Origin of the sequence: Enterococcus sp. (assembly GCF_022711995.1) — a bacterium.
In the GTDB taxonomy this organism is placed as follows: Bacteria; Bacillota; Bacilli; order Lactobacillales; family Enterococcaceae; genus Enterococcus_D.
The window spans coordinates 1-57,671 of record NZ_JALAHI010000142.1 but is presented as its reverse complement, the minus strand read 5'-3'; the positions used below and the strand labels follow the sequence as shown (position 1 = coordinate 57,671).

Below are 57,671 nucleotides of genomic sequence, written 5' to 3'. Positions count from 1 at the left end.
ATACCGGGATCGCCCACAAAAAAGCAGGCGTCGGACAAGTGGGTGCAGGAACGGTTCGAGCACCGCTAGGCTGTTTTGAAAATGCATTGACTGCTTATGCGAAGAAACTAGGGATCGACGTTGACTGAAAAAATTATTGCCAGTGATTACCTGTTTCCGATTCAGCAATTTGGTCGGACAGGGAAAATCCATAGCGTATTTGATCGTTCATTTAATATTCAAGTCAATGATCAGTTGATCAATATCAATCATTACCGCAGTTATCTGGCGGGATTTGGGATGTATCTACCTGAAGAACAATTTCAGGCAATCATGCCTTATGTAGAGTTGGGAAATTTAGTCAAGATACGCAGTCATGGGTTGACGTTTTACAGTACCAAAGGAACGATTGATTTGCCTTTGACAGATGTTACTTTGGTTTCGCTGCAAGTGAAGAAGCTTTCCTTCACTGCGGCGGAGCTAAAAGGATTAAAAGAAATACTGATCAAGCAAAATTTAGCAGAAAAAATTGGTCTTCCTTTAGAAAAGCGCGCCTTAGAAATTTTTGAAGCGTTACGGCATCCTGAGCCGGATTGGCAACAAGTGGTTGCTTATTTGATTGGTCGAGGAAAAGGATTGACACCAAGCGGAGACGATCTATTAGTCGCTTATCAAGCCATGCTTTATGCCTGTGATCAACCAGCTGAGAAGTTGGCAGCTGCTCTTTCGATCTCTTTGTCTACCACGGATGTCAGTAAAGCCTATATTTCCGCCTCTATCAAGGGTTATGTCAACTCATTGATCTATCGATTATTGACTGATTTGAAAAGCCAAGATCAGCAGCTGATCGAAAAAGATGTGAAAAATGTCATGAAAATCGGTCATTCATCAGGCATTGATCTGTGTTTTGGCATGCTGCTAGCATTGGAATCAATCACATTAGAATAGAAAAGAGGAGAAAACATGGAATCGATCAACCAGCGAACAGCTGAAAAAGTAAATAGCAATTATTGGAAAAAAGTTGTCGCCATTTTCTTCGTGGGCTGGATCTTAATGTATGCCACGAGGACGATTTTCAATCCGATCATGGGTGTGATCGGAGAACAATTTAATTTAAGCAACACCCAACTAGGCCTAGCAAATAGTATCTTCTTCTTGACCTATGCCATCGCCCAAATTCCTTTTGGGATCGTTGGGGACAAAATTGGACGGAAGTTAGTGATTGCCATTGGGTTTGTACTGCTGGCAGCGACTACTTACTTCAGTGGATTAGCTACCAGTTTTGTCTTATTCTTAGTGATTCGCGCCCTTGCCGGGATTGGTCAAGGGGCATATTATGGCCCTCAGTATGCGTTATCAACTGAAGCCATTCCAGACAATAAGCGGACGGTAGGGAATGCGATTATCAATAGCGGGATGGCCTTTGGGACTTCTGGTGGGTATCTCTTGTCCAGCAAACTTGTTTTGGATAACGGTGAGCATTGGAGCAAACCATTCTTTATTATGGCGATCCCAACACTGATCCTCGGTATTTTGTTCTACACGGTTTTGAAAGAAAAAGTCATCCGTCCTGAAGATGAAGAAAAAGTGATAAAAGAAGAGGGACCTAAAGAAAAAATCTCTCTCAAACAAATTTTTTCTAATCGGAACTTAGTGGCTGCCTTTATCTTATGTTTTACAAGTATCTATGCCAATTTCGTTATTATTACTTGGCTACCACAATTCTTGATCGCAGAACGGGGATTCGAAGGAGCAAGTGTTGGATTTATTGCTTCGCTGGTCCCATGGGCTTCCATTCCAGGAGCATTGATCTTTGCCCGATTGAATGACAAAACCGGAGCAACGAAAAAACTGGTGTATTTCTTGGTACCTCTTGCCACACTTTCTGTTTTTGCGATTGCCTTTGTTACAGACCGCACGATATTGATTGCTGTGTTGATTCTGTATGGATTGACAGGCAAGCTTGCCTTGGATCCAATCGTAGTGACATTTGTTACGAAAAATGCACCAGCCGGAGCATTAGGTACGACGCTGAGTGCTTATAACTTCATCGGGATGTCTGGTTCGATCCTTGCGCCCTATGTCACAGGATTTTTAGCAGATTCATTAGGATCAATGCAAGTCGGTTTTTACTTATCATGTGTGTTACTGCTGATCGGACTAGGAATCTTTGCCGTATTAGCGAAGGAAAATGAGAAGGAGACAGTAAAATGAGTTTGAATGTGATCGCACTAGGCGGAAACGCCATTTTAGATAAAGATCCTAGCGATAGTGGTCAAAAAGCGGTAGTTGCTCAAGCGGCGAAGTATATTGCTGATTTCGTTGAAAAAGGCGAGCAAGTGATTTTGTGTCATGGAAATGGCCCACAAGTTGGAAATCTACTCCTTCAGCAAAAAGCGGGTGAAAGCGAAAAAAATCCACAGCTGAAGTTGGATACTTGTGTGGCGATGACCCAAGGAAGTATCGGCTATTGGTTGCAACACGCGCTAACCAATGAATTTGCCCAACGGGGGGTGCCGCAACCCGTGATTTCTTTAGTTACACAAGTCCGAGTGGATAAAAATGATCCTTCTTTCCAGAAACCATCGAAACCGATTGGCCCTTTTTATGAAAAAGAAGAGGCCGAAGCTGCGATGGCTAAAACCGGTGGTGTCTATCAAGAAGATGCCGGTCGGGGCTACCGAAAAGTAGTTCCTTCACCGATGCCTCAAGAAATCGTGGAAAAAGAGGTAATCAAGACCCTTGTTGATGCCGGCGTAATCACGATTTGTGCTGGGGGCGGTGGTGTGCCAGTTTATCAAGAAAATCAACAGTATGTCGGCGTGGAAGCAGTCAATGACAAAGATTTTGCTGCCAAGGTTTTAGCAGACAATGTCCAAGCCGATCGGTTGATTATTTTAACCGGAGTTGATAATATCTACATTCACTACAATCAACCAGACCAACAAGCCCTCAAAGAAATCACTGTCGCTCAAGCGGAACAGTATATTGAAGAAGGACACTTTGCTGCTGGCAGTATGTTACCGAAGATCCAGGCAGCGATCGGTTTTGTTAACGGGGATGCGTCAAGAACAGCAATCATTACCTCCATCGAGAATTTAGCTGTACTTGATCAACAAGTTGGAACCATACTCCGCAAATAAAGAGGGGATCAATGTGAAAATAAAAAAAGTACCAATGGTCACACAAATCGTTATTGCAGTTTTGTTGGGGATCGTTTTTGGGATGCTGTTTTCACAGGCGGGCGTGCATTTAAAAATCGTTGGTGATATTTTTCTGCGACTTATGCAAATGGCCATACCGGTCTTAATCTTAGGGCAGATCATTCAAGCAGTTGGGGGCATTGCCCCCAAAGAACTGACACGGTTGGGTGGAAAGACGATCGCTGTCTTCGGGATTTCCTCCTTATTCGCTGCAGCTTGGGGTGTCGCAATGGCAGTTTTCTTTACTCCAGGTAAAGGGATCGATTTTTCACAAACTGCTGCTGACACAGTGCAAGCGCAAGAAATCTCACCTTCGGAGACACTGATCAACTTTATCCCAACCAATATTTTTGATGCCTTATCAAAGGGATCGATCATTCAAATTATTGTTTTTGCCCTGTTTTTTGGGATTGCTCTAAATCGTTTTTTGCAAAAGAATCCGCAATCGCAATTATTAACGATCATTGTTGACTTCAATGAAGTCGTGTTGACGATTATCCGCTATGTCATGATTTTAGCGCCAATCGGGATCTTTGCACTGATTGCTTCAACGATCAGTTCTTTGGGATTACAGGTTGTTTTGCCGCTAGGAAAATATCTGCTGATCTATGGGTTAGCCACACTGTCATTTTTGGTCATCTGGATTGTTGTTTTGATGCTCTATTGCCGCGTGAATCCTTGGCGTTTGATCCAAAATATGAAAAACATGACCATTATGGCATTAGCGACTACTTCTTCTGCCATCACACTTCCGGTGGCGATGGCAGAAGCACAAGACAAACTGGGATTAAGCAGCCGTATCACCAATTTAGTTTTGCCATTAGGAATGTCTTTGAATAGCAATGGTTCAGCCATGCACATGGCAATCACCGTGATGACGATTGCCCAGATGTATCAAATGCCTTTTGATCTGATTCAAATGATGACAGTAGCGGTTACCGCAACCTTTGTATCCTTGGCCAATGCGGTTGTGCCAGGAGCTGGCCTCGTTTCACTGGCGATCATCGTCCCTCAACTAGGACTCCCCATCGAGAGTATTGCGATTTTCGCTGGTGTGGAGTGGTTTGTCGGCATGTTGCGCACAATTTTGAATGTCAATTCAGATGTGTATTCTGCGATGATTATTGCGAAATCCGCCGATGAATTGGACTATCAGACATTTAATCAATAAGAGAAAGGAGAAGTCGCTGTTGTCACTATCAGGTACTTCTCCTTTATTGTTAAAGGAGGATTCACAATGGAAGAACTAATCACTCTTTCTATTACTCAATTGGAAGAATTGATGAAGAAAAAACTGATTGCTGCTGGATTACCCCAAGAAGCTGCCAGCGAAACGGCGAAGCACTTAGCTATTGCAGATGCTACCGGGGTCCATTCCCACGGCGCTGTACGGATGGACTACTATGCAGAACGGATCGCTAAAGGCGGTATCACATTAGAACCAAAATTATCATTTGAGAAAACAGGTCCTGCTACGGGGATTTTTCATGGCGACAATGGCATGGGACAATACGTCTGCAATGAAGCGATGAAGATCGCGATCCATCTTGCTAAAGAAGCGGGAATTGCCTATGTCGGTATCGAACAAACCAGTCATAGTGGGACCATGGCTTATTATGTCAAAAAAGCAGCAGAAGAAGAGATGATCGCAATTGCGATGTGTCAATCAGATCCGATGGCAGTTCCTTTTGGCGGCACCCGCAATTATTTTGGCACCAACCCGATTGCCTTTGCTGCGCCACGAGCAGGACATGAGCCCATTGTGTTTGATATGGCAACCACCGTTCAAGCATGGGGCAAAATACTCGATGCTCGAGCCAAAAATCAGCTGATCCCAGAAAATTGGGCAGTAGACGAGACCGGGCAACCAACTACAGATCCTACGGCTGTTAAAGGGTTATTACCGATTGCTGGTGCCAAGGGCTATGGTTTGATGATGATGGTAGATATCTTAGCCGGTTCACTATTAGGACTGCCTTTCGGAAAACATGTCTCTTCCATGTATGCCGATCTCACTGAAAAACGACGTCTAGGTCAAATGTTTCTAGTCATTGATCCTAAACGGTTTACAGATCTTGCGACATTTAAAGATCAGATGGATCAAATGGTAAATGAATTACATGAAATTCCGCCTGTAGCAGGGCAATCCGCGGTTTATTATCCTGGCGAGATCAGTCAACTACAGTTTGAGAAAGCCCTGCAAGATGGCGTACAGATTCCCCGGACCATCTACGAGTACTTGATCAGTGAAACCATCCACCAGAATAAGTATGGCGGCCAAGATGCATTTGCGAAATAGCTGTTAAAGGTTGTTATCGTCGAAACGAACGAAGGCAGCCTAGAAAAAAGAAGCTAGACACTAATGATACAAGTGTTCAGCTTCTTTTATTCTGCGCTATTTCTTGTCGGTTTTAGCCGTTATTTTTGATGAATAACTAAGATAATAAAATCCTGAGACGAGAAGGGCGCCCCCAACGATATTTCCAAGATAAACAGGAATAAAATTTAAAACAAATGCTTCCCAAGTCGCTCCCCCTTCAAAAATCGCTGCCGGGATAACAAAACAATTCGCAACGCTATGCTGAAAGCCAATTGCCACGAAAACCATGACTGGAAACCAAATAGCTACGATCTTTCCGATTGCCTCTTTTGCCCCATAGCATAGCCACAATGCGAGGCCAACAAACCAGTTACAGCCAATACCGGAGATAAAGGATTGTGTAAAAGAAGCGTTTATCTTATGTTGGGCGATCGCTATGACCTGTTCTTTAAAGACGTTCGTATGCGTCAGCCCCACAAAATGACCAAAAAAATAAGCAACAAAAATTGCGCCGATCATATTTGCTATGGTGATCAATGCCCAGTTTGCCAGCAGTTTTTGATAGGAAACCCGGTGATCATAAAAGGCAATCGTGACAGCCATCATATTTCCGGTAATCAATTCACCACCAGCGAGTAGAATGACAATTAATCCAATCGGGAAAATCGCTGCGCCCAATAGTGTTCCCAATCCAGAAAAGGTTGCGGGAATAGCTGCAGAGATCCGGATATAAGCTAAATAACCCAAAGAAATCATCGCACCGCCTATAAAACCTAACAGGCATTTTGCCACTTGTGTTTTTTTTGTTTTCTTTAGGCCATTTTTGATGGCTATTTCAACAATTTCTTCTGGTGCGTACATGGTTCGCTTCCTTTCGATTGACGACTCAAATAAGTGTCAAATAAATGAAATAACAGATGAAACTATCCGGAGGTAAGGAGAAAATCTTTGGAAATTTTGGTGAAGGGTAGCTAGACCACCCATCCATTTCCGCTGTAAAAAATGCGCTTTAAAGACAAGCATCAAAAAGCGAGTATCAAAAAGCAAGCATTAAGAAACAAGCATTATGCAAGATTATCCTCCGGATAGTTCATTGACTGCAGGTATAGTTCGGATAAAGAAGCTGCAACTCTTTTAAGCAAACAGGGAATTGATTGCAGTGTCGATCCGATTTTGGTCTGCTAGATAAGGAATCGTGATGTGGTCAGTCCCTTGATTCATCTTGTTGTATTCAATAGATGTTTCAATCGCATGATCGTTTCGAGCCCAGCTTCTGCGAGCCACACCGCCCATCGTATCCCAAGCAATCGCTGATTTGATGATTTCATCGACTTGTTCTGAGCCATCTAAAACGAGGCCAAACCCACCATTGATCGATTTGCCAATACCGACACCGCCACCGTTATGCAGTGCAATCAATGACATTCCTCTAGCCGCATTGCCGGCGTAACATTGAGTAGCCATATCGGCACAGACATTACTTCCATCTTTGATATTGGAAGTTTCCCGGAAAGGAGAGTCTGTTCCAGAGACATCATGGTGATCACGTCCTAGCATTACTGGCCCGATTTTTCCTTCTCGGACTAATTCATTAAATTTCAGTGCGATATTCACGCGCCCGCTGCAGTCCTGGTATAAGATTCGCGCTTGTGTGCCAACCACCAGTTGATTTTTTTCGGCATCTCGAATCCAGTTGTAGTTGTCTCGGTCCTGATAGCGGCGATTGGGATCAATTACTTCCATTGCGGCATGATCAGTTGCCACCAAGTCTTCGTGCTTTCCACTTAAGCAAACCCAGCGAAATGGACCATAGCCATAATCAAAGAGCATTGGGCCCATGATATCTTCGACATAGGAAGGCCAGATGAAGCCATCTTTGTCATCAACGCCATTTTTTGAGATTTCTTTGATACCGGAATCATAGATTGCTTTCATGAAAGAATTTCCATAATCAAAGAAATAGGTGCCTTTAGCAACAAGTGACTTGATCACGTGGTAGTGGCGTTTCAATGTGTCATCCACCAGCTGATGAAACTTGCCACTGTCTGTCGCCAGTAGATTCGTTCTTTCTTCAAAGGTGATGCCAGCAGGGCAATAGCCACCGGTATACACGTTATGACAAGATGTTTGATCAGATAACAAGTCAACTTTGATATTGTTTTGGTCAACGTACTCCAATAAATCGACAATATTGCCGTGATAGGCGATTGACGTTTTTTCTTTTTGGTTTAAATAGTTTCTGGCAATAGTGATTGCTTCTTCAGGGGTTTCGGCAAGGTTAGAAATCCAGCCTTGTTCTAATCGGGTATCGATTCGAGATCGATCCACTTCCGCAATAATCGCCACTGCATTGGCAATTTCTCCCGCCTTCCCTTGGGCACCAGACATCCCTCCAAGTCCTGAGGAAATAAACAATTTTCCAGCCAAATCGCCATCATCCGAAATACCGAGTTTCAAACGTCCCGCATTCAGAAGGGTATTAAAGGTCCCATGAACGATTCCTTGGGGACCGATGTACATCCAACCGCCAGCGGTCATTTGTCCATAGTTTGTCACGCCCATTTCTTCGGCAATCTCCCAGTCATCTATATTGTCGTATTCCCCAACTAATAAGCCATTGGTGATAATCACACGAGGAGCATCTTTTTTTGATTTGAAAAGGCCTAGCGGATGCCCAGACTCAATCACCAAGGTTTGTTCTTCAGTCATGATCTCAAGGTATTTTTTAATCAAGTGGTATTGCATCCAATTGGAACAAACTTGACCGGTTTCTCCATAGGTTACTAATTCATAGGGATAAAGGGCCACAGCAAAATCGAGGTTATTATCGATCATGACTTGCATCGCTTTTGCAGCCGTACACTTGCCTTTGTAGGCATCGATCGGTTTACCATAGATTCTTTCTTTAGGGTACCAGCGATAACCGTAAATCCGTCCGCGGGTTTTTAACTCTTCTAGAAATTCTGGGATCACGGTTTCATGGTATTTTGGATGAATATAACGTAATGCATTTTTTAACGCCAGTTCAGTCTGTTCTTTTGTGAGCCGGAAGCCGCGGTCAGGTGCCCGGCGAATTCCTTCTTGGAAAATAGTTTTTTCAGGTAAAAAGTCATCTAACTTAACTGTCATCGCTTGTTCGATGTCCTTTAATTGAATCATTAATGCTTCCTCCTTATGCGTCTATTAATGGTGAATGAATGAAATAATCTCAAGTCGGTTACAATGCCAAGTGTATGTAAGCGGTGTCAACAAAACGTCTATCTCGATCTTTTTTTTTTGAAACAGTGAGAAATTGCCGGAGTGGATTCCTTTGACTCTTGAGAGACTATTTTTTTTATACTGAAAATAGGACTACGATGCAGAGGAGAATAACAATGAAAGCAGACAAGATTTTAACGAATTTCAGTCAAATTTTTTGCCCCATTGATCGGGGAGAACCATTAAGAGGAGCACAAATGAATGAGGCAACCATCATCAATGATGGCTACATTGCAATCAAAGAAGGGAAGATTTTACAAATCGGTACAGGGCAGCCGAGCCAAGACCTGATTGATGAAAAAACGAAAATCGTTGATTACACCGGAAAATTGGCTTCACCAGGGTTGATTGATTGCCACACACATCTCGTGTATGGAGGCAGCCGAGAGCATGAGTTTGCTAAAAAGTTAAATGGTGTTCCTTACTTAGAGATTTTAGCTGAAGGTGGCGGCATTTTAAGTACCATGAATGCGACGAGGGAAGCTTCTTTTGCCACACTGTACCAAAAATCGGCAGCGCTATTGGATCAGATGCTAATCCATGGTGTAACAACCGTCGAAGCTAAAAGCGGTTATGGATTGAACTGGGAAACCGAAAAAAAACAATTAGAAGTCGCAAAGAAATTAAACTGCGATCATGCAATCGATATTGTTTCCACGTTTATGGGGGCCCATGCGATTCCAATTGAATACCAAGGCCGCTCTGGCGCGTTTATTGATTTGATCATTGCTGATATGCTTCCTAAAGTAAAAGCAGCCAACTTGGCCGAATTTTGCGATGTCTTTTGTGAAGAAGGGGTTTTCTCTGCTGAAGAGTCGTATCGATTATTAAAAGCTGCCAAAGAAATGGGATTCAAATTACGGATTCATGCAGATGAGATTGCCTCAATTGGGGGAGTAGATGTAGCGGCTCAGCTAGGTGCTGTAAGTGCCGAGCACTTAATGATGATCACAGATGAAGGCATCAAGAAGTTGAGTGCAGCAAAGGTTATTGGAAATTTGTTGCCTGCAACCACCTTTAGCCTCATGGAAGATACCTATGCACCTGCTAGAAAAATGATTGACAACGGCATGGCCATTACTCTAACGACAGATAGTAACCCTGGAAGTTGCCCGACAGCCAACCTTCAGTTTATTATGCAGTTAGGGTGCTTTATGCAAAAATTAACGCCGATCCAAGTCTTTAATGCAGTTACGATCAATGCCGCTTATGCGATTGATCGGGGAGGAGCAGTAGGCAGCTTAGATAAAGGAAAAGTTGCGGATATTACGATCTTTGATGCGCCAAATATCGATTTTCCATTGTATTTCTTTGCAACGAATTTGGTGACACACGTATACAAAGCTGGAAATCTAGTTGTTTCCCACCGTCAACTTGTTTAGAAAAAGGATTTCAGAGATCTTTTAAAAGAAAACTCTCCGATTCTAGTGATAGAGTTAGAGAGTTTTTCTTTTGTAAGAATAAGCGGTACTTTTATGGAAGCGGTATCTTCATGGAGGTGCTTGCTTTAAAATAAAGAGTAGAAATTTGAAAGCAAAAAATTGAAAGAAGGAGCAGTGATGAAGCATACCTTATCATTTGAATTATTAGGAACACCCACAATCAAAGTGGATGGGGAAACGAAAATTTTTTCTTTCTCAAAAATCAATGCATTACTGTATTATATGGTAATCAATCAACCAATCAGTCGCGATGAGATCGCCGGGATTTTATGGCCGAGCAAAGATGAAAAAAGTGCCAAAAAGAATTTGCGGAATACGATTTATCAAGCCAATCGTGCATTAGGCGGAGAATTTATTGTTTCCCCAAACAAATCGATTTTGACGTTTAATTCCGATTTGATCGTAGAAAGTGACACCTATTTGTTTGAAAAAGATACGACTCATTTGGAAATCTACCGTGATGAGTTTTTGAAAGGGTTTTATCTGAAGGATTCGGATTTGTTTGATGCTTGGCTGACGAAGATGCGTAATCTTTATGAACATCAATTCATCGAAAGCTGTTATCAAAAAGTGGCAGAGGATATTTCCTTTCATGCGGTAGCGGATGTAGAAAAAAATATTCGCAAATTGATTGCCATTGATGAATTTGATGAGCGCAATTACCAATTATTGATGCGGTTTTATATTGACAATCAGCGTAATGGGAAGGCGATTGAAACTTATTATGAACTGGCAGAAATACTAAGAATCGAGCTAGGTATTGAACCAAGTGAAGAAACAAAACAGTTGTATCAAAAAACACTGCAGATGGCCAATCAAAAACAGCAAACAAGACAAAAAAAACGCGCGAATCATTTTTATGGTCGAGCCAACGAAGTGGAGCGACTGGAGTTGAACTTGGCGAATTTAAAGCAAAAAAAACCTTTTCAGTCGGTCTTAGTCACAGGCGATTTGGGTGTGGGAAAATCTTCCTTGTGTCAATTAGTCTTAGACAATATCCAATACCCTCATGAATTATTCCAAGTAAGTTGTTATAAAGCGGAACAAGAACACTGTTTGCGTCCGTGGCGTGAATTGTTGCAGCAGATCATTCAACTATTACAAAAAGAAGCGTTGATCGAGGTCGATCGTTGGCAGCAAATCTTTAGTCAACACTTTCCATTTTTTAGTAATTTAAAAGCACAACAATTACCTGAGGCCATCGATTCTTCTCAGTTGAATATCCTTGCACAATGCATATCGGAGGCATTACAACGACTGGGGAAGATAAAACCTGTCGTCCTCTTTATCGAGAATCTTCAATGGATGGACCAAACAAGCATCAAATTATTGACTAGCTTGATTTTGCATAATCCCCATCGGGACGTCATTTTTATTATGACATTGCAGCTAGGCTATCGCAAAGAAATCCATGATTTGATCGCAAGTGTTCGCTACTACGAAAAGATCATCACATTAGAACTATTGCCATTTAAAGATTTTGAAGTCAGAGCTTTTTGTGAGAAGCAACTGCCGGATTATCCTTTTCAGGCCACTACATTGGATTTTATTATGCGGGAATCAGCTGGGGTGCCTTTATACATTCGGGAATACTTAGATCAATTGCAAGAGAGCGATACATTGGAAATCATCACGCCAAAAATGAGGGACGAGCTGAGTCTGCAATTTGTAAATTTAACGCCACTAGAATCTGACTTGATTAACTTGATTTCTTTCTTCCAGAAAATCGCTCCTATGAGTATCTTAGTTGAGCTGATTGAAGGAGAAAAATCGGAGGTGTATCAAGCACTTGACCGTTTGATCAAGCAAGGATTAATTAGTGAAAATGTGTATCTCGATGAAGTCTGTTTTCGTTTTAAGCATAAAAAGATGCAACAATATATCTACGCGCAACAATCAGATATGAAATTGCGCGTGATCCATGAAAAAATTGCTGTTTTATTAGAACAGAAATTATCAGAAGCCAATGAGGATGGCGAATTACTGGCAGCAATTGGGTATCATTACCGTCATGCCCATCAGGAATTGAAATCATTAGATTATGAATTGTCCCATCATCAACTGTTTTTGCGCATTCAGCACGAACTCTTTCCAATTTATCATCAAGAGCCTTTGTCATCACGTGAATCTCTCCGAGGCAAAGACCGCAATGAATTGGAAAAATTCAAAGAAATAGGCGCTAGACTCAAGGAGATTGAGGGACAATATGCAGAAGATAGGACCTACCAATTGCTGTTGGTCAAATTTCTTTACCTTGAGGGACGCTTTTTTATCAATTCTGGCGATTATCAGCGAGGCATTGAAAACATTCAGCGAGTGATCGTGAAAGCCAAAGATTTTCATCTAACCACCTATTTGTTGCGAGGGTATCGGCAAATGATTTATTACTATATCCAAACCGATAATGCGACGGATATGGCCCATTACATTGATTTGGCAATGGAAGTAGCTATTAGTGCCAACAACAATGAATCGATTGGGATTTTATTGCGATTGAAAGGCTTGTATCACTTGATGATCGGCGATTTGGATCAAGCAGAGTCTTTGATCAAAGAGTCCATCACTATTTTTAATATTGCCAATCGCTTTGATGAAAAGTATAACAGTAACATTGCTGCTGCTTATGATTATCTAGCAGAAATCCAGCGATTGCGTTCCAACTATGAACAGTCGATCAAACTACAGCAAAAAGCCATCAACCTATGTGAAGGTCACGATTTAGTCACCAGTTCCGCTATCTTTTATGTGGATATGGGGATTACGTTGTATGCGAAAAAAGATTATGATCAGGCGGAAAGCTATTTTCTTAAAGCAAATGACTATTTTGAAGTGACAACGTCACTTTGGAAAAGGGTGCAGTTAAATGCTTATCTCGCACTCATCTATCTTCACAAACAAGCCTATGAAAAAGTCGTCGCGTTTATTGAGAAAACGAGCTACTATCAAAATCAATTAGCCAATCCGCGAGATAGTGGCCTTGTTTATTTTATTAAAGCTCTGGTAAAAGAAAAGTGTCTGACCGAATCGATCGATAATCGACAACTGAGCCATTTGGTTAATGAAGAGGTCTCTTATTATTTGACAAAAGCAATGGAAAATCTCAGTCCATATCGCGATCGTTATGAGCTGCAAGTCTTAAAAGAAACTTTTCAGGTGGAAGGATAAACGAACACAAAAAAAGGACTGTGCTATAAGTCATCATCCAACAAGTTAAACCGAATCTTATTCTATTGCAATGATAGATACTGTTCGGATAGTGTTACTTGTCGAAAGCTTATGGCACAGCCCCTTTTTGTCGCTATGTGTTGAGGCGGCAAAGTTTCTTTTTCAAAATAGTCAATGCTGCTTCGGGATAATGTTGACTCAATAAGCCCATCGCTGACAAAAGGTAGTCTTGGTCAATAATTATTTGTGGAGCGACTGGTAGTAAAGTATCGGTGGAGAGGCTATCTGATTTGAATAGGTCTTCAGGCGATGGACTGTGAATGATCACACCTCCCGTACCAATGATCGTTTGGAAATGTTGCAGATCCTTTCCTTGCTGGTAGTAGATGGTACGATTTGGCGTGTATTCTTTTCTTCTCTTCCCAGCATGTCGCTTCAATGCAATCGCCGTCGCCGATTGGGCGAGAAATTGATCGATTTGGCGTTCTTCTTGTGTTTGCGGTACATAGTTTGGATGGCTCCTTCGATACGTGCAAGCTTCTTGGAGGCTGCTCTGCTTCCAAGCGGGCAATGACTGGATTTGCTGAGAATTTTCTAATAGGCTTTCTAGCAAGCTTACGGCAGACGACCGCATCCCCAAATCTCCCTCTACGGTTCGCTTCAAATACGGTTCTTCCAATCCTTCAAAGAAAACATTTTCTGCTTGAGGTAACCCATAGCCGACAGAATGAATATCTGTGGTGGCACCTCCAATATCTACAACGACTAATTCCCCCAGCCCTTTGATGGTTTTTGTTCCCTCTTTTAACAACTTTGCCGCCGCTAAGACAGCTGTAGGGGTAGGTATGATTGGTGCATTGGTGTGGGCCGCAACTTGCTGGATGCCTTTGGAGTGAATGATTTTTTCCAGGAAAACTTCTTGAGCTATTTTTCTGACCGGGATGGGATTGAGTTTGTTAACTTCAGGCATCACGTTTTCGGTAAAGTAAGTGTTTTTTCGTCCTTGTAAGATACTAGCCAATGTTCCATAAGTGTCTTCGTTCCCAGCAACGATCAGGGCAATTTGAGGCGGAAGCTGTGCAAGAAGTTGGGCATTGTGGCAGATGATTTCTTGATTCCCGCCATTGCTTCCCCCTGATAACAAGACAACATCTGGCTTTTGCTGCTGGATGTCTTTCAATTGCGCAGGTGTCAGCCGATAACAGTAAGTTTGAAGAATCCGGCTGCCTGCACCTAGAGCCGCGCGCTTGGCTGCTTCGAGTGTCAAGCTTTTTGTTAATCCGATGGCGATCATTTTAAAGCCACCCCATGCAGAAGAACAGAAGTATTCTTCTAGATTGACTTGTTCAGACAATTTTTGTGCTTGAAGGAGGGCTTTTTTTCCTTCTGTGTAGCATAGCTGCAACCCTGCTTGATTACTGGTGGGCAGTTGTGTGGTATGGAGGATCGTCATGGCATTGGGATCGACCAATGTCAATTTTGTAAATGTACTACCAAAATCAATCAATAAAACAAGTTTTTTCATTATAACACCTCTTTATCTAAGATCGTTTTTCCAAAATTTCATCAAAATGAGAAGCATAAAAATTATTTTTTTCTAATGTATATGTATAAAAAACGAAACCCACCGACTATTAAACGTCAAAAAAAATCTCAAGGATTTTTTTGCGTCTGATCACAAGTGCCTCTTTTTGCGAGGGGCTATGGGTGCCAAAAAAACACCGGGCAAAAGGAAACAAGAGGGGGAAAGAAAGATAGCAGGTTGCATTTAAGTAAAAAAGGATTTGATGGCTATCTTGTTTTTTTTCAAAGCCTTCTGATAGATTGTCCTTATTTTAAAAAAGACAGTCAAAAAAAGGTCAAATAAAATAATATGTAAAAAAATGATCCAGTCAATGGAAATGAATTATCAAAAAAAAACACTGTTTTCAATTATGAAAAAATTATTAAAAGGTCTATTTAGCGCGATTTGCAACCGGTTTAAAAGAGTGTTAAGCTGATTCCGGTGAATGAAAGCGGTGTCAAAATGTATGGAAAATACCGGGGGTGTCGAAATAAAAATAACAATTATTTTAGTAGTTTTTGAATAGTAAAAGAACAAATCAACTTTAGCCTTAACGTTTAGAACAAAGAGAAGGAGTGGTAGATCATGGCAAAACTAATTGAATGTATTCCGAATTTCAGCGAAGGGAGAAATCAAGCCGTTATTGATGGTTTAGTAAAGATTGCTAAGAATGTCAAAGGGGTCACATTACTCGATCATTCCTCTGATTCTTCCCATAACCGCAGTGTCTTTACCCTAGTTGGCGATGAAGAAGGAATTCAAGAAGTCGTATTTCAACTAGTGAAGTTTGCGAGTGAGAAGATTGATATGACAAAACATCAAGGGGAGCATCCGCGGATGGGCGCAACCGATGTCGTTCCATTTGTACCGATCAAAGATGTCACCGTAGAAGAGTGCATTGCGATTTCTAAGAAAGTGGCTCAACGGATCAATGAAGAGTTGCAGATCCCCATCTTCCTGTATGAAGATTCTGCTACCAAACCGGAACGGAAAAATTTAGCGAAAATTCGTAAAGGGCAATTTGAGAAGATGCCAGAAAAATTATTGGAAGAAGAATGGCTGCCAGATTATGGGGAACGTAAAATTCATCCAACAGCTGGGGTAACCGCGGTTGGGGCGAGAATGCCGTTGGTGGCCTTCAATGTGAATTTGGACACAGACAATATTGAGATTGCCAATAAAATCGCTAAGATCGTTCGTGGTTCTTCTGGAGGATGGAAATATTGTAAAGGGATCGGTGTAATGCTAGAAGATCGTCAGATTGCGCAAGTTTCCATGAACATGGTCAATTTTGAAAAGACACCATTGTATCGAGTTTTTGAAACGATTCGCTTTGAAGCCAAGCGTTACGGTGTATCCATCATCGGTAGTGAAGTGATTGGATTGACACCAGCAAAAGCATTGATCGATTGTGCAGAGTATTATTTACAAATTGAAGACTTCAACTATGAGAAACAAGTTTTTGAGAACCATTTACTGAACTAACAGGGGGATTGTTATGAAACTCATCGAGATGCAACTGGAAGCCTTCGTTTCTGTCTTAGGTTCGGATGCGCCGGCTCCAGGGGGCGGTTCTGCTTCAGCACTAGCAGCGGCACAAGGGATCGCTTTGACAAAAATGGTAACAGAACTCACTATCGGCAAAAAAAAGTACGCAGCTTTTGAAGATGACATGCAACTGCTGCATGAAAAAGCGCAAAGGTTACAAGACGAGTTGCTTGCGGCAATTGATGAAGATACAGAAGCTTTCAATCAAGTCTCTGCTGTCTTTGCATTACCAAAAACAACGGAAGCAGAAAAAAAGGCACGCCGTGAGGCCATGCAGCAGGCGTTAAAAGGCGCCGCCACTACACCATTTTCTATGATGGAGAAAATAATCGCTGCGTTAAAAGTCACACAGGCTGCTGTTGGCAAATCAAATACCAATGCCGCCAGTGATTTGGGGGTAGCTGCATTGAATTTAAAAGCGGCTTTACAAGGGGCCTGGTTGAATGTCCGGATTAATCTTTCAAGTATTAACGACGAAACGTTTGTTTATCAGCACAACAAAACTGGCGAAGCAATGGTCAAAGAAGGCAATGAAATCGCTGATGGCATTTACCAGCAAATACTTGAATCATTGTAATCCCTTAAACTGATTGATGGAAAGGAAGTTTATAGACATGGTCTTATCTGATATTGAAATTGCAAATTCTGTCACCATGAAACCAATCGAAGAAATTGCTGAATCGATTGGGATCGACAAAGAAAATCTGTCTCTTTATGGAAAGTATAAAGCGAAAATCAATCATATTGAGGCATTGGATGGGAAAGATAATGGGAAATTGATTCTAGTAACTGCTATTACACCGACACCGGCAGGAGAAGGGAAGACGACCACTTCGGTAGGTCTAGTGGATGCCTTGAGCGCCATTGGGAAAAAAGCTGTGATTGCATTACGAGAACCATCATTAGGACCTGTATTTGGGGTCAAAGGTGGCGCTGCCGGTGGTGGTTATGCTCAAGTAGTGCCAATGGAGGATATCAACTTACATTTTACTGGTGATTTTCATGCCATTGGTGCCGCCAACAATCTATTAGCAGCTTTACTAGATAATCATATTCACCAAGGAAATACGCTGCAAATTGATTCTCGCAGAATTACTTGGAAACGTGTGGTGGATATGAATGATCGGCAACTTCGTCACATTGTCGATGGGTTACAAGGACGAGTAAATGGCGTGCCTCGTGAAGATGGATATGATATCACAGTCGCATCTGAAATCATGGCCATTCTATGTTTAGCCAACGATATCGCTGATCTGAAAAACAAATTAAGGAAAATCATCGTTGCCTATAATTATGCGGGAGAGCCGGTGACTGCCGGTGACTTAAAAGCTGAAGGGGCAATGGCTGCGTTATTAAAAGAAGCGATCCAACCAAATATCGTTCAAACATTGGAGCACGCACCTGCCTTTATCCATGGAGGGCCATTTGCCAATATCGCACATGGCTGCAATAGTGTGTTGGCGACGAAGCTTGCCTTAAAATATGCAGATTATGCCGTTACCGAAGCTGGCTTTGGGGCCGACTTAGGTGCCGAAAAATTTATCGACATCAAATGTCGGCTGGCAAATCTCAGACCGGATGCAGTTGTCTTGGTTGCAACGATTCGTGCGTTAAAAATGCATGGGGGGGTGAAAAAAAGTGATTTAGGCGAAGAAAATGTTGCTGCTGTAATTGCTGGACTACCTAATTTGGCAAAACACTTGCAAAACATCAAGGAAGTTTATGGCATGCCGGTTGTTGTAGCTATCAACAAGTTTCCAACGGATACCGAAGCAGAATTAGCTGCGGTTGAGGAAGCTTGCAAAAAAATGGCTGTTGCAGTTGTTCTATCTGATGTGTGGGGAAAAGGAAGTGCCGGCGGTAAAGAGCTAGCACAAAAAGTGGTGGCGTTAGCCGAAGAGCCGAATCAGTTTAGCTACGTGTATGATTTAGACGATTCGATTGAAGAAAAACTAAATAAAATCGTACAAAAAATATATGGCGGAACCGGAGTCGAACTCGCACCAAGTGCGAAAAAAGAGTTAAAAGAATTGGAGCGTTTAGGCTTTGGCAATTATCCAATCTGTATGGCAAAAACACAATACTCATTTTCAGATGATGCCTCATTACTAGGAGCGCCAACAGATTTTACCGTAACGATCCGCAATCTGAAAGTATCTGCTGGAGCTGGCTTTATTGTTGCACTTACAGGTGCGGTCATGACGATGCCGGGATTACCAAAATCTCCCGCAGCGGAAAGAATTGATGTGGATGACAAAGGAAATATCACTGGCTTATTCTAGCAAACAAAAAAAGTTTCACAAGGAGATAGCAGGGAATCTCCTTGTGAAATCCCTGATAGAGCCATTTCACTGAAGAAAGTTGACCATGAAAATCATTAAAAAAAGAAGAGGTGAAATTTTATGTCGAAAGACGTGCAAGTATCAGAAATAGCTGAACTTGAAGCAATCGATTCAGCTGAACTAGCGAAGAATGAGAACGCGAAGTTTAGCCTTAGTGGCGCGACGTTATATGGAATCAATGCCGTAATTGGTTCAGGGATCTTTCTTTTACCGCGAACGATTTACCAAGATTTGGGACCGGCTTCTCTTGTTGCCATGCTGTTAGATGTAGTTTTGGTGTTGATGTTAGCCGTTTGTTTTGCTGAAGTCGCCGGATATTTCAATAAAAACGGTGGGGCTTTCCAATATTCCAAAACAGCGTTTGGTGACTTTATTGGATTTAATGTGGGGGTGCTGGGCTGGTTCGTGACAATTATCGCATGGGCCGCAATGGCTGCCGGCTTTGCTAAATTGCTGATCCAAACCTTCCCGGCGTTAGAAGGACAGAATACATTGATTAGCATTTGTTTGGTTATTTTCTTATCTGTGATTAATAGCATGGGGATCAAGACGTCAAAAATTTTCACGATCGTTATTACTGTTGCTAAATTGATTCCAATTATTGCATTTACATTGATTGCTATTTTTTTCATTAAAAACGGAATCAATCAGGGCAACTTTACCCCGTTTCTGCAGTTGAATCCTGATATGACTTTATCTAAAGCCATGGCTTCGACGTCTCTTACCGTCTTTTATGCGTTTATCGGGTTTGAAGCATTGCCTGTCGTCGCTGGAGAAATGCGGAATGCCAAAAAAAATGTGCCAAAAGCGATTATTGGCTCTATAAGTATTGTTTCGTTGCTTTATTTTATGATTATTGCAGGAACGATTGCCATGCTTGGAACAGGAATTTTACAAAGCAATGCGCCCGTTCAAGATGCTTTTGTGGAAATGATTGGACCAGCTGGAAAATGGATTATTTCAATCGGGGCCTTGATCTCAATTGCTGGCTTAAATATGGGGGATTCTCTGATGATTCCGCGATATGGAGCTTCAATCGCGGATGAGGGATTGCTGCCCAAAGTGATTGCTAAAAAAAATAATAAAAAAGCACCGATCGTTGCGATTATTTTTTCTGGTTTACTAACCATTGCTTTTTTGCTAAGCGGCTCATTTGAACAATTAGCGGAACTGTCCGTCGTCTTTCGTTTCTTCCAGTACATTCCCACAGCATTAGCTGTGATTTGGTTGAGAAAAAAAGACATGGAAAATGTGCCTGCTTTCAGGTTGCCTTTTGGTCCAGTCATTCCTATCATCTCCATCATTGTAAGTATTTGGATGGTGGCGGCGGCCAACCCGATCAACTTGATCGCTGGCGTTATCGGAGTGATAGTCGCTAGTATTTTGTATCTAATCTTAAATAATAAATCAAAGCAAGTGAACTAGAAGGCTAAGGTAGACAAATTACAGGGATCTTATAGAAAAGTGGGGAATGAAACGATGAAGATGTTAACGAAAGAACAAACACAACCTTTGAACCATAATCAAGAAACGATTATTTTGGATGGCGCAAGTCTAACCTTAGAAGATGTGGTGGCTGTCGCTCGTAATAATCGCCAATGTGCCATCGCCGAAAGTGCCAAAGAAGCAGTCAGAAAATCACGTGAAATCGTCGATAAAATTGTAGAAGAACGCCGTGTTGTCTATGGGATCAATACGGGATTTGGTTCCCTTTGCAACGTGAGTATCTCAAAAGAGGACACTGTACAATTACAAGAAAACTTGATTCGTACCCATTCAACTGGTTACGGCGAGCCTTTTTCAGAAGAAATCGTCCGAGCCATTATGTTGATTCGGATCAATTCGCTGATCAAAGGGTATTCGGGCATTCGTTTAAGTACAGTCGAAGCGTTGCTAGCAATGTTGAATGCAGGTGTCCATCCCCATATTCCTGAAAAAGGCTCATTAGGGGCATCGGGTGATTTAGCACCATTAGCCCATATGGTTTTACCATTGCTAGGATTGGGCAAGGCTTATTACAAAGGCACATTGTACTCTGGCAAAGAAGCGATGGAAAAAGCCGGTCTGAAAATGATTCAATTAAGTGCCAAAGAAGGATTAGCTTTTATCAATGGCACAACGGTTTTAAATGCAGTGGGGGCATTGGCGACGTATGATGCGATCCAATTAGTGAAGCTGTCAGACATTGCAGGGGCACTTTCTTTAGAAGTTCATGACGGAATTTCTAGTCCTTTCAATGAAGACCTTCATACGATTCGTCCGCAAAGCGGCCAGCTGGCAACCGCCCGTAATATTCGGCGTTTAACTGAAAACAGCCACTATATTACCGAAGCAACTCCGGATCACGTACAAGACCCTTACACGTTACGCTGTATTCCGCAAATTCATGGGGCTAGTAAAGACTCGATTGCCTATGTAAAAGAAAAAGTGGAAATCGAGATTAATGCCGTTACGGATAATCCCATCATTACCCGCGCTGGGGAAGTAATCTCTGGCGGGAATTTTCACGGCGAACCTTTGGCACAACCCTTTGATTTCTTAGGCATTGCTGCTGCCGAAATTGGCAATGTATCTGAACGGCGTGTCGAGCGCTTGGTGAATCATCAATTAAGCAACCTGCCTTCTTTCTTAGTGAAGCATCCGGGATTGAATTCAGGTTTTATGATCACACAATACGCGTGTGCGGCCCTGGTTTCAGAAAATAAGATTTTGGCCCATCCAGCTAGTGTCGATTCCATTCCATCCTGCGAAAATCAAGAAGATTTTGTCAGCATGGGGACGATTGCTGCCCGGACAGCTTTAGAAATCGTCCAAAATTCACGGCGAGTGGTTGCCACAGAAATCATGGCTGCTTGCCAAGCTTTAGACATCAAAGGTTATCAGTCCGGTCTTGGTAAAGGGACAAAAGCAGCTTACCAAGCCTTCCGCCGCCACGTGGATTTTATTGCTCATGATAAAGACATCGAAATGTATGATGAATTAAACAAAGCAACAATGGTTTTAGAAGACAGTGAATTCCTAAAAGAAATTGAGAAACAAGTGACATTGGATCTGCAATTTTAAAAGGATAGTCTCAGAAAACTTAACCCCTTACTTTTATTCAAAGAAAAGGAAGAAGAGCATGTTGCCTGTTAAAAAAATAGACGTCTGGCAAGAGCTGGTAACAAAACTAACGGTCATTCTTATTTATGCCTGTTTGTATTCCTTGGCGCTGAATCTTTTTTGGCAGCCAGGGAATATTTATGCTGGGGGATTAACGGGGATTGCACAAATTCTTGCGACGGTTTTAGACAAAAGCGCGCTTGAAGTGCCGTTATCAGTCATCTATTACTTATTAAATATACCCATGTTTTTGCTGGCATGGTTTAAGATCAATCGTAAATTTGTCCTCTATACAGTTATTTGTGTAACGATTGCATCCGTTGCCATCCATATCATTCCAAGTGTCACCCTAACGACGGATCCGATTATTTGCGCTATTTTTGGCGGCGCGATCAACGGTTTTTCATTAGGACTGGCATTGAAATATGGACTCTCAACGGGGGGCATGGATGCCCTCATTCTTACCATTCGACAAAGTACCGGTCGAAGTATCGGAGTGATTTCGATTATTTTAAATGGACTTATTGTATTGATCGCAGGGTATTTATTTGGTTGGCCATACGCTTTTTATAGTGTTTTATCAATTTTTGTTAGTGGTAAAGTGACAGATTTAGTGTATGTCAAACATAAAAAAGTACAAGTGACGATTATTACGCAAAACCCCAATAAAGTCATTCCGGCGCTGCAAGAAAAATTAAGTCGCGGTATGACGATTATTCCTTACGCACTAGGGGCTTATAATCAAGAAACTCAAACGGTGTTGCTCTTGGTTATTACTACTTATGAAATGGAAATGTTGGATCAAATCATGAAAACGGTGGATCCCAAAGCGTTTGTCAGTGTAGCACAAGATATTAGGATTTTGAGTCAATTTGAAGAATTGGATATCGTATAAGGAGGAAGTGTGGAAAGGATCGAGAAGAAAACAAGTGCAGACTATCTCATAAGCACATGGTCTGGGGGGCAAACCATCGAAATTTTAGTGGAACCAGATTCCAGTCATTTAGCGCAACGTGATTTTGAGTTTCGACTCTCAACAGCGACAGTAACGACAGACCGCTCGGAGTTTTCTGATTTTACAGGATATCAGCGAATCCTTCTGTCATTGGATCGTTCCATCTCACTGGTCCAATCAGGGTGCTGGATTGATTTAAAAGCTTTTGAGCCCTATTCTTTCGATGGAAAATTGCCAACGATATGTTATGGGAAGTGCCAAGATTTTAATGTGATCTACAAAGACGGATATGATGTTTCTGTTCAGATACTTAAAGAGAGACAAGTTATTCTACCGCAGACCACGGCGGTGATTTATGCACTGGCAGATAGTTCACTCCTGCTTTCCGGTGATAACACACAGCGGCAAGGATTACTAAAAAATGAAACACTAATCTTAAAAAATCAAACTGCGCTTCAAGTTGAATTGCTTTCATCAAGGAAACAGCCGCTGACCAACAGCGCGATTTTAACAACAATAAAAAAACAGAGTAGAAGATAGAGCGTTAAGTGCTAAAAGGATGGAATGTTGCCTTTTAGACGAAGAAACGAATTTCACGATGCTATCTTTGCATTCGCTGCATAACTCAATTGTGTGGCAGCTCTATCGAAGGAGATGCTAAGAATGAAGAAAAAAATTGATGCCCATGGTATTGCTACAATGGGAATACTCATCGGACTAATGGTGGTTTTGTCACAAATCTTAGGTTTTGAAACACAACTATTGAAAATCACCTTTGATTTTGTTCCAGAAGTGGTTATGGCAAGCTTATTTGGCCCATGGTGGACAGCCATTGGTGCTTCAGTTGCGGATATTATCGGAAACACCCTGTTAGGAAAAGCGCCATTTTTCATTGGCTTTACATTAAATTCTTTCATCGCGGGGTTGCTTTATGGCTACTTTTTTTACAAAAAGCCGATTACCATCAAAAATGCTTTCCTATGTGTACTTTGCAATACACTGATCATCAGTTTGTGCTTAACGCCGATCTGGTTGTCAATGATGTACGCGATCCCATTGACCGATACAAAACTTTGGGGAATTCGTATCGTCAAAGCCGGGATCATGCTCCCAGTTCAAACAGCAATGATCGTATTTTTCGGCCATGCAATCCCGTTCAAACGTTTGACGCGAAATGTTGTTTAAACGGAAGCACAACGCTAGTTGGGAGATGAGAAGGATGTTTGTTACGGAGGAAGAAGCCCTTCGGTGGATTCATTCACGCAAAAAATTCGGTTCACGTCCTGGTTTGACACGAATCAGCGAATTATTAAGGTTATGCGGTCACCCAGAGCAAGAAATCATTGGGATACATATCGCAGGAACCAATGGAAAAGGGTCAACAGTGACTTATTTGCGGTGTTTGTTAGAATCACAAGAGTTAACAGTAGGCACATTTACTTCGCCATATATCGAAAGTTTTTATGAACGAATTTCGTTGAATGGTAAAGCCATCTCTGCGGAGGAATTTATTCGGTTAGCAAATGAATTTCAACCCTTGGTAGCCTTCATGGATCGGGAAGAACAGTTCCAAGGCATCACAGAATTTGAGATTCTGACTGTAATGGCTTTTTCCTATTTTCAAAAACATGCGGATATCGCCATTTTTGAAACCGGCATCGGAGGAAAATTGGACAGTACGAATGTGTTTACGCCAATCTTAGCTGCCATCACGACGGTTGGCTTAGATCATACAGACCTATTAGGCGAAACGGTGGAAGAAATTGCTCTGCAAAAAGCGGGGATCCTAAAGAAAGAAGTACCTATTGTCTTAGGAAACATTCCCAAAAACGCCGTGGAAGTCATCGAAGCAGTCGCTTCTAAAAAGGAGGCGCCACTCTTTAAACAAGGTGGCTCTTATCATCTTCATTATCTGAAGCAAAGCCGCCAAAGCAGCCTGTTTCACTTTGAAAATGAAAAATGGCGCTTCCTCAATCTTAGGGTTCCCTTGCTTGGAAAATATCAAGCGGAAAATGCAGCAACAGCTTTGCAGCTATTTCTGCTTTACTGTCAGCAACAAAATCGAAAGGTCCAACAGAAGGCGATACAAAAAGCCTTAGACAAAGCCCGCTGGCCCGGACGAATGGAGAAAATCTGTTCCCAGCCGACAATTTTTATCGATGGGGCGCATAATCCCCATGCAATAAAACAATTCGTGGAAACAGTCACAGAAATGTTTCCAGAAGGCAGGAAGTATATTTTGTTTTCAGCGCTGACAACCAAAAATAGTCGGGAAATGATTCGACTGATTCAACAAATTCCTAATCACTGCCTGGCACTGACGACATTCGATTACCCTCAAGCATGGGAAAAGGAGGAACTTGTTCGACAAGGCAGCCACCTCAACTTCTATCAAGATTGGCAACAAGGCATCCAAGAGATTGTGGCTAAAATGGGTCCTTATGATACTCTTTTTATTACCGGTTCACTGTACTTTGTAGCGCAAGTTCGTGAGTATTTATTAGCTGATAAGGTCTATTCGGCAGAGACTTCATAAAAAAAAGCTCATTACTTGTCAACTATTCGCCAATTGGAAAGCCAAGAGAAGCAACTCTTTACAGATAAACGACCTCGGAGTTTCCGTCTTTGGAAATTCTGAGGTTGTTTGCTTTTTCGTCAGTTTCTAAAAACTTGTGAGGAACTCCTTTTCCCAATTTATTAAGAAGTGGGAAAGTTGCTTGTGAGAAAAGGAACTTTTCATTATACTTCAAGTAATTGAAACCAAAAGGTGGGGGGTTACCCGTGAAAGAACGCAAAAAAATAGTAGGGATTCGACTAGCGCTAGCTGTCGCTTTGACATTGATGGTGATTGGATTAGTGATTTGGTTTGTTATCGGCTTTTCTGTAGGACGAGTGGTCAGTTCTAGTGATTCAGAGTCATCAACTGTAGAGACTGCTCAAGTAAACCAAACGACTATCAAAGAACAGCCAGTTACTTACTTTAATCAATTTTTACCCTTTGAAAGCGAAGGCAACTATGATCCGAATACACAAGGCTTTAATTTGTTTTATGATTTGATGCGCTATTTTGCTTCTGTGAAGGTACAAGACGATGTACGGATCGATTCCTACAGTGTGAGTGGTGCGGCTTATCAAAAGGGGTTATTGACGGTGAAGTTTACGGTTTGGCCAAAGTCGATCAATCGCGAAACGATGACCTCTTATTGGGGAAAAGTTTCCGATGACGGTTCGGTGCGGGATATTTGTTGGCAAGTTAAGGTGGCTACGACGGCTCAAGGGGATCAAGCAATTACGAATGTCGATGCGGGAGATTTAAGTAAGATCACCGATGAGAACAATCAAATGATCACCTCGAAGGAGACAAATCAGACGATTGCCTATAAAACAGAAATCGGCAAAAGCCAATTGAAATTGACTTATGACAGCTGGAAGCATCAGATCATTCTGCCCTATGCGTTAGATGATTTTTTTGGCGGTGAATATAGTGGCGACAAACAAGCGCTGATTGCTGGCAGTTATGTATTGACGCCTGAACGTACAGGGTTTATCCGAACGGAATATGCTAGTGATGGTAATTCAAACCAAAATATCTATTATACCTATACGGAAGACCAAGGGAGTTCTTGGAAGAACGTTGCCCTGATAGAAAAGACTTCAGCCATTCGTTTCCGAAAATTGGCATTTGGAAAAGAGGGGTTTGGGTACATTTTCTTATCCGGGGGTCGGGTCATGAGTCAGGAGGGATATCTTTCCTATGTGACTCAAGATGGTGGCAAGACGTGGCAGGAAAAGCAAGTGGCTAAGGGAGTCAGCCGACTCTTGACGGATGCCTGCTACCTCAATGAGAAGGTTGGCTTTATGAGTTTTGGCGGAGTAACGCCAACGGAACCAAGCCTTTATGTGACGACCGACGGGGGAAACACTTGGCTAGAAGCTACTTTTGACATGCCCGATGAATGGAAGAAGATTTTTGTGGTTGCTGAAGCTCCTTATCTAGAAGATGGAAAACTGAAGGTGTTGGTCAATCAAGGTCCTATGGGGGATTATAAAGGCGGTACAGTCAAGGGCGTATTTACCTCCGATGACAATGGGTTGACTTGGAAGTATGACACGGAAATAGATTCTGCCACCGACGAAGGCTAAGCTCGGTTAAATTTTGTTTAAAAGTCAGCGGCAAAAATTAGGGAAGTTCTTAGAAGAATTGCAACAAAATTTTTTTGTGGTAGACTATGGCTAATCTTGCATCGCAAGAGTTCAATTAAACTGTAGAGTGAGGGAGTAACGTGGCAACAAATAAGGTGATCCTTACCGGGAAAATCAATGAGATGCCCAGTCAAGAACAACTGGCTTCTGCAGTAGCAAATAATACGTGTGTGCGTTTTAATTTAGCAGTAGCTGCGCAATGGCAAACAAGTGAACAAGTGCAGACAGAATGGTTTGCTTGTGTCATCAATGGCAAGCAAGCTGAAACTTTCTTGCGGTATACGCAAAATGGGGCCAGCGTGAAAATCAATGGTCATTTGCATATGTGTCCCTTTGAAACCAAGGATGGTCAGTCTGTTTATGGCGCAGAAGTTGTTGTGGATAATTTTCAATTATTGGAGTTGCCGCCAGAATGTCTCCAAGAACCAATGAGACCGATGGCACAAAAACCTCCCACTGTAACCAGCACTCGTCAAGATTCCTCCGATCGGTTGAAAAATCAGGTGTGGGAATTTTTAAAAGACGAGCATTTTATTTAGCAAAAATAATTCATTTTAGCGTATCATTCTATTTTTTACGCTCTTTTTAGTCGGAGTTTTGGATCAGTGAGTGATTAAACTCATGCCGTAAGGTCGGCGAAAACAAAGGTATCAATCCAAACTTGCGGAATTATTTGCTAGCAATCACCCAAATCGTTAAGCGAATAGTATTGGAAAACGAATCTTTTATTAGAAAAGGCTTCCCTTGGCGGAAGTCTTTATTTTTGTTCTGTTTTCTTTATATAAAACTCGAGAAACTATTTTTTTATTCCTAAATAATGGAGCCATATCGTTGATAAAACAAGAGTTTCTGTAATTAGAGGGGCAACGAAGTCTTGAGTCAGTAACAAGAAGAAACTAGTTGTAAAGTGTTTTTTTAATTTCGAATTCAGTAAAAGAAACTATAAGAAAGTCAATTATTTTTAAAAAAATTTAATAAAAAATCTTGCAAATTCTCATCGTTATCTGTAAAGTGTTAGATGTAGTCAGCAAAAAAAAGAGAAGGAGGGATTACAATGCAAAACAATACAAAAAAATTCGCAAACAACAAAATAGTATTTAATCCCTTATTCGGTAATCAGTTAGTACACAGATAGTGTCGATATTTTTGACGTTATGCTCTGTCCTTTTCCGAAAGGGCAGAGCTTTTTTGTGTACTTTTTTAGATTGAGAGGGAAGAAAATGAAATATATTTTACAACAATTAACGACGTACTTTAAAGCGCATAAATTGCGTTATGCAATCGTATTTATTTTTATGGTCATTGCCAGCGCCATGTATGTAGCACCAATCTATATTTTACGCTTATTCATCGATGCATTGATCCAAGATCACTTTACGATGGCGCTTTTGATTCGCTATGTCAGCTTATTTGCCGGTGCGATTCTCTTAGGGTATCTTGCGGAATTTATTTGGACCTTTAATTTATTTATCGGCTCTTACGATCTGCAAAAACAGTTACGGCAACAACTGATGGCACACTTCTTGAAAATGGGGGCGCCTTTTTACCATCGGTTTCGCACTGGTGACCTTATGACCCGTTCCAGTGATGATGTCCAAGTGATGGGGATGACCGTAGGCTATGGATTGATGGTTTTCTTGAATACCAGTCTTTACTTGAGCTTCATCGTTGCCATGATGGCGATTACGGTCTCTTGGGGATTGACGATCATTGCATTGATCCCTATGCCGCTGTTAGCTTATTACATTTTTAAATGGGGATCGCAAGTAGACAAAGCCTTCACAGAAGCCCAGAACTCGGTTTCCGAGATGAATAGTGAAGTTTTGGAAATCATCGATGGCATCCGCGTAGTGCGAGCATTCGGCTTAGAGACGGCCACCACGCAACAATTTCAACAAAAAACGACAGAAACTCGAGCAAAAAATGATATCGTTTCCGAAATTGATTCCCGCTTTGGGCCGTTGATTACAATCATTTTGGCGATTAGTTTTGTGATGAGTTTCGGGATTGGGGCTTTCCTAGTAGCCAATCAGCAAATCACGATTGGTGCGATGGTTTCCTTTCAAGTTTACCTAACCATGGTGGTTTGGCCGATGATTTCCGCTGGAGATCTGGTCAATGTGATGCAGCAAGGAGCGGCTTCTTGGCGTCGGATCAATGAAGTCTTGCAGACTGGCGATCAGCTTGAACCTGAAGGCCAGCAGCTTATACCTGCGATTCAAAGAATTGAGTTTTCCAACTACAGTTTCAAATACCCGAATACGGACCGTTTGGTTTTGGAGGATGTGGATGTAACAATCGAAAAAGGTGAGGTCCTGGGGATTGTCGGCAAAACAGGCAGTGGAAAGACTTCCTTGTTGCGCCAATTCGGACATCGGTACCCTTATTCAAATCAAATTCCTTTGATCAATGGGCAATCTTTGACTGCTTTTCAGACCGAAGAGATCCGAAAGCACTTTGCGGAAGTACCGCAAGAGCATACCTTGTTTTCGCGAACGATTCGGGAAAATCTCTTGTTTGGCGACCCTGAAGCCTCCGAAGAACGTCTATGGCAAGCGTTGACGATGGCTTGTTTCAGTGAAGAAATCAAACGAATGCCAGCAGGGCTTGAAACGATGGTTGGCGAAAAAGGAGTTTCTTTATCCGGTGGTCAAAAGCAGCGCTTGTCATTAGCTCGGGCATTTCTTCGGAATAGTGAAGTGCTGCTGTTGGATGATGCCTTGTCAGCTGTTGATGCAAAAACTGAACAAGCGATTATTGCAAACTTAAAGGACATTAAGGAAGCACCCATTTCAATCATCGTGACTCATCGTTTGTCTGCCATTACAGAAGCGGACCAAGTCATCGTGTTGGAAGATGGGCACGTGATCCAACGAGGGACCCACAAAGAACTGATCGCCGTTCCCGGGTGGTACCAAGAACAATATTATCATCAACAGTTAAAGGAGGACGATCAAGATGTTCTCAACGATTAAGCGCCTGCTCTCTTACGTAGGCTATTATAAAAAACAATTTTCCATCGGTGCCATTTTGCTGCTATTCGGTGCAGCTTTAGAGCTGACTTCGCCAATGATCGCCAAACGGTTGATCGATGGGGTGATGACCCCATCGGTTGAGACGGGGAATTTGAATGTGCTTTTTTTGATCCAATTATTGGCGGGCTATTTGCTGATCAACTTGGTTGGCTCGTTGTTTCGTTATATCAGCTTGCTGCAATTACGCAAAATGTCAAACAGCATTGTGAAGAAAATGCGGGACCAGCTATTTGACCATATGCATCAACTGCCGGTTTCTTATTTTGACCAGATTCCTGCTGGAAAGGTCGTCGCACGGATCACAAACGACACGGAAGTTTTGCGCTCCAATTTCTATGTGATCGTCATCAGTAATTTGATGAGTAACCTCATTCAAATCGTTGGTGCATTTTTAGCCCTCTTTTTCCTGAATCATACACTTGGATTGGCAATGCTTATCTTGATTCCGATTCTAGGGATTTGGCAGCATTTCTATACTAAATATGCGTCTCGCTACAATATTGCGATGCGGGAATATATTTCTCAGATCAGTGGTCAGTTAAATGAATTTGTTCAAGGAATGGCAGTCATTCAGGCCTTTCAAAGAGAAGGGCAGCTGCAAAAGGAGTTTAATGAAACTGTCGAGAAATGGTTTCAGACAGGACGAAAATATCTGTTATTGGATTCGAGTGTTGCCTGGGGATTGGGCAATCTTTTGCGGAATTCAACGATTCTGATTCTGATCACGACATTATCGGCATTCTTCTTAGATGGTCGATTAGCTATCTCGGCTGGTTTGCTCTATGCCTTTATTGACTATATCAACCGCTTGTATGATCCAATCGAAGGTCTGGTCCAAACCATTACCAATGTTCAGCAATCACTCGCTGCCGGTAAACGAGTCTTTGAGTTTGCTGATCAGCCAATTGAAAAGCAGCAAGAAGCAGTGATTGCTATCAAGAAAGGAAATGTCTCTTTCAATCAAGTAACTTTTGGCTATGATCCAGAGCAAGCCGTGTTGCATGGCATCGATTTTCAAGTATCGGCTGGAGAAACAGTCGCATTAGTAGGTCATACAGGGTCGGGGAAATCCAGTATCTTGAACTTACTATTTCGTTTTTACGACCCACAGTCTGGCACGATCACGATCGATGATCAAGTGATTGAAGCATTCGACCGTCACAGCGTTCGTCGTTCAATGGCGATTGTGATGCAAGATCCTTATCTATTTACAGGAACGATTGCCAGTAATATCGGTATGAACGATCCGTCAATCACAGAAGAGATGATTCTATCTGCGTTAGAACAAGTGGGCGCCAGTTATTTGCTGGCACGTTATCCGCAAGGTATCCATCACCCCGTTGTAGAAAAAGGCAATGAGTTTTCTAGTGGCGAACGACAATTGATCAGTTTTGCCCGAGCGTTGGTTTTTGATCCCAAAATTTTGATTCTGGATGAGGCAACGAGTCACGTAGATACCGAAACGGAGTCGATCATTCAAAAAGCAATGACCGTCTTGCAAAAAGGTCGGACCACTTTTATGATCGCTCACCGCCTATCAACGATCAAGCAAGCAGAGCAAATCTTGGTTTTAGATCAAGGCAGAATTGTTGAACGAGGCAATCATGCCAGCCTAGTCCAAACTGGCGGCATCTATCAGCAAATGTACCAAATGCAGTCAGAGCAACTCTGATTCATCAAGGATAAGACTCACTTTTTTTAATAAGATAGAAGAAGCGTCAAGCCTAGGAATTTCCTTGTTTGCTTGACGCTTTTTTAGAGCAGTCTTTACTAATCGCTAATCGGTCAATGGCTGAATATCACTGAGTTTGGCTACGCCGTAGTTGCCTCCCTCTAAAAGTTCAACCGTCGCCGTATTGCTCAGTAAGCGAATGATTTTGATCTTTTGCAATGTAGGCTGTCCGATGACTTTCGCTAAATAGAATTGACTTGTACAGAGTTCTTCTTTTTTCATAAGCTTCACCTTCTTTTTTAGTGTTATACCATAGAAGGCCTTTTAGAAGGAAGCCGTTTCACAAAACATTCAATCTTTTTTCGTAATTTGACAACAGCTGCCTTTGTCCTATCCTTTTAATTCAAGCCATAGCTGCAAGCGAAGCGGAAAAGGACAAACGTTTGTAAAAAGAAAAAATCTGCCGTAGAATGAAAAAAAAACGAAATGAGGTTATTGGATGAAAGTTCTTTTAGTCGGGCATACCGGAACATTAGGAAAAATTTTGCTGGCTGGTTTACAAGACAAACCTGTTGATGTGATCACGGCAAGTCGAAGTGCAGGAGACTATCGAGTGGAGATTGCTGATCCGGAAAGTATTCGGACACTGTTTGAAGAAATTGGTCCTGTGGATGCTATTATTTCCGCAGCAGGTAGTACCGTTTTCAAACCTTTCGCAGAGTTGACACCGGAAGAAAATCAGCGATCCATTGACAGCAAGCTGCAAGGGCAAGTCAATCTAGTGTTGATCGGGCAGCATTATTTAACCGAGGGCGGCAGTATCACGTTGACTTCCGGCATCATTCAAGATGAGTTTATTCCGATGGGGACTTCTTCGGCGTTAGTGAATGGCGCAATCGGTGCGTTTGTTGCTTCAGCGGCGTTAGAAATTGGTCGTGGAATTCGTATCAATGCGGTCAGTCCGAATGCGTTGACAGGCTCTTGGGAGACCTATGCCTCCTCATTCCAAGGGTTTCTGCCTGTTGCAGATGAAAAAGTTTTTGCTGCCTATGAAAAATCAGTTTTTGGTATCATGACAGGCCGGACTTTTAAGGTCTATTAAAGCAATTACTAAAAAACACCGTCAGAAGAAGTATATTCTTCTGGCGGTGCTTTGATTTACGAAACAGGTTGTTTCTGGATATCCGGCATGGTTTGGTTGAGGTAATTTCTGGCAAACGTTAGATCAGTAAGCCAAGGTAAGACATCTGCCTTGGTTAAAAGAACAGGCATCCGATCATGAATCGGTGCCATCACGGTATTGGGCTTCGTCGTCAAAATGATGGATTCATCCTCTGAACCGCTAGCGGTAGAATGGTTCCGATAGAAACCAGCAAGGTAAAGGGGATCCGAAGAGTCAAAGAGAAACTTTTGCTTATCGCGCCACTCATAAAAACCAGACATTGGAAAGACACAGCGATTTTCCAGAAAAGGTTTCTTGAAAGTTCGTTTTTCTTCCACGGTTTCTGCCCGAGCATTGATTATCAGTTGGCCTTTTTTGAAACCGGTGAATCCCCAATGGGTGAGAATCGGCAGGATTTGCTGCGAGTCATCAGCAATCAGAGTGATTACCTGATTGGAAGGGAAAACTTCATCAACAGCGATTTTTTTATTTTGTTCTTTGGCTATTGCAACCAGTTCTTGGTAATAGTCAGACAGTTCTCCAGTTTTTGGATCAAACAAATATCTCCCACACATATTGTTTTCTCCTTTTTTAGTCTTGCTTGAATTCCGGCATCTCGATACATTCAATTTAACAGCAAAAGATCGGAGCGTATAGCAAATTGCTTAGGCAGTCATTCTATTTTGAAGGAACGCCTTTGCCTTGAGGTTCGTTTGAGATACCATCCATTCCGCCGGCATGTCCGCCAACGAGATTTGCTCGAGCAATCGCCCGTCCGCCTTCCAGTTTGCTGGCAGCATGAACGATCGAGGTAAAGCCGTATTTGGCACGAATTTTATCGATCAGCAAGTCCAGTTTTCGCTGCTTTAATTGTTCTTCTGGATCTTGGAACAAATCTAGCTGAACACTCTGTGTGAAAACCAATTTTGAGTAAGTGATCCCGACGTGACGCACCACTTGTCCGGTGTAGTATTTGCGAAATAAGAATAGTGCGTGGTCAATCAATACTTTGGTATTGTCTGTCGCAGGAATCTTCATTTGATGGGCAAAGCCTTTCTGTGTCTCTCCAAAAGCCGTTCCGATATAGAGATGGATGCACTGGGTTTGACAGCCTTCCCGGCGGATTCGGGCGGCAACTTGTTCAGCCATTTCTTTGATGACCAATTCGATCTCCCGCTGCAAGTAATAATTTCGATTTAGCACTTGATTATTGCCATAACTTTTTTCCATCGTTTTGGGGGCCGGTTCGGCTAAAATCGTTCGATCGATCCCGTTGGCATGATGGTACAACTGTTCTCCGATAATGCCCATGCGGCTGCGTAAAAAATCTGGATCAGCATGAGCCAGTTCTTTGATTGATTCGATGCCTAACTGTGCCAATCGTTTTTGCGTGCGAGAACCAATCCCCCAAAAATCAGTCATTTTTTGTATTCCCCACACCTTATTTGCCACATCTTGGTACGTCCATTCGGCAATGAAAGAGGGATTTTTTTTTGCTTCGGTATCGAGTGCCAATTTTGCCAGCAGGGGATTATCTCCGATCCCAACAGTGACCCGCAACCCTGTTGCTTTAAAGACATGGGCTTTGATTTTTTCCGCCAGTTTATGCCGTTTTTCGCTGCGGGAAAGGGAAGTGTCAGGAAAAAATAAATGTAAGCTTTGCGTTACATCCATCAATGATTCATCAATGGAATAGAGTAAAAGGTCTTCATCTGCCACATAATGCCGATAAACATTGTTAACTTTCAAATTTTCTTTGATGTAAAGATTCATACGAGGAGATACCTTGTACAGATCCGGATGATTCGGCAAGTTGTCGGCACGGGTGACATTGGTGATTCCTAGCACCGTTTTTGCCATTGGTGAAGCAGCCAGAACCAATCCATTTCCCGTGTTATCCGAATGAGACATGACGACAAGCAGGGTAGTTAAAGGATCAAGACCTCTCTGGACACATTCGACAGATGCATAGAAAGATTTGACATCAATGAATAAAATATCCCGTAACGGTTCTTTGTCATAATTAAAATGCCCCATCAAAAACGCCTCCCTAGTTGTATAATACAAACATATGTTCTCTTTTGTAAAGCGAACATACTTTAAAACTTTGCATTTTGATAAAAAAAATCCTACGCCTCAAGAAAATGCTCCATAAAGACACAAGCAAAAAAAGCGGCAAGCAACAAAAAAAGCTCCTTGATAGGAGCTTTAAGGAAGAAGGAGCTTTAATGAAAATATAGGAGCTTTAAGAAAGAATTAGCCTCCCAAAAAATCGCGTCTTGTGGCCATTTTTTGGTGCCGTTTCAGGCGACAAAAATGTGCTGGTTTTTTATTGTACTTTTCGTCAACTACCGCTTCTTTTTCGTTATAATAAACTTATAGTGAATAAACGAACAAAACTGTTAAAGAAGCAATGCAAGCGATTACTGTTGCTTCTTATTTTCTAAGGGAATCCCTAATGTAAAGGTCGTTCCGTAAACGGTGCTTTTTACTTGCAGAATCCAATCGTTTTTCTTAGCAATCGATGAGACGATGAATAAGCCAAGACCAGTTCCATTGGACTCTGTTTTCGTTGTGAAAAAAGGAGTGAACATTTTGCTTTCTATTTCTTTCGGGATCCCGGGACCATTATCTGTTACGGTCAGTTGCGCAAATTGTTTGTCGCCATAAGCCAATGAATGGTTTTGAAATGCTGCTAGCTGTTTCTCTGCCGCTGCTTCCAATCTGACTTGGATCTGGGGCTGATCTGGCTGAGCCTGATACGCGTTGGTGATCAAATTGTATAAGATAACTTGTAAATCACTGGCTTCAAGGCGTGCAGTGCCGACAAAAGAAGCTTGATAAGTTAATGTGACTTTCTTTGGTACGAGTACCCGCATTGTTTCAATGGCTTCTGATACTACTTCTTCGATCGAGAGGGATTCTTTCGTTTTGATGCCCGTTTTTGTAAAGCGCAATACATTGGTCGACAGTTTTTGCCCTTTTTGCGCTGCTTGGTAGACTTCGTTTAGATCAGATACAAGGGCTTCATTGGATTGGTATTCATCAATCAGCAGTTGCAGATTGCCAATCATTGGGGTGAGAAAGTTGTTCATATCATGGACGATGGTCGTGGTTAACAAACCGACCGTTTCCAATTGCGACTTTTGCATCATCGATTTTTCAAGCGCATGTTTTTCCTTTAAAAAATTTTGGCGCTCAAGCAAACGAAGATTTTCGATATAAGCACGGTTTTGGCGATTGTAATGACTAAAACTGACTGCCAAAAGAATGATGATTGCTAAGAGAATCGTCAGTAAGCCAAGGATGATCAGATTTTTTTGCAATGCGAGTCCATTGCGCTCATAAAAGTCCGATGAACTGGCAACGATCCAGTGGGCATCTCCAATCGTGATCCATTCATAGGCGGAGATTTTTAAAACCTTTTTAGGGTCTTCTTCGGTCCACCAATAAGAATTGTAACTTAATGTTCCTTTTTGATTGGCTTTTTGTATGTCTTCTAAATGAGCCAGATCGCTGTAGTCGAGATCTGGGTATTTCAGTTTTCGGCCATTGATGATATCCAGTCCAATCTGTTGGGTGGAAGGGTGCATCAGCACTTTCATTTCTTCATTTTTGACCATCGTATAGCCATTCTGGTTTTCTGTGGTGTCAATCTCTTGCTGATACAGCTCTTCAAGATTGATTGGCAGAACCAAGATAGATTGAAGAACTTGATGCTTGTCGTAGACCGGCCGATACAAATTGACATAAGACGTATCATTAGCAAAGTAAGCTTCGCCATTTTGAAGAATCGAACCCTTTAATGCTTTTTGATAAAGAGGATCTTGTTCAAAAGCAGTAGCTTTGACGGGTTCTTCCACAAATTGGTCAGCATGAATGTCTTTGCCAGAAAGGAGAGTGCCTGTAGGTGAAACGAGATATAACCCGGCAGCAGCCGAAGTCTTGAATAGTAAGCTGCTGTCTAACTGCGTATCTTCGATCAGTTCATGGTAATTGTTTTCATTAAAAATATTCGATGCGTAATCTTCCAGTGCCAAAGTATAAGCTTTGATTTCTAGGCGTAAGATTTTGATTGCGGAATCATTGATTTTGGCCAATTGATTCTCGCCCATTTTCAACGCATGCTTTTGTGTCTGTTGATAGCTGTTTGCGGTGATGACCATACCTAAAATAGTCAACAAAAGGACAGTCATCATCCCTAGAACCAGCAATCGGCTTGAAGGCTTTTTCATAAAAAAGTGCTCCCTTAAATAATTTGATCCTAAGAACGAGGAGGAAAGAAAGTGCGAAACGAAAAAATTCTTGTTGTTGATGATGATCCAGCCATACGACGCTTGATATGGAAATCGCTCCAATCGACCGGCATTCTGATCTACCAAAGTGACTCGGTGGAAAAGACGGTCGACATCATGACACGAGTAAAATTTGATTTATTTTTATTGGATATTAGTTTAGAACACGAAAATGATGGCTATTATCTTGCTCAGATTATACGTGAAGAAGACCCACTTGTGCCAATCATTTTTCTCAGTGGCAAGAAAAATGAAGAAGACATCATTACTGGATTAGAAATGGGGGGCGATTATTATATTACCAAGCCATTTTTGCCAAATTTATTAAAAGCACAAGTCACTGTGACTCTTGATAGAGGACAAGTGCTCAAACAACATCGCTCTCTTGCCAAAGAAAGCAAAATCAAGATTGGCGATTTCTGTTTTGACAAGTCTCGCTACCAGTTATACAAAAAGGAAGAGCCGATCAAGCTTTCATCCAAGGAAACAAAACTGATGCAATTTTTTATAGAAAATCCGGATCAAGTGTTTTCAAAAGAACAAATCTACCAACGTGTGTGGAATGGCAGTGAGTTAGATGCAAACACGGTCATGGTCTTTATCAATCATTTAAGAAACAAGATTGAAGATGACCCAAAACAGACCCGCTACATCAAAACGGTATGGGGATTAGGCTATACTTTTTTGCCTCATGGTGCGTGAAGGATTTCTTCTAATTGGGCAAAATAAATCCCTAGTGCCAGTAAATCAGCAGAACCTCCAGGACTTAAATGTCGCTGGGTCAATAATCTGTCGTAAATCTGTAATTCATCAAGCAATTCTTCTTTTGTGAAAGAGGCTTGGTGAATTTTTTTGCTTTCTTCTTTCACTGTTTGCCAAGCGGATAAGCCGCCGCGATGCAATAAATTCCCATCTTCGATCTCACTCATCAAGAAAATCAGTCCCCGCAAGAAACGTTCCTCCAGCGGAAGGTGGCTGTTTGTTCGCAGAAAGGGGAGCAGTTTATGAGTCAAACTAGGGTAACCTGCAGCGGCTTCTCCCCGAATCCCAGTGATTCCATAGTCCAAATAGAGCTGTTCGCCATAGGTGAGCTGGGTCTTTTCCTCTAAGTCTTTGAAATCTTCTGCGAGTAAATGGGCGGTCATCTGCTGCGTGTAAGTCAGGATCTCCTCGCTCTCTTCTTTAGTTAATGGGATGGTCTTTTCTTGCAAGTACCAGCCAGTGGCTCCTAAAATGACGGCAAATGAAAAGTTGGCGCCTTTATGGGTATTGATGCCCTGGGTGGCGCGCAGCATGGCGTTTTCTGCAGCTACTCCGATGTTTCGAAGCGTATCAAACAACTCCCTCGGGGTTCCTTTGTGTGTCAGACCAGCATCTAAATATTGATAAAAATAAGGGCGTAAGCTGATCGTACTGTCAATAAAAGTAAAGAGATTCATGTCCTGATGGGCACCGGTGGACAAGGGATCCACTAGTCCAGGTTTAGGACTGAGACTGACTTCATAGAACAGCGCTTTAAGAGCATAATCGGTGATCTGGTTGGCAAGGGACTCAGTCAATTTGTCTTCGCTCCATTTCCGCCAAAATAAACTGCAACGAGCGATCGAGATGTTCGTGGGTGATCAGTGTGATTTGTTCGACATTCTTTGTTTTCATCCCCCGAAAGATCAGCCAGTGTTCTTCCAATGCTTTGTCTCTTCGTTTCGTCGAGCGGATGGCAATGTCGCGAAAGTAAACGAGATAGGCTTGTAATTCCAGAACAATTGATTTCAAGCGGGGCATTTGACTTTTTTCATAGATAAACGCGTTGAAATCAGAGAAATTTTTCAAAACCAGTTCAATTTCATCGGCCTGATTGTAGTGTTCGCCTTGTTCTAATAAGGCTTGCAATTCTTGGAAGTCTGCTTCAGTCATTTGGTTCATCGCTTTGATGGTCGCTAGTGTATCCAATGATTTACGGATATCGTAAATTTCATAAGCGTCTTTGATGCGAATCCCTTTGACGACGATTCCTGCTTTAGGAATATGTTCGACCAGTTTTTCATTTACTAATTGCTTCATGGCTAACCGAATCGGAGTGCGACTAATGTTCAATTCTTCAGCAAAGACTTTCTCATTGATGCGAGTACCTGCTGGAATATCACCAAGGATAATGGTTTTTCGAAACGCTTCATAAATCAGAACGTTCAATGTTTTGTTTTGTGTTAAATCAAGATTTTTTTTAACGGCTTCAACGATATTACTCATTTATTTTCCTCATTTCTCATGATACCTCTGAAAATAAAACATGGACATCGGTCTTTTTCAAGATGTTCGTGCATTTCCTCATGGTTTATTAATGAAAAGAGGGACGAGACCGCAATATCGACCCGTCCCAATCATTAATTATTGTGGAATGTAAAGCGGCATATGACCTAGTAACACAATGGTAACGATAAAGATGACAAAGATTCCTAATGCATATTTGGCTGCTTCTTTTTGCCATTGCCCCATATCCAATCCCGTCAAACGTAACAGCAAGTAGATAAAGGCAACCAATGGACTCAATAAGTGGAACGCTTGTCCCATCAGTGAAGCTAGTGCCATCTGCATATTGGTAAAGCCATAAGCACGTCCTGCTTCTGCCAATACAGGTAACACACCAAAATAGAAACCGTCATTGGAGATGAAGAAGGTACCTGGCGCTGAAATAAGGGCGATAACTAGTCCCCAGAAGCCGGCTAATTCTTTCGGAATAATGTGGGTAAAGCTGTTTGCTAGTGCTTCTGCCATACCGGAACCTTGGAACAAGCCCATGAATACGCCAGCTGCAAAGACTAAGATGACGACTTGAACCGCATCTCCGCCATTGGCACCAATTCGTGAAGATTGATCTTTTAGCACAGGATAGTTGACCATCAAAGCAATACATGTTCCTACTAAGAACAACAAAAGCGGTGGCAATGCAATCGCATCAACGAAGGAACTAGCCACGAGCCATGCAATTAATCCAATCGTCAAGATACCATTGAATAAAAAGTTTTGCGGCCGACGAATCTGCAGGGTTTCAGGGTCTGTTACCGTTGTCATTTCTTCGATTTCAGCAGCAGTCAATTCAGTGATCCCTAAACGAGCCCGTTCTTGTTTCCCCATTCTGCGAGCAACAAAGAAGATCACATAAAGAACTGAAATAATCATTCCTGGTGCCAGATAAGTCAGAATATCCGCATCCACTTCCAAAACGGCCATCGCACGAGCGGTAGGGCCCCCCCAAGGGAGTAAGTTCATGATCGTATTTTGCAAGATCACCAATACCCCGAGGTTCATCATTTTCATATTCAATTTTTTATAAATCGGAATAAAAGCTGAACAGCAGATTAGGGTAGTCGTTGTTCCATCCCCATTTAAAGAAACGGTAGCTGCAACGATAGCCGTTGCCATCAAGACTTTCATCGGATCGCCTTTTGCGAAATAGATCATTTTTTTAGTGATTGGATCAAACAATCCGGCGTCCAGCATGATCGAGAAGTATAGAATCGCAAACAGCAACATAATCCCCGTATTAGAAGTTGTTTTGATTCCTTCTAGAACAAAATCTCCGATGTTTCCCTCTTTGGATACTCCTGCCACCATTGCAACTAAAGTGAAGACCAAAGGAATGATCACCAACGAAGTGAATGGAGACATTTTCTTTTTCATGATTACAAACATAAAGACAATAATCATGGCATAAGATAAAACCGTCAATAACATATTTTTCTTCCTTTCTACAACTGATTTAATAATTTCTGTTTTTGTAAACGGTGCCAATTATTACCAATAAAAAACAAGTTCTCATATCTTTGGGGGAGAAAGACACATATTAGAAACAATTCGCTTTTCCGTTTGACGACTATAGAATAAGCAATATTCGATGGATAAGATAGATTGAATACGGAAAAAGAACAGGAAAAAAACAATTTGGTCTAGGTGTTCTTAATAGAGGCTTAACAAGATATTAATAAAATCTTAACGGCTGATAAACGTTGTTAAATCAACGTTTATCAGCCGTTTTTGGAAATATTTGAAAAATAGGAACAGAAAAAAAACAATAATCTTTGATTTAGAACTACCGGATTGGTCCATTATCAATATAATGTGGATGAGAACGAAAAAAATGAAAGGAGTAACTTCATGGGATTATTCACCCGACTGTTCAAAAAAAGTGAACCTCATCAAGAAATAACAAAAATCTCTTCTGAAAAACACGATGATGATGAATCTGAAATGAAATGGAAAGCGGTTCCTGCATATATCGAAGCGAGTACAGAAGACTATCAGCTTGTTAGTTTGATCGCGACAGCCATTGCGGCAGGTGATCAACCGAAAAGTCAATTTGTGGTCAAAAAAGTAATGCAGCGCAATCCGGAGGCGAAACTTGTGTCTATCATCGCAGCAAGTCTAGCGGCTGGGATCAACGCGCAGAGTCAGTTTGTTGTACAAAAGATCCATAAAAAATAGGAATTTGGAGGGAAAACAATGTTACGCAAATTTAAAATTTCGATTGATGGCAAAGAATATTTAGTAGAGATGGAAGAAGTCGGGGGTACACCACAAGCGGCTCCCATTCAGCCGCCGGTTCAACCAGTTGTTGAAACACCAGCTCCACAAACCGCAACACCAGCCGCAGCTGAGACACCTGCCTCCCAAGCAGCACCCATTGCTGCAGGCGCAGATGCCATGCCTTCGCCAATGCCGGGAACGATTTTGAAAATCTTAGTGAATGTTGGCGATACTGTGGAGGAAAATCAACCACTGATGATCTTAGAAGCTATGAAAATGGAAAATGAGATTGTTGCTGGAAAAGCGGGAACAGTAGCTGGTATTCATGTTACTCAAGGGGAAATGGTCAATCCTGGTGACCCGTTGATCACGATTCATTCATAGGATTGGATCAATAAAAAATTTAATGAATAGAGGAAGTGACGTTAGTGGAAACTCTGATTGAAGGCTTTTTAGGGATGGGACAAGAACCCGGACGGATTGTCATGATGGTAGTCGGTGGCATCCTGATGTATTTAGGAATCAAAAAAGAATATGAACCAACACTGCTAGTTCCGATGGGGCTAGGAACCATTTTAGTAAATTTCCCGAATTCTGGTGTGTTGAGTGCTGGCGGGGAACCGGGACCTTTTCAAGTATTGTTTGATATGGGAATCTCAACCGAGTTATTTCCATTGCTTTTGTTTATCGGAATTGGAGCCATGATCGACTTCGGTCCGCTACTCCAAAATCCTTTTCTGCTTTTATTTGGGGCTGCAGCCCAATTTGGTATTTTCTTTACGATCATCGTTGCTGTCTTATTAGGATTTGATTTGAATGATGCAGCTTCCATTGGCATCATTGGAGCCGCCGATGGTCCAACATCGATCTTTGTCGCCAACACGTTGAATTCCAAATATATGGGAGCAATCATGGTTGCAGCTTATTCGTATATGGCATTGGTGCCAATCATTCAGCCGGTTGCAATCAAGGCGGTCACAACGAAAAAAGAGCGCTCGATTCGGATGACTTATCGTGCTGGCGAAGTTTCACAAACAGCAAAAATTCTTTTTCCGATCGTGATTTCTGTCGTTGCCGGACTCATTGCCCCTGTATCTCTGCCATTAGTTGGTTTCTTGATGTTCGGAAATCTTTTGAGAGAATGTGGCGTATTAGACCGACTTTCTATCACGGCTCAAAATGAGCTGGTCAACATCATTAGTATTTTGTTGGGACTCTCTATCTCAGTAAAAATGCAGTATGAAGAATTTTTGCAAGTCGATACATTGATGGTAATCGCTTTAGGTTTAGTTGCCTTCATTATGGACTCTGTCGGTGGTGTCTTATTTGCTAAACTGCTGAACCTGTTCAGAAAAGAAAAAATCAATCCAATGATTGGCGCCGCAGGAATTTCGGCATTCCCTATGTCAAGTCGAGTGATCCAAAAAATGGCAACAGATGAAGACCCACAAAACTTTATTTTGATGCATGCAGCCGGTGCCAATGTTTCTGGTCAGATTGCTTCCGTTATTGCAGGTGGTTTATTGCTTGCTTTACTAACCTAAGAAAGGAGAAATTCGATGTCAGCAGATTTAATGAAATCACTGGAATTGTTAGTGCTGGGCTGGGGTGGCGTCTTTGTGGTTATCTTGATTATCTATCTTGCTTCCATGCTGCTCAGCAAACTTTTCCCAATAAAAAAATAAAAAGACAAAGAAGAGACGTTTATGTATTCAATCAAACGGTTATGGCTAAGAGATCAAGGAGTCTATGAACAGTGGGCTTCCTTGATGGATCAAGCCGGTCTGAATAAAGAGGAAGAACTGGATTACACAGTGGGGATCTATCATAACGATTTACTGGTTGCGACTGGATCTTATTACCGCAACATATTGAAATGCTTGGTTGTTTGCAAAACCTTTCAATCAGAAAATCTACTGACGGAAATCATTCAGCATCTGATTGATCGCTTGGCAGAAGAAGGAGAACAGCATTATTTCTTGTATTCAAAACCCAACAATGAATCGATCTTTCGCTCACTAGGGTTTCAGAAAATCATCGCAACCTCAGAAATTCTTTTTATGGAACGAGGGTTGCCTAATTTTACCAGCTATCTTTCTCTCTTAGCCCAAGGAAAAAAAACGGGCAGCGGCAGTAGTATCGTGATGAATGCCAATCCCTTTACCAAAGGACATCAGTATCTTGTCGAGACAGCTGCGGAGCAGAGTCAGCAAGTCTATGTCTTTGTGCTATCCGAAGATCGTTCAGAGTTTTCGACTGCAGACCGGATGGCAATGGTCAAACGCGGTGTCGCTCATTTGCCCAATGTGACGGTGTTTCCTACCAATGATTATCTGGTGTCTTCTGCAACATTTCCTTCCTACTTTCTGAAAGACAGTGCCATAGAAACAGTGGCAAAGCTTCAGGCAAAGGTGGATGCGCAACTATTTAAAGAGAAGATAGCCCCAGTGTTAGACATTCGGACACGGTTTGTCGGCGAGGAACCTTATTCAAAGGTGACCGATACGTACAATCATGCGATGCAGGAAATGTTTGGCGATTCGTTAGAATTGGTTATTTTACCTAGATTGCGTGTTGCTGGCGAGATCATCAGTGCCACCAAAGTTCGAGAAGCCTTGAAAAATCAGGATGACCGCCGTTTGCATCAATTTTTACCAGCAACGACCTATCATTATCTAAAAAACGAGAGGTGAACCCCTATGGAAATTACACAAATTGCAGTAGCCGGTACAGTAGAGTCGAGCGACATTTTGATTACTGTTGAGCCAATTGAAGTTGAAGAAATCCGAATTTCTCTGGAAAGCAGTGTGGAGAAACAATTTGGTCAGCAAATCAAAAAAATGATCGAAGAGACCATCAAAAATTTAGGAATCAAGTCTGTTCGAGTAGCTGCCGTTGATAAAGGCGCTTTGGATTGTACGATTCAAGCCCGAACCATTACCGCCATTCATCGGGCAGCAAAAAAAGACGCATATGATTGGAAGGAGATTGACTCATGGAACGTTTAAGAAGAACCATGATGTTTGTTCCAGGCGCAAATGCAGCAATGCTAAGGGACGCGCCGTTATATGGTGCAGACTCAATTATGTTTGATTTAGAAGATGCCGTTTCTCTGAAAGAAAAAGATGCTGCGCGTACATTGGTTCACTTTGCATTGAAAACATTTGATTACAGCAATGTAGAAACAGTTGTACGGATCAATGGACTAGACGCCGGTGGCGCCCAAGATGTTGAAGCAATGGTCTTGGCTGGTGTTGAAGTTATTCGCTTGCCAAAAACAGAGACGGCACAAGATATTTTAGATGTAGATGCGGTGATTACATCTGTTGAAAAAGACAATCAGATTCCAGTGGGGACAACGAAAATGATGGCAGCCATCGAGTCTGCAGAAGGGGTATTGAATGCCCGGGAGATCGCCAAAGCGTCAGAGCGACTGATCGGAATTGCTTTAGGAGCAGAAGATTACGTCACAAATATGAAAACCAAGCGCTATCCCGACGGACAGGAATTAGCCTTTGCCCGCAACATGATTCTGCATGCAGCCAGAGCTGCAGGAATCGCGGCTATCGATACCGTCTATTCGGACGTGGACAATGTAACAGGCTTCCAAAATGAAGTGCAACAAATCAAGCAACTAGGATTTGATGGGAAGTCCGTGATCAATCCACGACAAATCCCATTGGTAAATGCGATTTATACACCGACAGAAAAAGAAATCCAGAATGCCAAAGAAGTCATTTGGGGCATTCGTGAGGCGGAAGCAAAAGGCTCCGGAGTTATTTCAGTCAATGGAAAAATGGTGGACAAGCCCATCGTTGAACGGGCACAGCGAGTGATTGCATTGGCTAAGGCCGCGAAGTTGATTACGGAGGAGGAGATTTAGGCATGGTCATGAACAAAGTAGGCAAAGAGATTCCACAAGTATATGCGGATCAATACGGTGTGTTCGAAGGAGAATTGGTGCATATCGATACGTATCAAGAAGCGAGTCGTACCGTTACTCCCGTTCGCCCAAGAGATACCAAACTTCTTGGTAGTATTCGTGAAGCCATCGAAAAGACAGGGCTGAAAGATGGCATGACGATTTCCTTCCACCATCATTTTCGTGAAGGGGATTATGTCATGAATATGGTCTTGGAAGAAATCGCTAATATGGGTATCAAAAATATTTCGATTGCCCCGAGCTCCATCGCAAACGTCCATGCACCATTGATTGACCATATCAAAAATGGCGTTGTTACCAATATTACTTCCAGCGGATTGAGAGACAATGTAGGGGCAGCGATTTCAGCAGGAATCATGGAAAATCCTGTTGTGATCCGTTCACATGGCGGTCGTGCTCGGGCCATTGCCGCTGGTGATGTGCATATCGACGTGGCTTTTTTAGGCGCACCAAGTGCAGATGCTTATGGTAATGCCAATGGGACAGTAGGAAAAGCCACCTGTGGCTCATTAGGGTACGCAATGATCGATGCAAAATATGCAGATAAAGTTGTGATCATCACAGATACGCTGGTGCCATTTCCGAATACACCAATCAGTATTCCGCAAACCGATGTGGATTATGTGGTTGAAGTGGAAGCAATCGGTGACCCACAAGGGATTGCCAAAGGAGCAACCCGCTTTACCAAAAATCCGAAAGAACTATTGATCGCAGAGTACGCAGCAAAAGTGATCACAAATTCTCCTTACTATAAAGAGGGTTTCTCCTTTCAAACAGGTACCGGTGGTGCTGCATTAGCTGTTTCCCGCTTTTTGCGCGAAGCGATGCTGAAAGACGGAATAAAAGCGAGCTTTGCATTGGGCGGGATTACCAATGCAATGGTGGAACTATTGGAGGAAGGATTGGTTGAAAAAATCATTGATGTACAAGATTTCGATCATTCTTCAGCCCTTTCATTAGGAAGCAATGCCGGACACTATGAAATCGATGCCGAGATGTATGCTTCGCCGTTAAGTAAAGGCTCGGTGATCAACCAATTAGACACCGCTATTTTGTCCGCATTGGAAATCGATACAGACTACAATGTGAACGTGATGACAGGATCTGATGGTGTGATTCGCGGCGCATCAGGCGGGCACTCTGATACGAGTATGGCATGCAAAATGAGTCTCGTTATTTCCCCATTAGTGCGAGGCAGAATTCCAACGATCGTTGACAAAGTAAATACGGTAGTCACTCCAGGAACAAGTATCGATGTGATCGTGACAGAAGTAGGGATTGCCATCAATCCAGCACGTCAAGATTTGATTGAACAGTTTAAAACATTAGATGTGCCTCAGTATACGATCGAAGAGTTAAAAGAGAAAGCTTACCAGATTGTTGGAACGCCTGAAGCCATTCACTATGGCGATAAAGTAGTGGCATTGATTGAATACCGCGATGGCACCCTCATTGATGTTGTGAGAAATGTGTAGCTTGTTATTTGAGGGACCGGAAGTTTCATTAGCAGAAGTATTGGCGGCGAGAGAACAGCGTGCAAAACGGCAAAAAGAGTTACTGGATTCGGCGCCCCAATACACACTGCTGTCGGCCACCATGAATATTCCCGGACCTGTCAAAACATCAGCTGGATTAGAAGTCGTTTTTAAAAGCTTGATGGATGAAGTCGAATTAGCTGTGGCCGATGTTTTTTCTTTCCTTCATCTTTATCGAAATGAAAAAACTGGTTATGAATATTTTCTTTTACTTCCTTTAAAAAAAGAAGAATTAAAGAAAAGGATGGTGAAACTTGAAGAAAGCCATCCTTATGGGCGATTAGCCGATCTTGATGTGCTCTGGCTAGAAGCGGGTGAAGTGCAGTCGATCAGTCGCGAAGCGTTAGACTACCCCAAACGCCGCTGTTTTGTTTGTGACAAGGAAGCAAAACTATGTGGACGATCAAGAAGGCATTCTGTCGAAACAATACAGCAAAAAATAAATGAACTCGTTTCAAAAGGAAGGATGCAAGCAGATGACTAAGAAAATTCAATTCATGGAAACAGTCTTACGTGACGGCCAACAAAGCTTGATCGCTACCAGAATGCCAACGTCAGATATGTTGCCCATCATTAAAACATTGGATGAAGTAGGCTACCATTCATTAGAAATGTGGGGCGGAGCAACCTTTGATTCATGTATTCGTTTCTTAAATGAAGATCCTTGGGAACGTCTACGGCAGATTCGCCGCGAAGTGAAGAACACCAAATTGCAGATGCTTCTTCGGGGGCAAAACTTACTGGGATACAAAAATTATGCGGATGATGTGGTGCGAAAATTTGTTGAGACATCGATCAAGAACGGCATCGATATTATTCGTGTATTTGATGCGTTGAACGATACCCGAAATTTGGCGACTTCTATCACAACAGCTAAAGAAGCTGGCGGTCATTGTCAAACAGCGATCTCTTATACAACCAGCGAAGTGCATACCGTTGCATACTTTGTGCACTTAGCAAAAGAAATGGCGGATCTTGGAGCTGATTCGATTTGTATCAAAGATATGGCTGGTGTCCTGACCCCTCAAATCGGATTTGAATTGGTCAGCCGAATCAAAGATGCTGTGGATCTGCCATTAGAGGTCCACACCCACGCCACCAGTGGTATTTCAGAAATGACTTATTTGAAAGTTGCAGAAGCTGGAGCAGATATTATCGATACAGCAATTTCTTCATTTGCAGGGGGAACGAGTCAGCCAGCAACAGAATCTGTGGCGATTGCCTTGGAAGAACTAGGATTTGAGACAAACCTGGACAAAAAGAAATTGGCTGAAGTTGCTGATTATTTCAATCCAATCCGTGATCGGTTCCGAGAGGAAGGAATCTTGAATCCGAAAGTCAAAGATACAGAACCAAAAACATTGATTTATCAAGTGCCTGGTGGGATGTTATCCAACTTATTGAGTCAATTGACAGAACAAGGTCTGCAGGACAAGTACGAAGAAGTATTGGCCGAAGTGCCGAAAGTGCGTGCCGACCTTGGATTTCCTCCTTTAGTTACCCCTTTGTCTCAAATGGTTGGCACACAGGCGTTGATGAATGTGATTTCTGGTGAACGCTACAAATTAGTCCCAACGGAGATCAAAGACTACGTTCGTGGTCTTTACGGTCGTCCTCCGGCACCGATCAAAACAGAGATCCAAGAAAAAATCATTGGAACAGAAGCGGTGATCACCGAACGTCCAGCAGATTTGATTCCGCCGCAGCTCCCTGCATTCGAGCAAGAAATCAATGAATATGCCAAAACGGAAGAAGATGTGCTGATGTATGCTCTTTTCCCAGCGCAAGCAAAAGATTTCTTGGGCAGACGAGAAGATCCATTTTATGACGTGGCGATCCAGACCGTCGATGTCACCATCGCAATTCCTTAAAAAGAAAAAGACTGAAACGTTTCTGAGCGAAAAACACTTCGTGTGACCTCAGAAGTTTCAGTCTTTTTTTATGGCTAATAGAAGTGAAAAGGGGAAGAAACGGCATTCAACAATTGATCGCAACAGTGTATTTTTAATTTTGACAAGTGAGAAATAAAAACAAATAGAAAAAAGGATTTGCTAGAGAATATTTTTTTACAAAACAAAAAGAGTGGCCAACGATTAATGGTCGACTACTCTTTTTCAACAGTTAAGGTTATCCAATTTTTTTAACTCTCCCGCCAATTTTATTTGCGAAGCGTTCGGCATCTTCTTTGCATGTATAAGTCAAAGCAATTGATTTATCTCGAGTTCTTTTTCCCTGTGCTGTCAGATAACCATGAAATATCTTGATAGCATACACTGCACGTTCCACCTCCTCTACTGTTAAAGAATAACAAAAATACCGCTTACAATCAAGGGTTCTTAAATAAAAAATAACAATTCTTTCTGTTTTTTTATTGTTTTTGGTCAATTTGAGCCTGTTTTCCCAGAAAGTGTGTCTCCGTTGAACAGAAAGGACGGAAATTTGGGCTAAGGCGGAAACGACTACTTCTTTTATTCTAGGCGGTATAATAAGAAAAGCATGGAAACGAAACTCGCAGTCATGGCAAAAGCAGGAGGGGAAAATAAGTGAAAGATTTTCAACTGAAATTTATAACGAACAAAGAAACTGTCAGATGGTTAAAAATTTTACATGCCTTTGAACGAAAAGCGATTCGCTCCGTCAAAGAGTTGGCCCAGATCACAACAAGTACTACACGGACGATTGTTACCGATATGCAAGAGATCCGAGCCTTTTTCCGTCATTCAGTTACGATCGAAACTGCCACGGTAGGCTATGTCTTCAAAGAAAAGACCCGCGAGGATTATTTAAAAGAGAAGCGGCAGTTACTTGAGAATGAGCCGCTTTTTCAGATTTTAGAAGGGATTTTTCAAAATGAGATCAAAGGGATTGGGGAATGGGCAGATCAGCTGCACATTTCTGAAAGCACGTTACTGCGCTATCTAAAGAATGTGGAAAGCGAATTGTCCCGATATCGCTTATCCTTCTCGTCGAGGAATATTGATCTCATCGGAAAGGAAATCGATGTTCGCAGTTTTTTTCATGATTTTTACTACGAATCAGAAACTACCCCTCACACGGTCTTTCCCTCGATTGCGATTCAGAATATTGCCTTTGCGTTGCAAAAGGAGCATTTTTTCAGCAGTTATCCTAATGTGTCATTAGGGGATTTTAGCTACACGCTGATGATCGCTTTAGAGCGTGAAGGACGGTTAGTAATTGATTCAGACAGGATTCAATCGTTAAAAGAAAGTCAGGCATTTCAACTATTTGCTAGGATCAATGAGGTGATCGAAGCATCTGCTGGTAAACCGTTGGCAACGGATGATTTGTTGTATCTGTATGTGATGATTTTATGTCGACGCTCCTTGACAGATTTAGACGGGGAGCAGCGCTTTGTCGGGGAACACCAACCGAATCAAGCGATCACTGTCACTGCAAAATTATTTTTAGACGCTTTTGGTCAACAAAGCACCAATCTAAAGCGGGATCTCATATTTGTTCGCTCATTTTTTACGATGTTGTCTTTAAAAGAACAATTATCACCGGTAACGAATCAAAATATACTGGATGTTCATGAGGTAGTCCAAGAAAAATTTCCCCAGATGTATCATGAATTTTTTGCCTTCTTTCAGGAACATCATCAACAAGTGACAGGTGGTCAGACACCAGTGACAGAAATCACGGTGATGGCTGTGCTCTTTATGGATTCTCTACAGGAAATTCATTGGGGAACACCTCAAAATATTGCTTTCTTATTAGAGGGAAATAGTCTAGTTTGTCAAAATATAGAGGCCACTGCAATCAAATATCTTGGCCGCTTTCAGCAGCTGTTTTTTCCTAATGCTTTGGAGATGAACCCAGATTATCTGAAAAAAAATCAGATTGATCTCGTAGTGACAAATTACAGTGAATATGGTGACGATCAATTACTTGGAAATCGATACCTCTTATTCAAATCGATTCCAGATGCAGAGGATTGGAATCGACTGTTGCGAGAAATCAACCCTCGGATCATCCATGAGTTTTCGCTGAAAAATGGCTAATACAGCCGATTGTTTCTTCCAGTAGGTCAAAAACAACTGACAGCAACTAAAGCATTTCTCTGTTCACTGATAAGTACCAACATGACAGGCACAACTTGATCGATAGCAGGGTCTTTGATGAAAAAGAGCAATAAATGCGTATTTGTCTATGAACAATCCTTTGAGTAGTGCTGTTTGGAAACGCGAGGAGGAAACTGGTTGGAAAAAGAAGTGTCGGTCATTTTTTTGGTATTTACCATTGGCAGCTGTCTTAGTTCTTTTTTTATGGTCTTCGTTTATCGTTTGCCCCGTCATGAATCACTCGGAGGTCGTTCTCATTGTGAAAACTGCGGACAAACGCTCTCCCCATATCAGTTGATTCCTATCTGGTCTTTTTTTCTGTTAAAAGGACAGTGCAGTCATTGCGCAATCCCCATCAATCCGCTATACCCGGTAAGTGAACTGATTGGCGGAATCCTCCTAGTTATTTTGTATGTATTTTAGGGGGTGGGGAGTAAAGAAGATAGAAGTCGTAACGGTCAATCAACTCAATGAATAGGTGTATCCAATTGAAAGTAAACTGGCGGTTATTAGGGATTCAGGGACAAAAATACTCGAATAATAGGCAGGACTGCTGCAAAGTTAGCTGAGAAATGTCGATGAAACCCAGCAGACTAGCGCAGTAAGTCACCCATTATTCGAGTATTCGGGAGCTAGTGCTCGTACGAAGTTAGCGATTTTATCAAAAAGCCGAGAATACCCGCGACTTTAGACGTGCATTAGCAGCTAAACAGAATGGTATCCATTTGTTTGAAGCTAGAAACTATCAAAAGCAAAAACGAAAAGCAGCACGATTACATGAAAAAGTAATGAACCAACGTACTGATTTTCTAAACAAGTTGAGTACGGAAATTATCAAAAACCACGATATTATCTGTATTGAAGACTTAAATACCAAAGGTATGTTGCGCAATCATAAACTAGCAAAAAGCATTTCTGATGTTTCTTGGTCTAGCTTTGTGACGAAATTACAGTACAAAGCTGACTGGTACGGACGTGAAATCATCAAGGTAGATAAATGGTTTCCTTCTAGTCAAATTTGTTCAGAATGTGGCCATAAAGACGGCAAGAAATCTCTCAAAATTCGAGAATGGACTTGTCCTATTTGTCATGCGCAACACGACCGAGATATCAACGCTAGTATCAATATTTTGACCGAAGGCCTACGAATACAAGCATTGGCTTAGGAAGCATCAAGAACCGTAGGAACTACGGAGATAGCTTGGTAAACAAGAGACACCGCTGTGAGCAAAGAAATACGCTTGCAAGTACGCTCTATTCCCAAGAATCTCGTGACTTCAGTCATGAGAGGTTCAATTAGCAACTTTGTCTTTTTGATAGACAAATGCACCATTAAAAATAGTTGCAGTGACTTCTACCTCAAGTAGCTCTTTTTCTGAAAGGGGAAGAATGTTTTTTGAAAGAATACAAAGATCAGCTAACTGCCCGACTTTGATCGAACCAATGTCTTGACGACTGAGTGCTCGAGCTGCATCCGCGGTATGAGCAACGAGGGCATCTGCCACATCAATCACTTCATAGGGCATCAATCCTTCAGCTGGGGAACCATCTTTTTCCTTTCTAGCCACCGCATAATAGATTGAATCCAATGGAGAAACATCGATCACTACTGGACTGTCGGTTCCAAAGGCTAATACAGCATCGTGGGTCAAAAAAGAGTGAAAAGGAAACATGTGATTGGCACGTTGCGGACCTACTTCTTCATCTAATGTTTCGTAGCCGACTAATAAATGACTGGGCTGAACAGAAAGAACAAAATGTTCCTGTGCCACTAAAGAAAGATCTGCAGGATCCATGACTTCCAAATGCTCCAGTGTATTATTTTTTCCATCAGAAAGAGGGAAGCGCTCCTGACTTTCTTTAAAAAAGCCCAGCGCTTGGTGAATCGCTTGGTCGCCGATCGTATGGATGCGCATCGGCCAATCTTGCTGGTTTGCTAAGAATATCAACTGGCGCATTTTTTCGATGGCAATCAGCGGCATGCCGATATCGCCATCAAAGTAAGGCGTTTCGTACTCTGATTTTAACAAGGCAGTATGGGTACTTGTCACACCATCAAAGAATTGCTTTACCCCACCCATTTGAACTTTTTCAGAACGATAGTTTTGATAGATATCAGTCAAATGCTCAATCTCCTCACGCATCGCAGGGTAAAAAACCGCCCGTAAAGTCGCTTCTTCTGCAACTTTCTGGTAAAGTTCCGGATAAATCAAGTCGTCCCAGCTTTCACCCGTCAATGCCACATCGCCGATGGTGGTAATCCCATAACGATTAAGCTGTTCCATGTAAGAGAGATAGGTTGAATGACTGTTGGCGTGAAAAGATTGCAGCACCTCTGCCAAATAATTAATAGCGACTGCCTCAAGAAAACAGCCCGTCAATTCGCCATCTTCCATCAAGGCTTCTCCACTGATTCCGGTAGGAACTGACTCGGTTGTGATATTTAAGGCCGCCATTCCTTTACTGTTTAACCAAATGCTGTGGGCATCTCCTGAGATCAGCATGACGGGTACCTCATCACAATAGCGGTCAATCGCTGCTTTCGTGGGATAGACTTGTTGTCCAAAGTCACTGCTGAACCATCCGATCCCAATTTTCCAGCCATGGGTCACAGGGATTTGCGGTACTTGCTGGGCAACTGCTTCTTCAGTTGTTCCCGTGACATGAGTGAGTTGCCCCGCATGAAGCAAAGCGGAAAGATAAAAATGAATATGCGCATCGATAAAGCCCGGGATGATCATTTGGTCATGGCAATCAATGATCGTTGTTTCATCGGGTAATTTTGCAGGAAGGGCATCTAAAGACCCCACATCCTTGATTCTTGTCCCTTCAATTAAAATGAAACCGGCAAATGTCGTTTTTCTTTCTGTATCAAAAATACAGGAAGACTTCAATAATAGATTCATGTTATAACCCCAACTTCCATTCGAGAAAAAGATCGTTGTACTGTTCAACGGCATTTTTTCCTAAGTATTCGTAGTGTTCCATCTGTTCCATTGCTGCCGGATCGGGATAGAACGCTTTATTAGCGGTCAATTCAGCAGGTAATAGTTGTTTCGCGGACTCATTCGGTGTCGCATACCCCACGTATTCCGCATTTTGAGCCGCATTTTCGGGACGTAGCATGAAATTGATAAACGCATAAGCCCCTTCAAGATTGCCGACTGTTTTTGGAATGGCAAAATTATCTGTCCAGATCGCACCGCCATCATCAGGAACGACATAGGTTATGGCCGGATTTTCAGACATGACATACGCCGCATCTCCGGAATAACCAATACCAATCGGTGCATCATTGTTGATCATCAACGTCTTGATTTCATCGGTAAGGACTGCTTTGACATTTGGGCGTAATGCTGTCAATTTTTTGACAGCTTGTTGAAGGGTTGCTGGATCCAGTTCATTTTGAGAATGATCCAAGGCTTGCAAAGCCATTCCTATCGTTTCTCTTGCCCCATCAACGACTAGAATATCGTTAGCAAATTCTGGACGCCACAAATCAGCCCAGCCATGGATGGTGTTAGGATCGATTTGATCCCTATTAACCATGATGCCAATTGTTCCCCAAAAATATGGAATGGAGTATTGATTGTTTTTATCAAAGCGCTGGTTCATCAGAAAATCAGAAAGATCCTCCGTACCGACAAGTTTCTCATGTTCCAAAGGAAGCAACAGCTGTTCCTCGATCATTTTGGGGATCATCGATTCACTGGGGAAAACCAAATCGTATCGTGTACCGCCTTGCTTGACCTTAGTCTCCATTGCCTCGTTGGAGTCAAATGTATTATAAATCACTGAATAGCCACTTTCAGTTTCGAATTTCTTTATCAGATCGGGATCAATATATTCCCCCCAATTATAAATAATAACCGAGTTGGCATCATTCGCTGATGCACTTCCTGATTCATTGGACAACACAGATTTGCCAACAAAAAGAAGACCGAGGATCGCAATGATCCCGCAAAAAAATACCTGCAATCTTTTCAATTCATCAATTCCTTCTTTCTTTTCATATTCTTATTTCTGTAGAATAAATGAAACTTTTACAAAAGGCAATAAAATAAAACCTTTTTAAAAAGACAACGAAAAAGGAATCCGTAAGGCAGCTGACTTTTTTGCTGAAAGAAAAAGTCGAATCAGTTGTAAAATCAAGAATCATTGCCTAAGCTATGAAAGAGAGCTTTCGTTTCTTCAGAAAAGTGATGGAAGTTCATTTACATAATTTCAAGGAGTGGTTTAGATGGAAACAAGAGCAATTGTTATTAATGAATACGGAGATAAAGAACGATTAGAAGAGGCAACTGTTACATTGCCTACTGTTGGCGCCGATCAAGTGCTAGTGAAAGTGGCAGCCACTTCGATCAATCCTATCGACTGGAAATTACGCGAAGGCTACTTGCAACAAATGTTTTCTTGGGAGTTTCCAATCATTCTAGGCTGGGATGTTGCCGGAGAAATCGTTGAGGTTGGTCAAGATGTCAAGGACTATCAAATTGGCGATCGGGTTTTCGCTCGTCCAGAGACGACACGGTTTGGGACCTATGCAGATTATACCCTTGTAGACACGAACTTGTTGGCACGTATTCCCGAAACGGTTTCATTTACCGAAGCTGCAGCAGTTCCGCTTGCTGGATTGACTGCCTTACAAGCCCTATTTGATCATGGCGTATTAAAGGCCGGTGAAAAAGTGTTGATTCATGCCGGTGCTGGTGGTGTAGGTACCTATGCGATCCAATTGGCAAAAAATGCGGGCGCTTATGTTATCACGACGGCAAGTCCCCGCAATCATGACCTGCTCAAGAAATTAGGGGCAGATGAAGTGATCGACTACCATACAACAGATTTTGAAGAAGTTCTTTCTGACATAGATTTGGTTTTTGATACCATGGGTGGCGAGATCCAAAAGAAAAGCTTTTCCGTTCTAAAAGAGCAGGGACGTTTGATTTCTGTATTGAGTATTGAAGATGATTCATTAGCCGCAGCAAAACAAATTGAAGCAAAAGCAATTTGGTTGCGGACAAATGGAGAACAATTAAGTGAATTGGGTAAGCTAATGGCTGAAGGCAAATTAGTGAGTGTGATTGGTGCAACGTTCCCATTAACTCGTCAAGGGGTCTATGATGCCCATGCACTCAGCGAGACCCACCATGCAGTAGGGAAAATCGTAATCGACAACCAAGAGAATCTGAACAAAAACCAAGCGAAGTAGAGGAACGATGAAATGAGGTTGTGGCATGAAGCACTGTTACCTAGATTACCTCGGCAACAATTGTTGGGACAACATCGGGAAGTAGCTGCACTTAGAGGTGCTGGTTGGGGAAAAAAGCATGCGACAGTCGACTATGTGTTTACTCATTCCCCCTACAAATTGTACCAATACCATCTACTCGTCATGGCAGAGATGCAGCGGCGAGGCTATCGGCCAGCTCCTGAATGGCTAGAACCCACCTATCGCGGACAAAAGACACCTCCTTACCGGTCGTTAGCACCAATTGAACAGTCGGTGCCGATCTATCCTGAACATACAGTTGCGTATTTAGAAGAGTGTCTGGCGAATTTAAGAAGCAAAGGGATCGATCTTTGACCAGGAAAATATCTGATTCTTTCAAAAAAGCGTGTTCTTGTTTAAAACAGGACACGTTTTTTTGCGAGGGCAAAAATCAAGTTGCTGTTAACTTACAAAAAGTAAGCATATCTTTCGCATTAATAAAAAGAAGTTGTTATAGTGAATACAAGAAGTATTTGAAAAGAGGGATTTGACATGACAATAAATAGTAAACAATTAGAATTCGGGTTAGATACATTTGGTGATCTTGCTTTTGATGACCACACCCATCAAAGAATCAGTTACAGCCAATCATTAAGAAATATCATTGCGGAAGGAAAACTAGCCGATGAAGTCGGTGTCGATATCCTCGCATTAGGCGAACACCATCGAGAAGAATACGCAATCTCAAGTCCAGATACAGTGCTAGCTGCGCTGGCAATGGTCACTAAAAGAATCAAATTAGGTACCGGAGTAACGGTGCTAAGTTCTGATGATCCAGTCCGGGTCTATGAACGGTTTGCGACAGTTGATGCCCTTTCAAACGGTCGGGCACAAATCATGTTAGGTCGGGGATCATTTACTGAATCTTTTCCACTATTTGGCTATGATCTTCAAGATTATGAAGAATTATTTGAAGAAAAAGTAGCGATGTTTCATGAACTCCTTAAAGGGGAGCCGTTGACTTGGAAAGGAAAATTCACTCAATCTTTGGAGAATGCCGAAGTTTATCCAAAGCTTGAAGGAACACTGGATACGTATATTGGGGTGGGGGGAACTCCTGAGTCAATCATTCGTGC

General features: G+C 42.0%; 50 protein-coding genes, 1 pseudogene and 1 riboswitch (1 of these 52 running past the window's edge). Of the genes and pseudogenes, 39 read left to right on the top strand and 12 right to left on the bottom strand.

The window, feature by feature from the left end; translation table 11 throughout:
- The 6 genes from fdrA to allD form a co-directional block, all read left to right on the top strand.
- Nucleotides 1-128, top strand: the final stretch of a protein-coding gene (gene fdrA, locus Q0A12_RS14250; protein WP_291293291.1) for a DUF1116 domain-containing protein. 2,881 nt of this gene lie to the left of the window's left edge; 128 of the gene's 3,009 nt are visible here — the last part of the coding sequence; its start codon lies off the left edge, out of view; the stop codon is at nt 126-128.
- Entirely contained in the window at nt 121-927 is an 807-nt protein-coding gene (locus Q0A12_RS14245; protein WP_291293290.1) for a DUF2877 domain-containing protein, read from the top strand. The genes fdrA and Q0A12_RS14245 overlap by 8 nt, the downstream gene beginning before the upstream one ends.
- Nucleotides 928-942: 15 nt before the next feature.
- Complete coding sequence (locus Q0A12_RS14240) at nt 943-2,193, top strand: MFS transporter (RefSeq protein WP_291293289.1); 1,251 nt, start codon at nt 943-945, stop codon at nt 2,191-2,193.
- A complete protein-coding gene (arcC, locus tag Q0A12_RS14235; RefSeq protein WP_291293288.1) occupies nt 2,190-3,122 on the top strand; it encodes a carbamate kinase in 933 nt (310 codons plus the stop codon). The genes Q0A12_RS14240 and arcC overlap by 4 nt, the downstream gene beginning before the upstream one ends.
- A gap of 13 nt (nt 3,123-3,135) precedes the next feature.
- Nucleotides 3,136-4,353: a dicarboxylate/amino acid:cation symporter gene (locus tag Q0A12_RS14230; protein WP_291293287.1), complete on the top strand. Its 1,218-nt coding sequence runs from the start codon at nt 3,136-3,138 to the stop codon at nt 4,351-4,353.
- 66 nt (nt 4,354-4,419) lie between these two features.
- Nucleotides 4,420-5,481 carry an ureidoglycolate dehydrogenase gene (allD, locus tag Q0A12_RS14225; RefSeq protein ID WP_291293286.1) on the top strand — a complete coding sequence of 354 codons (1,062 nt, stop codon included), beginning with the start codon at nt 4,420-4,422 and terminating at the stop codon, nt 5,479-5,481.
- Between the two features lie 96 nt (nt 5,482-5,577).
- On the opposite strand, the gene Q0A12_RS14220 is transcribed toward allD, so the two are convergent.
- The gene (locus Q0A12_RS14220; RefSeq protein WP_291293285.1) at nt 5,578-6,363 is read right to left on the bottom strand and encodes a formate/nitrite transporter family protein; all 786 of its coding nucleotides are present in this window, start codon (nt 6,361-6,363) and stop codon (nt 5,578-5,580) included.
- Between the two features lie 273 nt (nt 6,364-6,636).
- Nucleotides 6,637-8,661, bottom strand: coding sequence for a urocanate hydratase (locus tag Q0A12_RS14215; RefSeq protein ID WP_291293284.1), 2,025 nt, complete (start codon nt 8,659-8,661; stop codon nt 6,637-6,639).
- A 215-nt stretch (nt 8,662-8,876) separates the two neighbouring features.
- Here Q0A12_RS14215 and hutI point away from each other — a divergent pair, with 215 nt between their 5' ends.
- Both hutI and Q0A12_RS14205 read left to right on the top strand, forming a co-directional pair.
- Nucleotides 8,877-10,142 (top strand): imidazolonepropionase, encoded by a 1,266-nt coding sequence (hutI, locus tag Q0A12_RS14210; RefSeq protein WP_291293283.1) that lies wholly within the window; start codon nt 8,877-8,879, stop codon nt 10,140-10,142.
- Between the two features lie 177 nt (nt 10,143-10,319).
- Nucleotides 10,320-13,367, top strand: a complete 3,048-nt coding sequence (locus Q0A12_RS14205; RefSeq protein ID WP_291293282.1) for an AAA family ATPase — start codon at nt 10,320-10,322, stop codon at nt 13,365-13,367.
- 133 nt (nt 13,368-13,500) lie between these two features.
- Here Q0A12_RS14205 and glmL read toward each other — a convergent pair whose 3' ends face one another.
- Nucleotides 13,501-14,892 (bottom strand): methylaspartate mutase accessory protein GlmL, encoded by a 1,392-nt coding sequence (gene glmL / locus Q0A12_RS14200; RefSeq protein WP_291293281.1) that lies wholly within the window; start codon nt 14,890-14,892, stop codon nt 13,501-13,503.
- 624 nt (nt 14,893-15,516) lie between these two features.
- On the opposite strand from glmL, the gene ftcD reads away from it, so the two are divergent.
- From ftcD to Q0A12_RS14135, 13 genes are all read left to right on the top strand, one after another.
- Nucleotides 15,517-16,416 (top strand): glutamate formimidoyltransferase, encoded by a 900-nt coding sequence (ftcD, locus tag Q0A12_RS14195; protein WP_291293280.1) that lies wholly within the window; start codon nt 15,517-15,519, stop codon nt 16,414-16,416.
- Between the two features lie 13 nt (nt 16,417-16,429).
- Nucleotides 16,430-17,056, top strand: coding sequence for a cyclodeaminase/cyclohydrolase family protein (locus Q0A12_RS14190; protein ID WP_291293279.1), 627 nt, complete (start codon nt 16,430-16,432; stop codon nt 17,054-17,056).
- A gap of 37 nt (nt 17,057-17,093) precedes the next feature.
- Nucleotides 17,094-18,761, top strand: a complete 1,668-nt coding sequence (locus Q0A12_RS14185; protein ID WP_291293278.1) for a formate--tetrahydrofolate ligase — start codon at nt 17,094-17,096, stop codon at nt 18,759-18,761.
- Between the two features lie 120 nt (nt 18,762-18,881).
- The gene (locus Q0A12_RS14180; protein ID WP_291293277.1) at nt 18,882-20,246 is read left to right on the top strand and encodes an APC family permease; all 1,365 of its coding nucleotides are present in this window, start codon (nt 18,882-18,884) and stop codon (nt 20,244-20,246) included.
- A 54-nt stretch (nt 20,247-20,300) separates the two neighbouring features.
- Nucleotides 20,301-21,884: a histidine ammonia-lyase gene (gene hutH, locus Q0A12_RS14175; protein ID WP_291293276.1), complete on the top strand. Its 1,584-nt coding sequence runs from the start codon at nt 20,301-20,303 to the stop codon at nt 21,882-21,884.
- Between the two features lie 58 nt (nt 21,885-21,942).
- Entirely contained in the window at nt 21,943-22,818 is an 876-nt protein-coding gene (locus Q0A12_RS14170) for a YitT family protein (RefSeq protein ID WP_291293275.1), read from the top strand.
- A 9-nt stretch (nt 22,819-22,827) separates the two neighbouring features.
- Complete coding sequence (locus Q0A12_RS14165; RefSeq protein WP_291293274.1) at nt 22,828-23,418, top strand: HutD family protein; 591 nt, start codon at nt 22,828-22,830, stop codon at nt 23,416-23,418.
- A riboswitch (THF riboswitch) is annotated at nt 23,402-23,499 on the top strand. (Overlaps the previous gene by 17 nt.)
- 42 nt (nt 23,500-23,541) lie before the next feature.
- Complete coding sequence (locus tag Q0A12_RS14160; protein ID WP_291293273.1) at nt 23,542-24,063, top strand: folate family ECF transporter S component; 522 nt, start codon at nt 23,542-23,544, stop codon at nt 24,061-24,063.
- A gap of 34 nt (nt 24,064-24,097) precedes the next feature.
- Nucleotides 24,098-25,414 (top strand): folylpolyglutamate synthase/dihydrofolate synthase family protein, encoded by a 1,317-nt coding sequence (locus tag Q0A12_RS14155; protein WP_291293272.1) that lies wholly within the window; start codon nt 24,098-24,100, stop codon nt 25,412-25,414.
- Between the two features lie 245 nt (nt 25,415-25,659).
- Nucleotides 25,660-27,021, top strand: a complete 1,362-nt coding sequence (locus Q0A12_RS14150; protein ID WP_291293271.1) for an oxidoreductase — start codon at nt 25,660-25,662, stop codon at nt 27,019-27,021.
- Nucleotides 27,022-27,161: 140 nt separating this feature from the next.
- A complete protein-coding gene (locus tag Q0A12_RS14145; RefSeq protein WP_291293270.1) occupies nt 27,162-27,620 on the top strand; it encodes a single-stranded DNA-binding protein in 459 nt (152 codons plus the stop codon).
- Between the two features lie 681 nt (nt 27,621-28,301).
- The gene (locus tag Q0A12_RS14140; RefSeq protein ID WP_291293269.1) at nt 28,302-30,056 is read left to right on the top strand and encodes an ABC transporter ATP-binding protein; all 1,755 of its coding nucleotides are present in this window, start codon (nt 28,302-28,304) and stop codon (nt 30,054-30,056) included.
- On the top strand, nt 30,040-31,788 hold the full coding sequence (locus tag Q0A12_RS14135; protein WP_291293268.1) for an ABC transporter ATP-binding protein: 1,749 nt from the start codon (nt 30,040-30,042) through the stop codon (nt 31,786-31,788). The genes Q0A12_RS14140 and Q0A12_RS14135 overlap by 17 nt, the downstream gene beginning before the upstream one ends.
- A 105-nt stretch (nt 31,789-31,893) precedes the next feature.
- Here Q0A12_RS14135 and Q0A12_RS14130 read toward each other — a convergent pair whose 3' ends face one another.
- A complete protein-coding gene (locus Q0A12_RS14130; protein WP_291293267.1) occupies nt 31,894-32,070 on the bottom strand; it encodes a hypothetical protein in 177 nt (58 codons plus the stop codon).
- Between the two features lie 217 nt (nt 32,071-32,287).
- On the opposite strand from Q0A12_RS14130, the gene Q0A12_RS14125 reads away from it, so the two are divergent.
- Nucleotides 32,288-32,890: a short chain dehydrogenase gene (locus tag Q0A12_RS14125; RefSeq protein ID WP_291293266.1), complete on the top strand. Its 603-nt coding sequence runs from the start codon at nt 32,288-32,290 to the stop codon at nt 32,888-32,890.
- 56 nt (nt 32,891-32,946) lie between these two features.
- Here the strand turns inward: Q0A12_RS14125 and Q0A12_RS14120 are convergent, their stop codons facing one another.
- From Q0A12_RS14120 to Q0A12_RS14110, 3 genes are all read right to left on the bottom strand, one after another.
- Entirely contained in the window at nt 32,947-33,525 is a 579-nt protein-coding gene (locus Q0A12_RS14120; RefSeq protein ID WP_291293265.1) for an SOS response-associated peptidase family protein, read from the bottom strand.
- Between the two features lie 103 nt (nt 33,526-33,628).
- Nucleotides 33,629-34,987 carry a Y-family DNA polymerase gene (locus Q0A12_RS14115; RefSeq protein ID WP_291293264.1) on the bottom strand — a complete coding sequence of 453 codons (1,359 nt, stop codon included), beginning with the start codon at nt 34,985-34,987 and terminating at the stop codon, nt 33,629-33,631.
- Nucleotides 34,988-35,373: 386 nt separating this feature from the next.
- Nucleotides 35,374-37,185 carry a sensor histidine kinase gene (locus Q0A12_RS14110; RefSeq protein WP_291293263.1) on the bottom strand — a complete coding sequence of 604 codons (1,812 nt, stop codon included), beginning with the start codon at nt 37,183-37,185 and terminating at the stop codon, nt 35,374-35,376.
- A 51-nt stretch (nt 37,186-37,236) separates the two neighbouring features.
- On the opposite strand from Q0A12_RS14110, the gene Q0A12_RS14105 reads away from it, so the two are divergent.
- Nucleotides 37,237-37,947, top strand: coding sequence for a response regulator transcription factor (locus tag Q0A12_RS14105; RefSeq protein WP_291293262.1), 711 nt, complete (start codon nt 37,237-37,239; stop codon nt 37,945-37,947).
- Here the strand turns inward: Q0A12_RS14105 and citG are convergent.
- The 3 genes from citG to Q0A12_RS14090 all read right to left on the bottom strand — a co-directional run bounded on the left by citG (nt 37,935) and on the right by Q0A12_RS14090 (nt 40,977).
- Nucleotides 37,935-38,804, bottom strand: coding sequence for a triphosphoribosyl-dephospho-CoA synthase CitG (gene citG / locus Q0A12_RS14100; RefSeq protein WP_291293261.1), 870 nt, complete (start codon nt 38,802-38,804; stop codon nt 37,935-37,937). The two genes, Q0A12_RS14105 and citG, sit on opposite strands and share 13 nt — an antisense overlap.
- Nucleotides 38,797-39,492 (bottom strand): GntR family transcriptional regulator, encoded by a 696-nt coding sequence (locus Q0A12_RS14095; RefSeq protein WP_291293260.1) that lies wholly within the window; start codon nt 39,490-39,492, stop codon nt 38,797-38,799. The genes citG and Q0A12_RS14095 overlap by 8 nt, the downstream gene beginning before the upstream one ends.
- A gap of 138 nt (nt 39,493-39,630) precedes the next feature.
- The gene (locus Q0A12_RS14090) at nt 39,631-40,977 is read right to left on the bottom strand and encodes a citrate:proton symporter (RefSeq protein WP_291293259.1); all 1,347 of its coding nucleotides are present in this window, start codon (nt 40,975-40,977) and stop codon (nt 39,631-39,633) included.
- A 420-nt stretch (nt 40,978-41,397) separates the two neighbouring features.
- Here Q0A12_RS14090 and Q0A12_RS14085 point away from each other — a divergent pair, with 420 nt between their 5' ends.
- From Q0A12_RS14085 to Q0A12_RS14025, 13 genes and pseudogenes are all read left to right on the top strand, one after another.
- Complete coding sequence (locus tag Q0A12_RS14085; RefSeq protein WP_291293258.1) at nt 41,398-41,724, top strand: hypothetical protein; 327 nt, start codon at nt 41,398-41,400, stop codon at nt 41,722-41,724.
- Between the two features lie 18 nt (nt 41,725-41,742).
- Nucleotides 41,743-42,150, top strand: coding sequence for an acetyl-CoA carboxylase biotin carboxyl carrier protein subunit (locus tag Q0A12_RS14080; protein WP_291293257.1), 408 nt, complete (start codon nt 41,743-41,745; stop codon nt 42,148-42,150).
- Nucleotides 42,151-42,194: 44 nt separating this feature from the next.
- The gene (locus Q0A12_RS14075) at nt 42,195-43,310 is read left to right on the top strand and encodes a sodium ion-translocating decarboxylase subunit beta (RefSeq protein WP_291293256.1); all 1,116 of its coding nucleotides are present in this window, start codon (nt 42,195-42,197) and stop codon (nt 43,308-43,310) included.
- Nucleotides 43,311-43,325: 15 nt separating this feature from the next.
- Complete coding sequence (locus Q0A12_RS14070; RefSeq protein ID WP_005470670.1) at nt 43,326-43,451, top strand: OadG-related small transporter subunit; 126 nt, start codon at nt 43,326-43,328, stop codon at nt 43,449-43,451.
- Between the two features lie 21 nt (nt 43,452-43,472).
- Nucleotides 43,473-44,459, top strand: a complete 987-nt coding sequence (gene citC / locus Q0A12_RS14065) for a [citrate (pro-3S)-lyase] ligase (RefSeq protein WP_291293255.1) — start codon at nt 43,473-43,475, stop codon at nt 44,457-44,459.
- A gap of 6 nt (nt 44,460-44,465) precedes the next feature.
- Complete coding sequence (gene citD / locus Q0A12_RS14060; RefSeq protein ID WP_291293254.1) at nt 44,466-44,774, top strand: citrate lyase acyl carrier protein; 309 nt, start codon at nt 44,466-44,468, stop codon at nt 44,772-44,774.
- Nucleotides 44,762-45,649: a citrate (pro-3S)-lyase subunit beta gene (gene citE / locus Q0A12_RS14055; protein WP_291293253.1), complete on the top strand. Its 888-nt coding sequence runs from the start codon at nt 44,762-44,764 to the stop codon at nt 45,647-45,649. The genes citD and citE overlap by 13 nt, the downstream gene beginning before the upstream one ends.
- A gap of 2 nt (nt 45,650-45,651) precedes the next feature.
- On the top strand, nt 45,652-47,184 hold the full coding sequence (gene citF / locus Q0A12_RS14050; protein ID WP_291293252.1) for a citrate lyase subunit alpha: 1,533 nt from the start codon (nt 45,652-45,654) through the stop codon (nt 47,182-47,184).
- A complete protein-coding gene (citX, locus tag Q0A12_RS14045) occupies nt 47,177-47,728 on the top strand; it encodes a citrate lyase holo-[acyl-carrier protein] synthase (protein ID WP_291293251.1) in 552 nt (183 codons plus the stop codon). The genes citF and citX overlap by 8 nt, the downstream gene beginning before the upstream one ends.
- Nucleotides 47,721-49,115, top strand: a complete 1,395-nt coding sequence (locus tag Q0A12_RS14040; RefSeq protein WP_291293250.1) for an oxaloacetate decarboxylase subunit alpha — start codon at nt 47,721-47,723, stop codon at nt 49,113-49,115. Before citX ends, Q0A12_RS14040 begins: the two co-directional genes overlap by 8 nt.
- Nucleotides 49,116-49,787: 672 nt before the next feature.
- Nucleotides 49,788-51,266 carry a helix-turn-helix domain-containing protein gene (locus Q0A12_RS14035; RefSeq protein ID WP_291293249.1) on the top strand — a complete coding sequence of 493 codons (1,479 nt, stop codon included), beginning with the start codon at nt 49,788-49,790 and terminating at the stop codon, nt 51,264-51,266.
- 198 nt (nt 51,267-51,464) lie between these two features.
- On the top strand, nt 51,465-51,749 hold the full coding sequence (locus Q0A12_RS14030) for a prepilin peptidase (RefSeq protein ID WP_291293248.1): 285 nt from the start codon (nt 51,465-51,467) through the stop codon (nt 51,747-51,749).
- 266 nt (nt 51,750-52,015) lie between these two features.
- A pseudogene (locus Q0A12_RS14025) lies at nt 52,016-52,492 on the top strand (RNA-guided endonuclease TnpB family protein); the annotation flags it as partial.
- 126 nt (nt 52,493-52,618) lie between these two features.
- Here the strand turns inward: Q0A12_RS14025 and Q0A12_RS14020 are convergent.
- Nucleotides 52,619-54,232 carry an amidohydrolase gene (locus Q0A12_RS14020; RefSeq protein ID WP_291293247.1) on the bottom strand — a complete coding sequence of 538 codons (1,614 nt, stop codon included), beginning with the start codon at nt 54,230-54,232 and terminating at the stop codon, nt 52,619-52,621.
- 1 nt (nt 54,233) lies between these two features.
- A complete protein-coding gene (locus tag Q0A12_RS14015) occupies nt 54,234-55,313 on the bottom strand; it encodes an ABC transporter substrate-binding protein (protein ID WP_291293246.1) in 1,080 nt (359 codons plus the stop codon).
- A gap of 253 nt (nt 55,314-55,566) precedes the next feature.
- Between Q0A12_RS14015 and Q0A12_RS14010 the strand changes: the two genes are divergently transcribed.
- The 3 genes from Q0A12_RS14010 to Q0A12_RS14000 form a co-directional block, all read left to right on the top strand.
- Nucleotides 55,567-56,535: an NADP-dependent oxidoreductase gene (locus Q0A12_RS14010; protein ID WP_291293245.1), complete on the top strand. Its 969-nt coding sequence runs from the start codon at nt 55,567-55,569 to the stop codon at nt 56,533-56,535.
- 12 nt (nt 56,536-56,547) lie between these two features.
- A complete protein-coding gene (locus Q0A12_RS14005; RefSeq protein WP_291293244.1) occupies nt 56,548-56,910 on the top strand; it encodes a TIGR02328 family protein in 363 nt (120 codons plus the stop codon).
- Nucleotides 56,911-57,087: 177 nt separating this feature from the next.
- On the top strand, nt 57,088-57,671 hold a 584-nt coding region (locus Q0A12_RS14000), incomplete at its 3' end, for an LLM class flavin-dependent oxidoreductase (RefSeq protein WP_291293243.1).

What these genes read in the sequence shown, in the direction of transcription:
- Q0A12_RS14080 (WP_291293257.1), top strand. Translation starts at nt 41,743, where the DNA reads ATGTTACGCAAATTTAAAATTTCGATTGATGGCAAAGAATATTTAGTA.
- Q0A12_RS14040 (WP_291293250.1), top strand. Translation starts at nt 47,721, where the DNA reads ATGACTAAGAAAATTCAATTCATGGAAACAGTCTTACGTGACGGCCAA.
- Q0A12_RS14185 (WP_291293278.1), top strand. Translation starts at nt 17,094, where the DNA reads ATGGTCTTATCTGATATTGAAATTGCAAATTCTGTCACCATGAAACCA.
- allD (WP_291293286.1), top strand. Translation starts at nt 4,420, where the DNA reads ATGGAAGAACTAATCACTCTTTCTATTACTCAATTGGAAGAATTGATG.
- glmL (WP_291293281.1), bottom strand. Translation starts at nt 14,892, where the DNA reads ATGAAAAAACTTGTTTTATTGATTGATTTTGGTAGTACATTTACAAAA.
- citD (WP_291293254.1), top strand. Translation starts at nt 44,466, where the DNA reads ATGGAAATTACACAAATTGCAGTAGCCGGTACAGTAGAGTCGAGCGAC.
- Q0A12_RS14120 (WP_291293265.1), bottom strand. Translation starts at nt 33,525, where the DNA reads ATGTGTGGGAGATATTTGTTTGATCCAAAAACTGGAGAACTGTCTGAC.
- hutI (WP_291293283.1), top strand. Translation starts at nt 8,877, where the DNA reads ATGAAAGCAGACAAGATTTTAACGAATTTCAGTCAAATTTTTTGCCCC.
- Q0A12_RS14140 (WP_291293269.1), top strand. Translation starts at nt 28,302, where the DNA reads ATGAAATATATTTTACAACAATTAACGACGTACTTTAAAGCGCATAAA.
- Q0A12_RS14095 (WP_291293260.1), bottom strand. Translation starts at nt 39,492, where the DNA reads ATGAGTAATATCGTTGAAGCCGTTAAAAAAAATCTTGATTTAACACAA.
- Q0A12_RS14155 (WP_291293272.1), top strand. Translation starts at nt 24,098, where the DNA reads ATGTTTGTTACGGAGGAAGAAGCCCTTCGGTGGATTCATTCACGCAAA.
- Q0A12_RS14205 (WP_291293282.1), top strand. Translation starts at nt 10,320, where the DNA reads ATGAAGCATACCTTATCATTTGAATTATTAGGAACACCCACAATCAAA.
- Q0A12_RS14135 (WP_291293268.1), top strand. Translation starts at nt 30,040, where the DNA reads ATGTTCTCAACGATTAAGCGCCTGCTCTCTTACGTAGGCTATTATAAA.
- citF (WP_291293252.1), top strand. Translation starts at nt 45,652, where the DNA reads ATGGTCATGAACAAAGTAGGCAAAGAGATTCCACAAGTATATGCGGAT.
- Q0A12_RS14180 (WP_291293277.1), top strand. Translation starts at nt 18,882, where the DNA reads ATGTCGAAAGACGTGCAAGTATCAGAAATAGCTGAACTTGAAGCAATC.
- Q0A12_RS14215 (WP_291293284.1), bottom strand. Translation starts at nt 8,661, where the DNA reads ATGATTCAATTAAAGGACATCGAACAAGCGATGACAGTTAAGTTAGAT.
- Q0A12_RS14090 (WP_291293259.1), bottom strand. Translation starts at nt 40,977, where the DNA reads ATGTTATTGACGGTTTTATCTTATGCCATGATTATTGTCTTTATGTTT.
- citX (WP_291293251.1), top strand. Translation starts at nt 47,177, where the DNA reads ATGTGTAGCTTGTTATTTGAGGGACCGGAAGTTTCATTAGCAGAAGTA.
- Q0A12_RS14170 (WP_291293275.1), top strand. Translation starts at nt 21,943, where the DNA reads ATGTTGCCTGTTAAAAAAATAGACGTCTGGCAAGAGCTGGTAACAAAA.
- Q0A12_RS14130 (WP_291293267.1), bottom strand. Translation starts at nt 32,070, where the DNA reads ATGAAAAAAGAAGAACTCTGTACAAGTCAATTCTATTTAGCGAAAGTC.
- Q0A12_RS14085 (WP_291293258.1), top strand. Translation starts at nt 41,398, where the DNA reads ATGGGATTATTCACCCGACTGTTCAAAAAAAGTGAACCTCATCAAGAA.
- Q0A12_RS14125 (WP_291293266.1), top strand. Translation starts at nt 32,288, where the DNA reads ATGAAAGTTCTTTTAGTCGGGCATACCGGAACATTAGGAAAAATTTTG.
- Q0A12_RS14240 (WP_291293289.1), top strand. Translation starts at nt 943, where the DNA reads ATGGAATCGATCAACCAGCGAACAGCTGAAAAAGTAAATAGCAATTAT.
- Q0A12_RS14110 (WP_291293263.1), bottom strand. Translation starts at nt 37,185, where the DNA reads ATGAAAAAGCCTTCAAGCCGATTGCTGGTTCTAGGGATGATGACTGTC.
- citE (WP_291293253.1), top strand. Translation starts at nt 44,762, where the DNA reads ATGGAACGTTTAAGAAGAACCATGATGTTTGTTCCAGGCGCAAATGCA.
- hutH (WP_291293276.1), top strand. Translation starts at nt 20,301, where the DNA reads ATGAAGATGTTAACGAAAGAACAAACACAACCTTTGAACCATAATCAA.
- Q0A12_RS14070 (WP_005470670.1), top strand. Translation starts at nt 43,326, where the DNA reads ATGTCAGCAGATTTAATGAAATCACTGGAATTGTTAGTGCTGGGCTGG.
- Q0A12_RS14020 (WP_291293247.1), bottom strand. Translation starts at nt 54,232, where the DNA reads ATGAATCTATTATTGAAGTCTTCCTGTATTTTTGATACAGAAAGAAAA.
- Q0A12_RS14010 (WP_291293245.1), top strand. Translation starts at nt 55,567, where the DNA reads ATGGAAACAAGAGCAATTGTTATTAATGAATACGGAGATAAAGAACGA.
- Q0A12_RS14115 (WP_291293264.1), bottom strand. Translation starts at nt 34,987, where the DNA reads ATGGGGCATTTTAATTATGACAAAGAACCGTTACGGGATATTTTATTC.
- Q0A12_RS14005 (WP_291293244.1), top strand. Translation starts at nt 56,548, where the DNA reads ATGAGGTTGTGGCATGAAGCACTGTTACCTAGATTACCTCGGCAACAA.
- Q0A12_RS14190 (WP_291293279.1), top strand. Translation starts at nt 16,430, where the DNA reads ATGAAACTCATCGAGATGCAACTGGAAGCCTTCGTTTCTGTCTTAGGT.
- arcC (WP_291293288.1), top strand. Translation starts at nt 2,190, where the DNA reads ATGAGTTTGAATGTGATCGCACTAGGCGGAAACGCCATTTTAGATAAA.
- Q0A12_RS14160 (WP_291293273.1), top strand. Translation starts at nt 23,542, where the DNA reads ATGAAGAAAAAAATTGATGCCCATGGTATTGCTACAATGGGAATACTC.
- citC (WP_291293255.1), top strand. Translation starts at nt 43,473, where the DNA reads ATGTATTCAATCAAACGGTTATGGCTAAGAGATCAAGGAGTCTATGAA.
- Q0A12_RS14220 (WP_291293285.1), bottom strand. Translation starts at nt 6,363, where the DNA reads ATGTACGCACCAGAAGAAATTGTTGAAATAGCCATCAAAAATGGCCTA.
- ftcD (WP_291293280.1), top strand. Translation starts at nt 15,517, where the DNA reads ATGGCAAAACTAATTGAATGTATTCCGAATTTCAGCGAAGGGAGAAAT.